General features: G+C 57.2%; 49 protein-coding genes and 1 riboswitch. Of the genes, 26 read left to right on the top strand and 23 right to left on the bottom strand.

The genetic code is table 11. From position 1 onward, the window contains the following. Positions 1 to 12: 12 nt before the first annotated feature. The gene (tsaD, locus tag FT726_RS06650; RefSeq protein ID WP_031280133.1) at positions 13 to 1,026 is read left to right on the top strand and encodes a tRNA (adenosine(37)-N6)-threonylcarbamoyltransferase complex transferase subunit TsaD; all 1,014 of its coding nucleotides are present in this window, start codon (positions 13 to 15) and stop codon (positions 1,024 to 1,026) included. Between the two features lie 30 nt (positions 1,027 to 1,056). On the opposite strand, the gene plsY is transcribed toward tsaD, so the two are convergent. Next, positions 1,057 to 1,656: a glycerol-3-phosphate 1-O-acyltransferase PlsY gene (gene plsY / locus FT726_RS06645; RefSeq protein WP_021509626.1), complete on the bottom strand. Its 600-nt coding sequence runs from the start codon at positions 1,654 to 1,656 to the stop codon at positions 1,057 to 1,059. Positions 1,657 to 1,763: 107 nt separating this feature from the next. Between plsY and folB the strand changes: the two genes are divergently transcribed. Together folB and bacA are read left to right on the top strand one after the other, a co-directional pair. Continuing rightward, positions 1,764 to 2,123 (top strand): bifunctional dihydroneopterin aldolase/7,8-dihydroneopterin epimerase, encoded by a 360-nt coding sequence (gene folB / locus FT726_RS06640; protein WP_021509625.1) that lies wholly within the window; start codon positions 1,764 to 1,766, stop codon positions 2,121 to 2,123. Between the two features lie 191 nt (positions 2,124 to 2,314). Next, positions 2,315 to 3,133, top strand: a complete 819-nt coding sequence (bacA, locus tag FT726_RS06635; RefSeq protein WP_031280132.1) for an undecaprenyl-diphosphate phosphatase — start codon at positions 2,315 to 2,317, stop codon at positions 3,131 to 3,133. An 18-nt stretch (positions 3,134 to 3,151) separates the two neighbouring features. Here the strand turns inward: bacA and FT726_RS06630 are convergent, their stop codons facing one another. Next, positions 3,152 to 4,384 (bottom strand): multifunctional CCA addition/repair protein, encoded by a 1,233-nt coding sequence (locus tag FT726_RS06630; protein ID WP_021509623.1) that lies wholly within the window; start codon positions 4,382 to 4,384, stop codon positions 3,152 to 3,154. 141 nt (positions 4,385 to 4,525) lie between these two features. After that, positions 4,526 to 5,149 (bottom strand): TIGR04211 family SH3 domain-containing protein, encoded by a 624-nt coding sequence (locus FT726_RS06625; protein WP_010618709.1) that lies wholly within the window; start codon positions 5,147 to 5,149, stop codon positions 4,526 to 4,528. 205 nt (positions 5,150 to 5,354) lie between these two features. Between FT726_RS06625 and FT726_RS06620 the strand changes: the two genes are divergently transcribed. The 3 genes from FT726_RS06620 (at position 5,355) to hldE (ending at position 11,049) form a co-directional block, all read left to right on the top strand. Further along, positions 5,355 to 6,665 (top strand): inorganic triphosphatase, encoded by a 1,311-nt coding sequence (locus FT726_RS06620; RefSeq protein ID WP_346302580.1) that lies wholly within the window; start codon positions 5,355 to 5,357, stop codon positions 6,663 to 6,665. A gap of 33 nt (positions 6,666 to 6,698) precedes the next feature. Continuing rightward, positions 6,699 to 9,557 (top strand): bifunctional [glutamate--ammonia ligase]-adenylyl-L-tyrosine phosphorylase/[glutamate--ammonia-ligase] adenylyltransferase, encoded by a 2,859-nt coding sequence (gene glnE, locus FT726_RS06615; protein ID WP_058780507.1) that lies wholly within the window; start codon positions 6,699 to 6,701, stop codon positions 9,555 to 9,557. Positions 9,558 to 9,624: 67 nt separating this feature from the next. Next, the gene (gene hldE, locus FT726_RS06610) at positions 9,625 to 11,049 is read left to right on the top strand and encodes a bifunctional D-glycero-beta-D-manno-heptose-7-phosphate kinase/D-glycero-beta-D-manno-heptose 1-phosphate adenylyltransferase HldE (protein WP_021509620.1); all 1,425 of its coding nucleotides are present in this window, start codon (positions 9,625 to 9,627) and stop codon (positions 11,047 to 11,049) included. A gap of 39 nt (positions 11,050 to 11,088) precedes the next feature. On the opposite strand, the gene FT726_RS06605 is transcribed toward hldE, so the two are convergent. Then, entirely contained in the window at positions 11,089 to 11,394 is a 306-nt protein-coding gene (locus FT726_RS06605) for a ubiquinone biosynthesis accessory factor UbiK (RefSeq protein WP_010618705.1), read from the bottom strand. Between the two features lie 171 nt (positions 11,395 to 11,565). Then, a riboswitch (FMN riboswitch) is annotated at positions 11,566 to 11,715 on the top strand. Positions 11,716 to 11,824: 109 nt separating this feature from the next. On the opposite strand from FT726_RS06605, the gene ribB reads away from it, so the two are divergent. Beyond that, the gene (gene ribB / locus FT726_RS06600; RefSeq protein ID WP_010618704.1) at positions 11,825 to 12,481 is read left to right on the top strand and encodes a 3,4-dihydroxy-2-butanone-4-phosphate synthase; all 657 of its coding nucleotides are present in this window, start codon (positions 11,825 to 11,827) and stop codon (positions 12,479 to 12,481) included. Between the two features lie 53 nt (positions 12,482 to 12,534). On the opposite strand, the gene FT726_RS06595 is transcribed toward ribB, so the two are convergent. Together FT726_RS06595 and zupT are read right to left on the bottom strand one after the other, a co-directional pair. Beyond that, a complete protein-coding gene (locus FT726_RS06595; protein WP_021509619.1) occupies positions 12,535 to 12,918 on the bottom strand; it encodes a cell wall hydrolase in 384 nt (127 codons plus the stop codon). 144 nt (positions 12,919 to 13,062) lie between these two features. Next, complete coding sequence (gene zupT, locus FT726_RS06590) at positions 13,063 to 13,830, bottom strand: zinc transporter ZupT (protein WP_021509618.1); 768 nt, start codon at positions 13,828 to 13,830, stop codon at positions 13,063 to 13,065. Positions 13,831 to 14,040: 210 nt separating this feature from the next. On the opposite strand from zupT, the gene ygiD reads away from it, so the two are divergent. Further along, complete coding sequence (gene ygiD / locus FT726_RS06585) at positions 14,041 to 14,811, top strand: 4,5-DOPA dioxygenase extradiol (RefSeq protein ID WP_370445707.1); 771 nt, start codon at positions 14,041 to 14,043, stop codon at positions 14,809 to 14,811. Between the two features lie 35 nt (positions 14,812 to 14,846). Here the strand turns inward: ygiD and FT726_RS06580 are convergent, their stop codons facing one another. The 3 genes from FT726_RS06580 to tolC all read right to left on the bottom strand — a co-directional run bounded on the left by FT726_RS06580 (position 14,847) and on the right by tolC (position 18,307). Continuing rightward, entirely contained in the window at positions 14,847 to 16,010 is a 1,164-nt protein-coding gene (locus FT726_RS06580) for a glutathionylspermidine synthase family protein (protein WP_021509615.1), read from the bottom strand. 8 nt (positions 16,011 to 16,018) lie between these two features. After that, a complete protein-coding gene (locus FT726_RS06575) occupies positions 16,019 to 16,693 on the bottom strand; it encodes a DUF1190 family protein (RefSeq protein ID WP_021509614.1) in 675 nt (224 codons plus the stop codon). Positions 16,694 to 16,834: 141 nt separating this feature from the next. Continuing rightward, positions 16,835 to 18,307 carry an outer membrane channel protein TolC gene (tolC, locus tag FT726_RS06570; RefSeq protein ID WP_058776524.1) on the bottom strand — a complete coding sequence of 491 codons (1,473 nt, stop codon included), beginning with the start codon at positions 18,305 to 18,307 and terminating at the stop codon, positions 16,835 to 16,837. A gap of 213 nt (positions 18,308 to 18,520) precedes the next feature. Between tolC and nudF the strand changes: the two genes are divergently transcribed. The 9 genes from nudF (at position 18,521) to FT726_RS06525 (ending at position 30,807) form a co-directional block, all read left to right on the top strand. Further along, a complete protein-coding gene (nudF, locus tag FT726_RS06565) occupies positions 18,521 to 19,156 on the top strand; it encodes an ADP-ribose diphosphatase (RefSeq protein ID WP_058776538.1) in 636 nt (211 codons plus the stop codon). After that, positions 19,153 to 19,578 (top strand): DUF1249 family protein, encoded by a 426-nt coding sequence (locus FT726_RS06560; RefSeq protein ID WP_021509611.1) that lies wholly within the window; start codon positions 19,153 to 19,155, stop codon positions 19,576 to 19,578. Before nudF ends, FT726_RS06560 begins: the two co-directional genes overlap by 4 nt. A gap of 64 nt (positions 19,579 to 19,642) precedes the next feature. Next, a complete protein-coding gene (gene cpdA / locus FT726_RS06555) occupies positions 19,643 to 20,470 on the top strand; it encodes a 3',5'-cyclic-AMP phosphodiesterase (protein ID WP_031280131.1) in 828 nt (275 codons plus the stop codon). A gap of 3 nt (positions 20,471 to 20,473) precedes the next feature. Then, positions 20,474 to 21,055, top strand: coding sequence for an esterase YqiA (gene yqiA / locus FT726_RS06550; protein WP_058771368.1), 582 nt, complete (start codon positions 20,474 to 20,476; stop codon positions 21,053 to 21,055). 46 nt (positions 21,056 to 21,101) lie between these two features. Then, positions 21,102 to 22,997, top strand: a complete 1,896-nt coding sequence (parE, locus tag FT726_RS06545; RefSeq protein ID WP_021509608.1) for a DNA topoisomerase IV subunit B — start codon at positions 21,102 to 21,104, stop codon at positions 22,995 to 22,997. 271 nt (positions 22,998 to 23,268) lie between these two features. Continuing rightward, positions 23,269 to 24,168 (top strand): LysR substrate-binding domain-containing protein, encoded by a 900-nt coding sequence (locus FT726_RS06540; protein ID WP_346302579.1) that lies wholly within the window; start codon positions 23,269 to 23,271, stop codon positions 24,166 to 24,168. 258 nt (positions 24,169 to 24,426) lie between these two features. Further along, positions 24,427 to 26,550 (top strand): Ig-like domain-containing protein, encoded by a 2,124-nt coding sequence (locus FT726_RS06535; RefSeq protein ID WP_346302578.1) that lies wholly within the window; start codon positions 24,427 to 24,429, stop codon positions 26,548 to 26,550. A 47-nt stretch (positions 26,551 to 26,597) separates the two neighbouring features. Beyond that, positions 26,598 to 27,476, top strand: coding sequence for an OmpA family protein (locus FT726_RS06530; RefSeq protein WP_288421048.1), 879 nt, complete (start codon positions 26,598 to 26,600; stop codon positions 27,474 to 27,476). A gap of 205 nt (positions 27,477 to 27,681) precedes the next feature. Continuing rightward, positions 27,682 to 30,807 (top strand): Ig-like domain-containing protein, encoded by a 3,126-nt coding sequence (locus FT726_RS06525; protein WP_346302577.1) that lies wholly within the window; start codon positions 27,682 to 27,684, stop codon positions 30,805 to 30,807. Between the two features lie 71 nt (positions 30,808 to 30,878). Here FT726_RS06525 and FT726_RS06520 read toward each other — a convergent pair whose 3' ends face one another. Beyond that, positions 30,879 to 31,187, bottom strand: coding sequence for a putative quinol monooxygenase (locus tag FT726_RS06520; protein ID WP_058759782.1), 309 nt, complete (start codon positions 31,185 to 31,187; stop codon positions 30,879 to 30,881). 36 nt (positions 31,188 to 31,223) lie between these two features. Next, the gene (locus FT726_RS06515) at positions 31,224 to 31,805 is read right to left on the bottom strand and encodes an NAD(P)H-dependent oxidoreductase (RefSeq protein WP_059009793.1); all 582 of its coding nucleotides are present in this window, start codon (positions 31,803 to 31,805) and stop codon (positions 31,224 to 31,226) included. Positions 31,806 to 31,967: 162 nt separating this feature from the next. On the opposite strand from FT726_RS06515, the gene FT726_RS06510 reads away from it, so the two are divergent. Next, complete coding sequence (locus FT726_RS06510) at positions 31,968 to 32,732, top strand: transporter substrate-binding domain-containing protein (RefSeq protein WP_058771374.1); 765 nt, start codon at positions 31,968 to 31,970, stop codon at positions 32,730 to 32,732. Positions 32,733 to 32,901: 169 nt separating this feature from the next. Here FT726_RS06510 and FT726_RS06505 read toward each other — a convergent pair whose 3' ends face one another. The 6 genes from FT726_RS06505 to FT726_RS06480 form a co-directional block, all read right to left on the bottom strand. Next, positions 32,902 to 33,765 (bottom strand): ketose-bisphosphate aldolase, encoded by an 864-nt coding sequence (locus FT726_RS06505; protein WP_058759784.1) that lies wholly within the window; start codon positions 33,763 to 33,765, stop codon positions 32,902 to 32,904. Between the two features lie 100 nt (positions 33,766 to 33,865). After that, positions 33,866 to 34,717, bottom strand: a complete 852-nt coding sequence (locus FT726_RS06500; RefSeq protein ID WP_288421059.1) for a class II fructose-bisphosphate aldolase — start codon at positions 34,715 to 34,717, stop codon at positions 33,866 to 33,868. A gap of 9 nt (positions 34,718 to 34,726) precedes the next feature. Next, complete coding sequence (locus FT726_RS06495; RefSeq protein ID WP_346302576.1) at positions 34,727 to 35,818, bottom strand: PTS fructose transporter subunit IIC; 1,092 nt, start codon at positions 35,816 to 35,818, stop codon at positions 34,727 to 34,729. Positions 35,819 to 35,829: 11 nt separating this feature from the next. Further along, entirely contained in the window at positions 35,830 to 36,144 is a 315-nt protein-coding gene (locus FT726_RS06490) for a PTS fructose transporter subunit IIB (protein ID WP_021313325.1), read from the bottom strand. A 23-nt stretch (positions 36,145 to 36,167) separates the two neighbouring features. Then, entirely contained in the window at positions 36,168 to 36,638 is a 471-nt protein-coding gene (locus FT726_RS06485) for a PTS sugar transporter subunit IIA (protein ID WP_058771379.1), read from the bottom strand. Positions 36,639 to 36,655: 17 nt separating this feature from the next. Continuing rightward, positions 36,656 to 38,215, bottom strand: coding sequence for a transcription antiterminator (locus FT726_RS06480; RefSeq protein ID WP_058776535.1), 1,560 nt, complete (start codon positions 38,213 to 38,215; stop codon positions 36,656 to 36,658). A 377-nt stretch (positions 38,216 to 38,592) separates the two neighbouring features. Here FT726_RS06480 and FT726_RS06475 point away from each other — a divergent pair, with 377 nt between their 5' ends. The 5 genes from FT726_RS06475 to ftsP all read left to right on the top strand — a co-directional run bounded on the left by FT726_RS06475 (position 38,593) and on the right by ftsP (position 44,799). After that, positions 38,593 to 39,267 (top strand): glycosyltransferase family 25 protein, encoded by a 675-nt coding sequence (locus FT726_RS06475; RefSeq protein ID WP_288421064.1) that lies wholly within the window; start codon positions 38,593 to 38,595, stop codon positions 39,265 to 39,267. Further along, positions 39,264 to 39,950 carry a glycosyltransferase family 32 protein gene (locus FT726_RS06470; protein WP_288421065.1) on the top strand — a complete coding sequence of 229 codons (687 nt, stop codon included), beginning with the start codon at positions 39,264 to 39,266 and terminating at the stop codon, positions 39,948 to 39,950. The genes FT726_RS06475 and FT726_RS06470 overlap by 4 nt, the downstream gene beginning before the upstream one ends. 102 nt (positions 39,951 to 40,052) lie before the next feature. Then, complete coding sequence (parC, locus tag FT726_RS06465; RefSeq protein WP_021509596.1) at positions 40,053 to 42,326, top strand: DNA topoisomerase IV subunit A; 2,274 nt, start codon at positions 40,053 to 40,055, stop codon at positions 42,324 to 42,326. Positions 42,327 to 42,364: 38 nt separating this feature from the next. Beyond that, the gene (locus FT726_RS06460; RefSeq protein ID WP_058759788.1) at positions 42,365 to 43,102 is read left to right on the top strand and encodes a 1-acylglycerol-3-phosphate O-acyltransferase; all 738 of its coding nucleotides are present in this window, start codon (positions 42,365 to 42,367) and stop codon (positions 43,100 to 43,102) included. Between the two features lie 269 nt (positions 43,103 to 43,371). Next, complete coding sequence (gene ftsP / locus FT726_RS06455; protein WP_031280127.1) at positions 43,372 to 44,799, top strand: cell division protein FtsP; 1,428 nt, start codon at positions 43,372 to 43,374, stop codon at positions 44,797 to 44,799. A gap of 422 nt (positions 44,800 to 45,221) precedes the next feature. Here ftsP and dkgA read toward each other — a convergent pair whose 3' ends face one another. Then, positions 45,222 to 46,049 carry a 2,5-didehydrogluconate reductase DkgA gene (gene dkgA, locus FT726_RS06450; protein WP_021509593.1) on the bottom strand — a complete coding sequence of 276 codons (828 nt, stop codon included), beginning with the start codon at positions 46,047 to 46,049 and terminating at the stop codon, positions 45,222 to 45,224. Between the two features lie 205 nt (positions 46,050 to 46,254). On the opposite strand from dkgA, the gene FT726_RS06445 reads away from it, so the two are divergent. Beyond that, positions 46,255 to 47,172, top strand: a complete 918-nt coding sequence (locus tag FT726_RS06445; RefSeq protein ID WP_058771382.1) for an AraC family transcriptional regulator — start codon at positions 46,255 to 46,257, stop codon at positions 47,170 to 47,172. 22 nt (positions 47,173 to 47,194) lie between these two features. Here the strand turns inward: FT726_RS06445 and FT726_RS06440 are convergent, their stop codons facing one another. Together FT726_RS06440 and metC are read right to left on the bottom strand one after the other, a co-directional pair. Next, complete coding sequence (locus tag FT726_RS06440) at positions 47,195 to 47,854, bottom strand: DedA family protein (RefSeq protein WP_021509591.1); 660 nt, start codon at positions 47,852 to 47,854, stop codon at positions 47,195 to 47,197. A gap of 105 nt (positions 47,855 to 47,959) precedes the next feature. After that, positions 47,960 to 49,150: a cystathionine beta-lyase gene (gene metC, locus FT726_RS06435; protein WP_150360408.1), complete on the bottom strand. Its 1,191-nt coding sequence runs from the start codon at positions 49,148 to 49,150 to the stop codon at positions 47,960 to 47,962. 404 nt (positions 49,151 to 49,554) lie between these two features. Here metC and exbB point away from each other — a divergent pair, with 404 nt between their 5' ends. Then, positions 49,555 to 50,283, top strand: a complete 729-nt coding sequence (gene exbB, locus FT726_RS06430; protein ID WP_288421068.1) for a tol-pal system-associated acyl-CoA thioesterase — start codon at positions 49,555 to 49,557, stop codon at positions 50,281 to 50,283. Between the two features lie 5 nt (positions 50,284 to 50,288). Then, positions 50,289 to 50,711 (top strand): TonB system transport protein ExbD, encoded by a 423-nt coding sequence (gene exbD, locus FT726_RS06425; protein WP_021509588.1) that lies wholly within the window; start codon positions 50,289 to 50,291, stop codon positions 50,709 to 50,711. 112 nt (positions 50,712 to 50,823) lie between these two features. Here exbD and FT726_RS06420 read toward each other — a convergent pair whose 3' ends face one another. From FT726_RS06420 to FT726_RS06410, 3 genes are all read right to left on the bottom strand, one after another. Then, a complete protein-coding gene (locus tag FT726_RS06420; RefSeq protein ID WP_346302575.1) occupies positions 50,824 to 53,181 on the bottom strand; it encodes an Ig-like domain-containing protein in 2,358 nt (785 codons plus the stop codon). A 196-nt stretch (positions 53,182 to 53,377) separates the two neighbouring features. Beyond that, positions 53,378 to 55,183, bottom strand: coding sequence for an Ig-like domain-containing protein (locus FT726_RS06415; RefSeq protein WP_346302574.1), 1,806 nt, complete (start codon positions 55,181 to 55,183; stop codon positions 53,378 to 53,380). Between the two features lie 12 nt (positions 55,184 to 55,195). Further along, positions 55,196 to 57,671, bottom strand: a 2,476-nt coding sequence (locus FT726_RS06410; protein ID WP_346302573.1) for an Ig-like domain-containing protein, incomplete at its 5' end; no start/stop codon positions are given.

Genomic DNA, 57,671 nt, shown 5'->3' with positions numbered 1-57,671 from the left:
GGTGATAAAGCTATGCGAGTTCTGGGTATTGAAACGTCCTGCGATGAAACCGGCATCGCGATTTATGACGATGCGTCCGGTCTGCTGGCGAATCAATTATATAGCCAGGTGAAATTACATGCCGATTACGGTGGCGTGGTGCCGGAACTGGCCTCGCGCGATCACGTGCGGAAAACCGTGCCGCTGATCCAGGCCGCGCTGAAACAGGCGGGCTTGCAGGCCGGAGAGATTGACGCCGTGGCGTACACCGCCGGTCCCGGCCTGGTCGGTGCGCTGCTGGTTGGCGCCACCATTGGCCGCGCGCTGGCGTTCGCCTGGAACGTGCCAGCGGTGCCGGTGCATCACATGGAAGGCCATCTGCTGGCGCCGATGCTGGAAGACAACCCACCGGCATTCCCGTTCGTGGCACTGCTGGTCTCCGGCGGCCACACGCAGCTGATCAGCGTCACCGGCATTGGTGAATATACGCTGCTGGGCGAATCGATTGACGATGCCGCCGGGGAAGCGTTCGATAAAACCGCCAAGCTGCTGGGGCTGGATTATCCGGGCGGCCCGATGCTGTCGCGCATGGCACAGCAGGGCACGCCGGATCGCTTTAAGTTCCCGCGTCCGATGACCGATCGTCCGGGACTGGACTTCAGCTTCTCCGGCCTGAAAACCTTCGCAGCGAATACCATTCGCGAACATGACGGTGACGAACAGGCGCGCGCCGATATCGCCCGCGCCTTTGAAGATGCGGTAGTGGACACGCTGATGATCAAATGCAAGCGTGCGCTGGAGCAGACCGGCTTTAAACGCCTGGTGATTGCCGGCGGCGTGAGCGCCAACCGCACGTTGCGTGAACGCATGGCAACCATGATGAGCGCGCGCGGCGGCGAGGTGTTTTATGCCCGTCCGGAGTTCTGCACCGATAACGGCGCGATGATTGCCTATGCCGGCATGGTGCGGCTGAAAGGCGGCACGCGCGGTGAGCTGGGTGTCAGCGTGCGGCCACGCTGGCCGCTGGCGGAATTACCGGCCATCTGATGATAAAAAACCGGCTGCGCGCCGGTTTTTTTATTTCTTCTTTTTACGCTTCCACACGCGGTTTTCCTGACCGCGCCACAGGCGCTGAATATTGTCGTGATGGCGCAGTAAAATCAGGCATGACAGCATCGACACCGGAAAGGTGAACTGCGGCTTAAACCACCAGACATAAAACGGGGCAATCAACGCGCTGACGATCGCGCCCAGCGATGAGTAGCCGCTGAGCAGCACCGTCAGCAGCCAGGTGCCGGTCATCAGGCCGGTCAGGTCCCAGCCAATCGGCGCGATGGCCCCAAACGCGGTGGCCACACCTTTGCCGCCGCGAAAGCGGAAAAACACCGGATAGATGTGGCCGAGGCAGGCGGCGATGGCCGTGAGACCAAGATACATCGGCGTGACGTGCAGCCACCAGGCGATCCACACCGGCACCATTCCCTTCGCCACGTCGAAAATCAGTACCGCGGCAGCGGCGGCTTTACCGCCAATACGTAACACGTTGGTGGCGCCCGGATTGCCAGAGCCTGCGCTGCGGGGATCGGGTAAACCAGCGAGTTTACAAACCAGGATCGCACTGGAAATCGAGCCGCAAAGATACGCGAAAATAATCATACCAAGCGCGATAGCACTCATAGCTTCGTACCGTTCCTTTTGGGTCGTTTTGTTCTCGATAAGCGTGGATAATACGCATAATCCGCCGGAAGTGGTATCCGGCTAAGCCAAAAACAGAGAGTGACATCATGGATATCGTATTTATAGAACAACTCACCGTGTTCACCACCATTGGCGTTTACGACTGGGAACAGGGCATGCAGCAGAAGCTGGTGCTCGATGTCGAAATGGCGTGGGACAACCGTCAGGCGGCGGTGAGCGACGATGTGAACCACTGTCTGAGCTACGCCGATGTCACCGAAGCGATCCTCAGTCATCTGCAGGGGCAGCGTTTTGCGCTGGTCGAACGGGTGGCGGAAGAAATCGCCGATCTGTTGATGAATCGTTTCAAAACGCCTGGCGTACGCGTGAAGGTAGGTAAACCGGGGGCTGTCGCCCAGGCGGCGAGCGTGGGCGTGAGAATTGAGCGCGGGACTATTCCTAAATAAATCCTGCGTGATTGCCATCACAATGAAACCAAACCAAATTATGGTGTGTCTCAGTGGAGGCCGCTGCGCTGATGAAGGGGAAGTGACCGAAATCCTTAAGGTTTCCTTCAGCAAGGTGCAGGCATAATTTCAGGCGGTAGCGGTGCGCGACCGCCTTTTTACTGTTTAAAACGGATAGAGGGTAAAATTTGATGGCAGACATTCATCAGCTATGGGTAGCTGCAATCCTGGGGGTTGTGGAAGGCCTTACGGAGTTCCTGCCGGTCTCATCCACAGGCCACATGATTATTGTTGGCCATTTGCTGGGGTTCGAGGGTGAGAAGGCGGAAACCTTTGAAGTGGTGATCCAGCTGGGCTCAATCCTCGCCGTAGTGGTGATGTTCTGGCGCCGGCTGTTTGGCCTGATCGGCATTCACTTCGGCCAGGAGCGCCACGAAGGCGTCGGCAGCGGAAAACTGACGCTGATTCACATTCTGCTGGGTATGGTGCCGGCAGTGGTGATTGGCCTGGTACTGCATGACCAGATTAAAACCCTGTTTAACCCGATCAACGTGATGTACGCGCTGGTGGTGGGCGGCGTGCTGCTGCTGGCGGCGGAATATCTCAAGCCAAAGCAGCCGAAAGCGGTGGGCATTGATGACATCACCTATCGCCAGGCGTTTATGATTGGCTGCTTCCAGTGTCTGGCGCTGTGGCCGGGCTTCTCGCGTTCCGGCGCCACCATCTCCGGCGGTATGCTGATGGGCGTCAGCCGCTATGCGGCGTCCGAGTTTTCCTTCATCCTCGCGGTACCGATGATGATCGGTGCTACCGGACTCGATCTCTACAAGAGCATGGGCTTCCTGACGATGCAGGATTTCCCGATGTTTGCCGTGGGCTTCGTGACCGCCTTTATTGTCGCGCTGCTGGCGATCAAAGTGTTCCTTGAGCTGATCAAACGTATCTCGTTTGTGTCGTTTGCCATCTACCGCTTTATCGTCGCGGCAGCGGTTTACGCCATCTTTATGTAATACGCGAGGCGCGGCCGGTTACGCTGGCCGCGCGTCGATTAACCCTTCCTGCAACGCCAGCACGCGCCGACGCGTCAGCTCTTCCCGCACCGCCGCGCCTGTGAAACCGGCCTCGACCACCGCTTTGGTGGGCACCGCCTGCGCCAGCGCAAACGCGCGCCGCAGATAATCGCCCTGCGGATAAGCCATGCTCTCCAGCGTCGTGCGCCCGCGAGCGTCGGCTTCGCTGGTCAGTGCCATCTTTTCCACGCGATCGGGCTTGCGCCAGGCGTCGATGCGGTCAAACAGCGCCACCAGCGCGTCAGCCGGCTGGCGTTCAATGGTGTGTACCACATCGTGAAACTCCGTCACCACCAGGGCCAGATCGCGCACCTGGTTCGGCACGCGCAGTCGCTGGCACAGCGCTTCAACAATCGGTACACCGGCCGGGCCGTGACCATGATGGCTCGGCCACTTCTCTGGCGGCGTCAGCGCTTTACCCACATCGTGGAACAGCGTGGCAAAACGCACGTCAAGCTGGTCGGAGAGCGCTGCGGCCATGGTCAGCGTCATCAGCGCGTGGACGCCGGTGTCGATCTCCGGATGCCACTTAACGGGGGCCGGAATGCCGTACAGGTTGTCGATTTCCGGGAACAGCACCTGCAATGCATCGCAGTCGCGCAGCAGCTGGAAATAGACCTGTGGATTGCGCGTCAGCAGCGCTTTTTCCGTCTCTTTCCACACCCGCTCTGCGGTGAGGTGCGCCAGTTCACCGCTGTGCGCCATCTCGCGCATCAGCGCCTGGGTTTCGGGTGCCACGCGGAAATTGAGGTGGGCGAAACGGGCAGCAAAACGCGCCACGCGCAGCACGCGCAGCGGATCTTCATTAAAAGCTGCCGACACGTGACGCAGGGTGCGCTGCTGCAAATCCTGCTGGCCGTGATAAGGGTCGATCAGCGTGCCGTCAGCGGCCTGCGCGATGGCATTGATGGTCAGATCGCGACGCTGTAAATCCTGCTCCAGCGTCACGTCCGGCGCGAACTGCGTCACGAAGCCGGTATAACCGTTGCCGCTTTTGCGCTCGGTGCGCGCCAGCGCATACTCTTCGCGGCTTTCAGGATGTAAAAAAACCGGAAAATCCCGGCCTACCTGCTGATAGCCCTGCGCCAGCATGCTGTCGGGCGTTGCGCCCACCACCACCCAATCTCTATCTTTTACCGGCAAACGCAGTAAGGCATCACGCACTGCGCCACCGACCAGAAACGTCTTCACTCAACCACTCCAGAGGCAATCCACTTTTGCGTGCCGCGCACGCTTGTTACGTTATTGTTGCATACTTTGGCGAAAAAGCGGGCATGCCAAAAGGGGCATCTTACGATCCCCTCCAGGCAAACCACAAATGGCGTGGCGGCTTTAATTCATCCAGCGATCGTTTTTCTTGCGGCGCGGCACCATGTGCGGCAGCAGCAGACCGAGCAGCAGACCCACGCCGAGCACGCCGCCGCCATACATAAACCACTGCATGATGATGGTGCGCTGTTTGTCATCCAGCTGAACGTTAGCGGCGCTGACCTTCTTCTGCGCGACAATCAGCTCGTTGCGCAGCTTCTGATTCTCTTCTTTCAGGCCGTTGATGGTGCCGTCGCTGTTGGCCACCTTGTTCTGCATCTCTGACGTACGCTGATTCCAGCTGTTATCAATGTTCGCCAGTTTGTCGGTCAGCTCTTTGACCTGCTGCTCCAGCTGCGGCACGCGGGTGCGCAGGCTGGGGGAGGCGCTGAGCTGCGACAGCGGGATCCAGTTAGTTTTGCCTTCTGCATCGCGGATTTGCGCGTACTGCGAGTCATTATTGGTTTGCAGCAGCGTGACTTCCTCCCCGGCATTCAGCTTGCCAACCAGGCGATACTGATCGCCAGGGCCGCTGCGTACCCAGGTGGATAATTCGTCGGAGATGTAACGTTTTTCATCGGCCGCGTGGGCCGGTGCGATGGCGCTGAAAGCCAGCAAAGAGAGAGCGGCAAGTGTGATTTTTTTCATTCGATATCGTTTTTTCATGATGGGCGTAAATTTACCGGCACAGTCTGGAGTCGCTTCGCATAAATCTGAATGAGAACTATCCTGGTCTCAATGCGGTGCGAAAAGGGTCGTAAAAGCACAAGAAAGCAGAGACAGCAGGCTTGCGGTGCATTACTCTTCGCCAGATTAAACTCGTAAGTGCCAGCAGCGTATTGAATAAAAAATTATGACCATCGAAATTGAATTAAAGTTCATTGCCACCCCGCAAGCCGCCGAAAAACTGGCGCAGACGCTTGCTGCCTGGCCACATCAGCACCACGCCGCGCGTGAGTTGACCAACATCTATTACGAAACCGATGACAACCAGCTGCGCCGCTGGGACATGGGCCTGCGAATTCGCGGCGTGGATCAGCGCTATGAAATGACGCTGAAAACCGCCGGCAAAACGCTGGGCGGCCTGCATCAGCGTCCGGAATACAACGTCGACCTCAGCGAGCCGCAGCTGGACATTGCCCGCCTGCCGGCAGAGATCTGGCCGCAGGGTACCGATATTGCCGCGCTGCAGCCGCGTTTGCAGCCGCTGTTCAGCACCCATTTCCAGCGTGAAACCTGGCTGGTGAGCGTTGGCGACAGCGAAATTGAAGTGGCTTTCGATTGCGGCAGCGTTGCCGCAGGGGAGCTGAGCGAGCCGCTGTATGAAGTGGAGCTGGAGCTTAAGCGTGGAGCGCGCAGCGATATGCTGACCTTCGCCAGTGCGCTGATCGCCACGGGCGGCCTGCGCCTCGGCAGCCTGAGCAAAGCGGCACGCGGTTATCAGCTGGCGCAGGGCAACGCGCCGCGACCATTGCGCGCGCTGCCGCTGCAGAAAATTGCCGCTAAAGCCACGGTGGAGCAGGGCATGGTTCACGCCATGAGCGCGGCGCTCGGCCACTGGCAGTACCATGAAGAAGTCTGGCTGCGCGGTAACGAGGACGCCCGGACACGGGTAATTGAAGCGCTGGAGACGCTGCGTCAGGCGTTTTCCCTGTTTGGCACGCTGGTGCCGCGCAAGGCCAACAGCGAACTGCGTCAGAAGCTGACCCGGCTGGAAGAGCTGCTGGCGGACAGCGAGGCCAGCGCAGAAACCGTCTGCTTCTCACCGACCTCAGTTGAAGCCCAGTTAGCACTTACTCACTGGCTGGTGGAGTCGCAGTGGCAGCCGTGGCTGGACGAGAAGAACAAAAGTAAGCTGCAGGGCTCGTTTAAACGCTTCAGCGACATCATGCTGGGGCGCATCGGCGCGGATCTGCGTGAAACCTTCGTTGACGTGCAGCTGTTTAATGAATTTCAGGACAAAGCCACGCGCCTGAACCGCCAGCTGCTGGCGGTGCATCTGCTGGCGGGTGCATATCCGGCTGAAGAAGTCAGCCAGTGGCTGGCAGGCTGGCAGGAGTTGCAGCACGCCATTCGTGAAAAACAGGAGCGCGGTCTGATTCAGCTGGTCAATCTGGCGATCCGTCAACCGCCGTTCTGGCTGAATAACGGTGCGAAACGCTAAGGCTACGGCACCATCAATCATCAGGGAGGGAAGATGTCGTTACCGTTACCGACGCTGATGCAGGCGCAGCTCGCCAGCGTGGCAGAACGTCTGGGCCTGCCGCTGACGGCGATCACACCGCAGCAGGCTGGCGCACTGACCTTTAGTGACTTTATCGTGGACAACCTGCAGCAGCATCCGGCGTGGTGGCAACAGCTGCAGCAGCAACCGCCGCAGCCCGAAGAGTGGCAGCACTATGCGGCCTGGCTGGCAGCGGCGCTGCAGCCGGTAGATAACGAAGCCTCCCTGATGCGCGAACTGCGCCTGTTCCGCCGTCATATGCTGGTGCGCATCGCGTGGATGCAGGCGCTGGAGCAGGCCAGCACCGGGCAGAGCCTGACGCAGCTCAGCACGCTGGCGGAAGTGCTGATTACCGCCGCGCGCGACTGGGTGTGGCAGGATTGCTGTCGCGATTTCGGCACGCCGTGCAACGCCGCCGGCGAAGCGCAGCCGATGCTGATTCTGGGTATGGGCAAGCTGGGCGGCGGTGAACTCAACTTCTCTTCCGATATTGACCTGATCTTTGCCTGGCCGGAAAACGGCGTCACCCACGGCGGCCGGCGCGAGCTCGACAACGCCCAGTTCTTCACCCGCATGGGGCAGCGCCTGATCAAGGTGCTGGATCAACCTACCGTCGATGGCTTTGTTTATCGCGTGGATATGCGCCTGCGTCCGTTTGGCGACAGCGGCCCGCTGGTGCTGAGCTTTGCCGCGCTGGAGGATTACTACCAGGAGCAGGGTCGCGACTGGGAGCGCTACGCGATGGTGAAAGCGCGCCTGATGGGCGATGACGGCGGCCACTGGAGTCAGGAATTGCAGCAGATGCTGCGCCCGTTCGTCTATCGCCGCTACATCGATTTCAGCGTGATCCAGTCGCTGCGTAACATGAAAGGCATGATTGCCCGCGAAGTACGGCGGCGCGGCCTGAAGGACAACATCAAACTCGGCGCCGGCGGCATTCGCGAAACCGAATTCATCGTCCAGGTGTTTCAGCTGATTCGAGGGGGACGTGAGCGCTCACTTCAGCTGCGTTCGCTGCTGCCGACGCTGCAGGCCATCGGTGAGCTGGCACTGTTAACACCGGAGCAGGTTGATCATCTGCGCGCCGCCTACCTGTTTTTACGCCGGCTGGAGAATCTGCTGCAAAGCATCAACGATGAGCAGACGCAGACGCTGCCGGAAAATCCGCTCGACCGCCAGCGCCTGGCCTGGGCGATGGGCATGGCGGACTGGGCGACGCTGCTGGCACAGCTGGAACAGCACATGGCCGGCGTGCGCCACATTTTCGACGAGCTGATAGGCGATGATGCACCGGATGTCGACGATCAGCCGCAGCTGGCGGAGTTCGCCAGCCTGTGGCAGGACGCGCTGGAAGAGAGCGATTTGCTGCCGGTGGTACCGCAGCTGCAGGCAGAACAGCGCCATGCGCTGTATCGGGCGCTGAATGATTTCCGTCAGGATGTCAGTCGCCGCACCATCGGTCCGCGCGGCCGGCTGGCGCTCGATCAATTAATGCCGCGCCTGCTAAGCGAAGTGTGCGCACGTGACGACGCCGATGTGGTGCTGGCACGCCTGACGCCGCTGCTGCTTGGCGTATTAACGCGCAGCACCTATCTCGAGTTGCTGACCGAGTATCACGGCGCGCTGCGCCACCTGATTCGCCTGTGTGGCGCTTCGCCGATGATTGCCAGCCAGCTGGCGCGCTATCCGCTGCTGCTGGATGAACTGCTCGATCCGGCCACGCTGTATCAGCCCACCGCCACCGATGCCTATCGTGACGAACTGCGCCAGTATCTGCTGCGCATTCCCACCGATGATGAAGAGCAGCAGCTGGAAGCGCTGCGCCAGTTCAAGCAGGCACAGCATCTGCGTATCGCCGCCGCCGACATCGCCGGAACCCTGCCGGTGATGAAAGTGAGCGATCACTTAACCTGGCTGGCGGAAGCGATCATTGAATCGGTGGTGCAGCAGGCGTGGCAGATGATGGTGCAGCGCTATGGCCGCCCTTCGCACCTCACCAGCGACAGCGAGCGCGGCTTTGCCGTGGTCGGCTACGGCAAACTGGGCGGCTGGGAACTGGGTTACAGTTCGGATCTCGATCTGGTGTTTCTGCATGACTGTCCGGACGATGCCGAAACCGACGGTGAACGCGTTATCGACGGGCGTCAGTTTTACCTGCGTCTCGCCCAGCGCGTCATGCATCTGTTCAGCACCCGCACCTCGTCCGGCATTTTGTATGAGGTGGACGCGCGCCTGCGCCCCTCTGGCGCGGCCGGCATGCTGGTCAGCACCTTTGCTGCCTTTGACGACTATCAGCGCCATGAAGCCTGGACGTGGGAACATCAGGCGCTGGTGCGCGCGCGCATCGTGTTTGGCGAACCGGCGCTGTGTGAACGCTTCGATGCGATCCGGCGCGGTATTCTGTGCCTGCCGCGTGAAGGCGCGAAGCTGCAAACCGAAGTGCGTGAGATGCGTGAGAAAATGCGCGCGCACCTCAGTAACAAGCACAAAGGCCGCTGGGAGATTAAAACCGATGAGGGCGGTATCACCGATATTGAATTCATTGCGCAGTATCTGGTCTTAGGTTACGCCGCCAGCCAGCCGGCGCTGACGCGCTGGTCGGATAATGTGCGCATTTTCGAACTGATGGCGCGCCACGGCATCATGGCTGATGAGGAAGCGCAGGCGCTGACGCACGCTTACGTCACGCTGCGCGATGCGCTGCACCATCTGGCGCTGCAGGAACTGCCGGGTCATGTCGATCCGGCATCGTTCGCTGACGAACGCGCCGTGGTGCACGCCAGCTGGCAGCGCTGGCTGGCCGCGAGCGATGCGGATGACACGGAGCAGTGAGCCTGACGGCTTCTATGCTATTATCCGCGCATTATTTTGACTGAACGTTGAAGTCTGGAGTCTCTGCATGAAAGTAACACTGCCCGCGTTTGGCAAGGCCGCTGTGCTGGTTGTCGGCGATGTGATGTTAGACCGCTACTGGTACGGCCCGACCAGCCGGATCTCACCGGAAGCCCCGGTGCCGGTGGTTAAAGTGGATACCATTGAAGAGCGTCCGGGCGGCGCGGCCAACGTGGCGATGAATATCGCTGCACTCGGTGCGGACTCGCGCCTTATCGGCCTGACCGGTGCAGATGACGCTGCGCGCGTGCTGCGCGAAACGCTGGCGCAGGTGAAGGTTGAGTGCGATTTCGTCGCCCTCGATAGCCATCCGACCATCACCAAACTGCGCGTGCTGTCGCGCAACCAGCAGCTGATTCGCCTCGACTTTGAAGAGGGCTTTGAGCAGGTTGATCCGCAGCCGATTCACGATCGCCTGCGTCAGTCGCTGGCACAGGCGGGCGCGCTGGTGCTGTCTGATTATGCCAAAGGCGCGCTGAGCAGCGTGCAGACCATGATTCAGCTGGCGCGTGCGGCGCAGGTGCCGGTACTGATCGACCCGAAAGGTACCGATTTTGAACGCTATCGCGGCGCGACGCTGCTGACGCCCAATCTGTCCGAGTTCGAAGCGGTGGTCGGCAAGTGCAAAAGCGAAGAGGAGATTGTCAGCCGCGGTATGCAGCTGATCGCTGATTACGATCTCTCCGCGCTGCTGGTGACGCGTTCGGAAAACGGGATGACCCTGCTGCAGCCGGGCAAAGCGCCGCTGCATCTGCCCACTCAGGCGCAGGAAGTGTATGACGTCACCGGTGCCGGCGATACGGTGATCGGCGTGCTGGCCGCAGTGCTGGCTGCCGGTGAAAGTCTGGAAGATGCCTGCTTCCTCGCCAACGCTGCGGCTGGCGTGGTGGTCGGCAAGCTCGGGACTTCAACCGTCAGTACCGTGGAGCTGGAGAATGCGATTCACGCGCGGCCGGACAGCGGCTTTGGCGTGATGACCGAAGCCGAGCTGAAAGTGGCGGTGGCGCAGGCGCGCCAGCGCGGTGAGAAAGTGGTGATGACCAACGGCGTGTTCGACATTCTGCACGCCGGCCATGTCTCTTATCTGGCCAACGCGCGCAAACTGGGCGATCGCCTGATCGTGGCGGTCAACAGCGATGCTTCCACCAAACGTCTTAAGGGCGAAACCCGCCCGGTGAACCCGCAGGAAAACCGCATGATCGTGCTGGGTGCGCTGGAAGCCGTAGACTGGGTGGTGCTGTTTGAAGAGGATACGCCACAGCGGCTGATTGCCGAAGTGCTGCCGGATCTGCTGGTGAAAGGCGGTGATTATAAGCCGGAAGATATCGCGGGCAGTAAAGAGGTGTGGGCCAACGGCGGTGACGTGCGTGTGCTCAACTTTGAAGACGGTATCTCCACCACCAACATCATCAAAACCATTCGCAATCAGTGAACACGTAGCCGGCGGGAGCGAACTCCCGCCGCGTAAACCTTACTGAGGCGTATCGATTTTGCCTGCCGGATCTGGCGTGATCACCGCCGGAGCCGGGGCCGCCGGACTTTCGCTCTCCAGCTTCGCCAGACGCTGCTCCAGCGCCGCCAGTTTTTCACGCGTGCGCAGCAAAACCTGGGTCTGCACGTCAAACTCTTCACGATTAACCAGATCCATGCGGGTTAACTGCGCCTGCAATACCTGACGAATTTTCTTTTCCACATCGTCGCCAAAGTCGCGAATACCTTTTGGCATCGCTTCGTGCACCTGGCGCGCCAGTTGTTCAATTTTTTTCGTGTCGATCATGGTTGTTTCCTGGTTACGGTGGCTGATAACAGCGCGTGTTCCGACTCATCAAGCATTAAGTGTAATGCCAGAAACGAAAAGGTTAAACCCGAAATCCGCAACGCATGAAGTGCAAAAGCATTTGCACTTTTGTTGATTGCCCGACCAGGTGATTGGCGCTATAGTAATTTCGCTTATTCTCAGGGCGGGGCGAAATTCCCCACCGGCGGTAAATCAGCTTCGGCTGAAAGCCCGCGAGCGCTTTCGCTGTACAGTGAAAGGTCAGCAGATCCGGTGTAATTCCGGGGCCGACGGTTAAAGTCCGGATGGGAGAGGGTAACGACATCAGCCGGGCTGCGCCCGCGTCACGTTATTGCCATGTGTTTTCTACGCACTCCTAAGCTCGCCCTGGTTCTGGTAACTCATATTTTATTAATAAGGTTTTTTTACCATGAATCAGACGCTTCTTTCTGAATTTGGCACGCCGGAACAGCGTGTAGAACGCGCCATCGATGCGCTGCGCAACGGGCGCGGCGTGATGGTGCTGGACGATGAAAATCGCGAAAACGAAGGCGATATGATCTTCGCCGCCGAAACCATGACCGTGGAACAGATGGCGCTGAGCATTCGTCACGGCAGCGGCATTGTCTGCCTGTGCATTAACGAAGCGCGCCGCCAGCAGCTGGATCTGCCGATGATGGTAGAGAACAACACCAGCTCTTACGGCACCGGTTTTACCGTGACCATTGAAGCGGCCAGCGGCGTGACGACCGGCGTATCGGCCTCCGACCGTATTACCACCATCCGCGCGGCGATTGCCGATGACGCTAAACCGTCCGATCTGAATCGTCCCGGCCACGTATTCCCGCTGCGCGCGCGCGACGGCGGCGTACTGGCGCGCGGCGGCCACACCGAAGCGACGCTCGATCTGGTGACGCTGGCGGGCTTCAAACCTGCGGGTGTGCTGTGCGAACTGACCAATGATGACGGCAGCATGGCGCACGCGCCGGAAGTGATTGCGTTTGCGAAGCAGCACGCCATGCCGGTGGTGACCATTGAAGACCTGGTGGCCTGGCGCCGCCAGCATGAAACCCGTCAGGCCAGCTAAGCCGACGTGAAATAAATAAGGCCGGATGTGATGCATCCGGCCTTTTTTTATGATTAACGGCTGGCGTAAAAAACGTGATTGCCTATCACCACGGTACGCTGGAAGGCGTGGCGCCACGCGGGTCTGGCGCTGTGCGCATGAAAGAAGGTCGCGCCCTTTGTCACATCCGCCAGCTTACCCTCGACAATCCGCTGGGCCAGGCGCTGCGCGCGCTGCCAGCTTTTGTCATGCTGCGGCGGATGGCGATGGGGATGTTTGTGCAGAGACGTCCAGGAGAACTGTTTGGGTGCGTACACCACCGGACAGATCTCTTTGACGTCCCAGTTAGCCCGGTTCATGGTGACAGTGCCGACGGCAATCTGCCCCTTCACCGGTTCGCCGCGCGCTTCATGATAGATATTCATCGCCAGGCATAAAATGGCTCCCTGAATTAACATAACACTCCACTGCTTTCTAAGAGTCGCAGGGAGTGTAATGAGCCCGCCGTCGGGTGTTAACAAGACCCGTCTCGACTACGCCTTAACAAGACTAAGTCGTTGAGAGTTAAGGCCGAAGTGGTGATGAATAAGACGAATCTCGCGTCAGCCTACCCCGCTGGTTTGCAGCAACGTCAGGCTCAGACCCATCACCGTCATGCCGCACAGCACGCCGTAGCTGGGATTGTTATGCGGATCGATTTCGCGCGCCAGCGGCATCAGTTCATCCACGGACAGCGCCACCATAATGCCCGCCACCGCCGCCATAATCGCCGCAATCATCACCGGTGAGACCGCCGGCCCCAGCAGCAGAAAGGCGATGATGCCACCAAGAATCTCCGCCATGCCGGACAGGCAGGCCCAGAACAGCGCTTTGGCTTTCGAGCCGGTGGCGGCGTACATCGGTCCGGCCACCGCCAGCCCTTCCGGAATATTGTGGATCGCGACGGCCAGTGCGATGCCCAGCCCCAGTTCCATATCGCTGCTGGCGGTGACAAAGGTGGCAATGCCTTCGGGAAAGTTATGCAGGCTGATACCGAGCGTCAGCAGGATCGCGGTACGTTTCAGGTTGGTGGGGCGGCGATTGACCGCCATCAGATCCTGCGGATGCTGGTGCGGCAGCAGGCGATCCATGGCGAAATAACCCAGTAAGCCGAGCATGAACATGCCGTAGCCAAGCACCGGCGACATGCCTTCCGCATGCAGCGCGGCGGGCAGCATTTCCATCAGGGAAATCAGCAGCATGATGCCAGCGGCAAAGCCGAGCGCAAAGGCCAGTACGCGGTTCGACGGCTTTTGACCGAGCACGCCAAAAATCGCGCCGACGAAAGTGGCACCGCCAGCCAGGATGGTTAGCAGCAAAGGTACTGACATGATGGGCTCCTTAATGATAATGATTACCAGTTACAATATAGTTAACCCCATAAAATATCGAGTTATTTAGCGTAAAGTTATGTCGGCAAAATCTTGTTCAAATTTGCTGATAAACATCATCACGCTTATCAGCGTTTTTCCCCTGGCGAAAGCGCGTATCGTGACAGTCATTAACGCGATCCCGACGCCAGAGGATGAATAATGACCCGCATGCCCGCTCTGTTTCTCGGCCACGGCAGCCCGATGAACGTATTAGAAGACAACCGTTATACCCGCGTATGGCAGCAGCTGGGCGAAACCCTGCCGCGTCCGCGCGCTATTCTCGCCATCTCGGCGCACTGGTACACGCGCGGCACGGCGGTGACGGCGATGAGCAATCCGCGCACCATCCATGATTTTGGAGGCTTCCCGCAGGCGCTGTTCGACGTGCGCTATCCGGCGCCAGGTTCGCCTGCGCTGGCACAGCGCGTTATCGATCTGCTGGCGCCGGTGGCGGTGCAGGCCGATCAGCAGTGGGGCTTTGATCACGGCTCGTGGGGCGTGCTGGCGAAGATGTATCCACAAGCGGACATTCCGTTGATTCAGCTCAGTATTGATGGCACCCAGCCGGCGGCGTGGCATTTTGCGCTGGGACGTAAACTGGCGGCGCTGCGTGACGAAGGCGTGATGCTGGTAGCCAGCGGCAACGTGGTGCATAACCTGCGCATGATTCGCTGGCAGGGCGCGGAAAGTGCTTATCCGTGGGCGGAAAGCTTTAACCAGTTCGTGCGCGATAATCTGGACTACGAAGGCGAGGCGGCACAGCATCCGCTGGTGAATTATCAGCAGCATGAAGGCGCGCAGTTGGCTAACCCGACGCCGGAGCACTATCTGCCGCTGCTGTATATTCTCGGCGCGCGAGCTGAAGGTGAGGCGGTGAGCATCCCGGTGGAAGGCATGGAGATGGGTTCGATCAGTATGCTGTCCGTGCAGGTTGGCTGACACCTGTGCCGCCCGCAGACCGGGCGGCATGTGCGTTACTCAATAAAGGTGTGCGGATAGAAACGTGACAGATCCTGGGTGATCAGCGCACGATCCTCCCGCAGACCGATACCGGCAGGCTGATCGTCAATCAGCCAGCTGCCAATCAGCGTGTAGCTGTCGCCAAATTTCGGCAGCGGCCAGAACTGCTGGACGATCATGCCCTCTTCGCCATAGGGGCCGTCGGCGCGCGCGATTTCCTGACCGTTTTCCACGATAGTGATATTGGCACCTTCGCGGGAAAACAGCGGTTTCACCACATATTTTTCCATCTGCGGCGCGCTGGCATCATCGGCAAACCAGGCGGGCAGCAGGTTAGGATGATTGGGGAACATCTCCCACAACAGCGGTAACAGCGCTTTGTTGGAGAGAATGCTTTTCCACGCCGGCTCCAGCCAGCGCACGCCGGCATCGGCCAGCTTGGTCGAGAACATCTCGCGCAGCATGAATTCCCACGGATAGAGCTTGAACAGGTTACTGATCACCTGATCGTGCTGATCGGTAAACTGACCTTTTTCGCCCAGCCCGATCTCATCAATGTAGAGAAATTCACTCGGCAGACCGGCTTCAGTGGCGCAATCCTGCAGATACTGTACCGTGGCGCGATCCTCTTCCGTATCGCGACAGCAGGCAAAGTGCAGCCAGTTAAAACCGTGCTGCTGGTGCAGCGTGGCGAAGCGCTCAATCAACTGCTCTTGCAGGCTGTTGAATTGATCGCTGCCCTGCGGCAGGTTGCCGGCGTTGAGCTGATCCTCCAGCCAGATCCACTGGAAAAACGCCGCTTCGTACAGCGAGGTTGGCGTATCGGCGTTGTTCTCCAGCAGCTTGATCTCGCCTGTGCCATCCCACGCCAGATCGAGGCGTGAATAGAGCGACGGCTGACGCTGCTGCCAGGATTCGCGCACAAAATCCCAGGTGTGTTTCGGAATGCAGAAACGGGTGAGCAGCGCTTCGCTGTTCACCACTTTTTCTACCGCCTGCAGGCACATCTGGTGCAGTTCAGCGGTGGCCGCTTCCAGCTGTTCAATTTGCGCCAGAGTAAACTGGTAATAAGCGTCTTCGCACCAGTAGGGTTCGCCATACATGGTGTGAAACTGAAAGCCGTACTCGGTCGCCTTTTCTCGCCAGTTCGGACGTTCGCTGATAGCAATTCGTTGCATGCGCGGGCTTAGCCTCCCAGCGAGCGGCTGCCGGTGCTGGTGGCACTGCTGCGCTGCATGGTGTTCTGTTTGGCTACCGTCTCACCAAAGCCGCCACGGGTGATGGTGGACGTAGTGGCCGGTTTTGGCGCCAGCGCGGTTTTCGGCACGTTTACCGTCCGGCCCGAGGTGGCCGCACCGTAGTTCTTACCGGAAGCATCAACAAACTGGCCGTTAGCCGGGCTATTAGGGGTTTTTGGCGAGAACAGCGGTTGCTGCGCAAAGCCAGCGCCGCCGCCCATCAGACGACCCATCATGTAGCCGGCCATCAGAGGCATCCAGAAGCTGCCGCTCTGCTGCGCTTCAGCATTGTTCGCCGTGGTACCAACGCCCGCCTGTGCCGGGGTTTGCTGACACTGGTTTTCGCCGAATTCCGCGACACAATCTTCACGCGTGGCGTATTTTGGCGCGGTGCGCTCAGCCTCTTTCAGCGCGTTGTTGTAAGCGGTGGTGCACTGGGCGCTCTGGCCCGGATTGGCTTTCGCACAATCATCGGCGTTCTGGTACATCGAAACCGTTTCATCGCTCTGTTCGCAGCCTGCCAGCATAAACACGGCGGTGACCGCCAGTGCGACCGGCGTTAAATGGCGTGCCTGCCAGCTTTTACGGAAAGCGGCATGACGAATATTTTTTGTCCGTTTCATTATCTTCATCCTGTGCCCAAAGGTGGGGCTTAGGATAGGTGATGAGTGGTGGAAAATGAAGCGGGAAGCCGGGTGGCAAGGGGATCTTTACGTTGTTATACGTTTGAATGCGAAAGGGGCCGCAAGCGGCCCCTTGAAGGCTTAATTAGCGAAAGGATTGGCGCTGTTACGTGCCGCGGCCGGACGGGCCTGAGCGGCGGCGGACGCGGAGGTCGCTTTCGGGCCGTTATCCACGCGCGCGGCCTGCTGGCTGTTTTCCGGCGCGACCACTTCTGGCGAGGTCGTCACTTCTTTGCCCAGCGTGCTGTTCAGCTGTTGCAGATCCTGCTCGTTCAGCGTGCCCAGCGCATATTTGATGTTCAGCTGGTTGATCAGGTAGCTGTAACGCGCATTCGACAGCTGCTGTTTAGCGTTAAACAGCGTGGTGGTCGCGTCTAACACATCAACGATGGTACGCGTACCCACCTGATAACCGGCTTCCGAGGCATCTAATGAGCTCTGCGCCGAGATTACCGACTGTTTGTAAGCGTCGATGCTGCTGATCGAAGCGTTCACGTTGTTGAACGAAGAACGGACGGTCTGGATCGCGCTACGGTGCGCGCCTTCCAGCTGCTCGCTGGCGGCGACGAAGTTGTACTGCGCCTGTTTCACCTGCGAAGTCACTGAACCGCCGCTGTACAGGGGCAGTGAGAAGCTCAGGCCAACCTGGTTGGAGCCGGTGATCGAATCGGTGGTACCGGCGCTCTGATTAGCGCGGCTGCCGCCGTATTTGCTGTTCGACAGACCGGTAGAGGCGGTCAGATCCAGCGTCGGCATGTGGCCGGACTCGGCGGAGCGAATCTGCTCACGCGCCAGATCCTGGCTCAGACGGGCAGACAGCAGGTTGAGGTTACGGCTCTCAGCCTGTTTCAGCAGACTGGATACCGCTTCCGGACGCGCCGTTTTGAAACGATCGATATTCAGTGACGCCAGCGACAGATAATCCATGCCGGTGATCTGACGCAGCGATTCCACCGCGTTATCCAGGTCGTTACGCGCGGTTACTTCATTGGCCAGCACGCTATCGTATTGAGCACGGGCGTTCTGCACATCGGTGATGGCCACCAGACCGACGTTAAAACGCTGGGTGGTCTGATCCAGCTCGCGGTAGATCGACTGTTTCTGCGCTTCAGTGTAAGAAAGCGTATCAATGGCCTTCAGCACGTTGAAATAGGCGGTTGCGGTGTTCAGGATCAGATCCTGCTGCGCTACCTGATAAGTAACGTCCTGAATGCCGGCCGTTTTTTCCTGCAGCGTCAGCGCACGCCATTTCGACATGTCGAAAATCGTCTGCGTTAATTGCAGCGAGGCGCTGGTCGTGTTGGAATGGAGACCGCTGTTGTCGCGATAGCCGCTGTTATAGGTATAATCTGCACCCAGACCCAGCTGCGGCAGCAACGGGCTACGCGCTTCGTTAATTTTCTCAAAAGCAGCGTCGCGATCGGCGGCTGAAGCACGCAGATCCGGGTTGCTGAGGCGCGCCTGCTGGTAGACCTGCAACAGGTTTTCTGCCTGGCTGGCAAGGCTGAAACCGCCCAGGCTCAGTCCAATAAAAAGTGGGAGCAGTTTTTTCATTTGCATTCCTTGTGTTGCAGCAAATGCACAGAGAGTGTGCTGCAGGTAAGCCAAAAAATAATCGCCGATTCTACAGAGGCGGCGTCAGAGATAAGTTGGCTGAACGTGCCTTCTCCCCCTAATTTACGTAAATAATTCAGAAAGAACCACTCGGACGGAGCACAAGGGTTGGCTTTTCTTCGCTCCATCCCAATCTGCATAAGGAACCAGATGATGGCGGGTGAAAAAAAATCCCCTGTGACTTTCACAAAAAACGATGTAGAAATTATTGCACGCGATACTCGCTACGATGGTTTTTTTTCCATCGTCAGCTACCGCTTCCGCCATCGCCGCTTTAACGGCGAGATGAGCGGTGAAGTGGTGCGCGAAGTTTTTGAGCGCGGACACGCTGCCGTGCTGCTACCCTATGATCCCCTGCGCGACGAAGTAGTGCTGATCGAACAGATCCGCATCCCGGCCTATGATTCCAGCGCCACGCCCTGGCTGCTGGAGATGGTGGCCGGCATTATTGAACCGGGCGAAACGCCGGAAGATGTGGTGCGTCGTGAAGCGGTCGAAGAGGCTGGCCTCAAGGTTGGCCGCGTCAAACCGATAGTGAATTACTTAGCCAGCCCCGGCGGAACCTCTGAGCGTTTGTCGGTGCTGGTGGGCGAAGTGGATGCCAGCCAGGCAGAGGGAAATCACGGGCTGGAGGAAGAGAATGAGGATATTCTTGTGCATGTGGTAAGCCGCGAACAGGCTTATCGCTGGGTGGAAGAGGGGATTATTGATAACGCGGCATCTGTCATCGCTCTGCAATGGCTGGCGTTGCACCATGAGAAACTAAGAGAAGAGTGGAAGCCAACATGAAACAGCGCTATACCCCTGATTTCCCCGAAATGATGCGTCTGTGCGAAACCAATTTCGCTCAGCTGCGCCGCCTGCTGCCGCGCAGTGACGAGGCAGGTGCGTCGGTGATGTATCAGGTGAACGGCGCCAGTTATCAGCTGACTATTGAAGAGTCGACGCGCTATACCACGCTGGTGGAGATCCGCCAGGTGGCACCCGCAGTGAGCTACTGGAGCCTGCCGTCCATGTCGGTGCGGCTCTACCATGATGCGATGGTGGCTGAAGTGTGTTCCACTCAGCAGATCTATCGCTTCAAAGCGCGCTATGATTATCCTAATAAAAAATTGCATCAGCGCGATGAAAAACATCAGATTAACCAGTTCCTTGCCGACTGGTTGCGGTACTGCCTGGCGCACGGCGCGATGGCCGTGCCGGTGTGCTGATCGCGATACCCTGAATCCGCACGGGTATATAACGCAACGATAGCGTGGAGAGAAAGGAAACGCTTTGGATAGCCTGCTAACTCTTCCTGCGGCAAATGGGTCCGATATCAGGATTTTACAAATTACGGATACCCATCTTTTCGCGGGAAAACATCAATCGCTGCTTGGAGTGAATACCTGGTCGAGTTTTGATGCGGTGCTGGACGCCATCGCGGCGCAACAGCGCGATTACGATCTGATTATCGCCACTGGCGATCTCGCCCAGGATCACACCGTCGAAGCTTATCAGCATTTTGTTGCGGGCATTGCACGTCTGCCGAAGCCGTGCGTCTGGCTGCCGGGCAATCACGATTTTCAGCCGGCGATGGTGGATACGCTGGCGCAGGCCGGCATCGCCGCGGACAAGCATGTGCTGCTCGGCGAGCACTGGCAGCTGGTGCTGCTGGACAGCCAGGTTTTTGGCGTGCCGCACGGCATGCTGAGCGACTATCAGCTGGAGTGGCTGGACCGCACGCTGCGTCAGTTCCCCGATCGCTACACGCTGGTGCTGCTGCACCATCATCCGCTGGCCTCTGGCTGTACCTGGCTTGACCAGCACAGCCTGCGCAATCCGCATCAGCTGGATGCGGTGCTGCAAAACTTCCCGCTGGCGCGCCACCTGGTGTGCGGCCACATTCATCAGGAGCTGGATCTCGACTGGCACGGCCGCCGCGTACTGGCGTCGCCTTCGACCTGCGTCCAGTTCAAACCGCACTGCACCAACTTCACCATTGATACCGTGGCGCCCGGCTGGCGCTGGCTGACGCTGCAGGCGGATGGCACGCTGCACACCGAAGTGAATCGTCTGCAGAGCGATCTGTTCCGTCCGGATCTGGATTCCGAGGGCTACTAAACCATGGCGGCGCTGATTTATCTGCACGGATTCAACAGCTCACCGCAGTCGGCTAAAGCGACGCAGTTACAGCAGTGGTGTCAGGCGCAGCATCCGCACATTGAGGTGCTGGTGCCGCAGCTGCCGACTTTTCCCGCTGAGGCTGCCGCGCTGCTGGAAGAGCTGGTGATGCAGTATGCCGGGGAACCGCTCGGGCTGGTGGGGTCATCGCTCGGTGGCTATTTTGCCACCTGGCTGTCGCAGTGTTTCATGCTGCCGGCGGTGGTGGTGAATCCGGCGGTGCGGCCGTTTGAACTGCTGGTGGATTATCTGGGTGAAAACCGGAATCCCTACACCGGCCAGCAATATGTGTTAGAGTCTCGCCACATTTACGATCTGAAAGTGATGCAGATTGACCCTCTGGAAGCGCCCGATCTACTCTGGCTGCTGCAACAAACCGGCGATGAAGTGCTCGACTATCGCCAGGCGCTGGATTACTACAGCGCGTGCCGTCAGACGGTAGAAGAGGGCGGCAATCATGCCTATATCGGATTCGAACGCCATTTTGCGCAGATGATTGATTTTCTGGGACTGAATACTCCCTGATGCTGCGGGATGGGCCCATTTTCCTATTGCTAATCAGACTGTTACGATGAGCCAATCTAGCTATAATGCTGACGCCATTGAGGTTTTAACCGGCCTCGAACCGGTACGTCGCCGTCCGGGCATGTACACCGATACCACACGCCCTAACCATCTGGGCCAGGAAGTGATCGATAACAGCGTCGATGAGGCGCTGGCCGGTCACGCCAAACGCGTGGAAGTCATCCTGCACGCCGATCAGTCGCTGGAAGTGATCGATGATGGCCGTGGTATGCCCGTCGATATCCACCCGGAAGAGGGCGTGCCAGCGGTCGAACTGATTCTCTGTCGCCTGCACGCCGGCGGTAAATTCTCCAACAAAAACTACCAGTTCTCCGGCGGCCTGCACGGCGTGGGGATTTCGGTGGTCAACGCCCTGTCGAAGCGTGTGGAAGTCACGGTGCGCCGCAACGGTGAGATTTACCAGATCGCCTTCGAAAACGGCGATAAAGTGCAGGATCTGGCGGTGATTGGTACGGTAGGCAAGCGTAACACCGGCACCAGCGTTCACTTCTGGCCAGACGAAAGCTTCTTCGACAGCCCGCGCTTCTCGGTCTCCCGCCTCAAGCATCTGCTGAAAGCCAAAGCGGTGCTGTGCCCGGGCGTCGAAATTGTCTTTAAAGACAAGGTGAACGATACCGAGCAAACCTGGCTGTATCAGGATGGCCTGACGGATTACCTGAGCGAAGCGGTGAATGGCCTGCCAACGCTGCCGGAAAAGCCGTTTGTCGGCAGCTTTGCCGGTGATGTGGAGGCAGTCGACTGGGCGCTGCTGTGGCTGCCGGAGGGCGGCGAGCTGCTGACCGAAAGCTACGTCAACCTGATCCCAACCATGCAGGGCGGAACGCACGTTAACGGCCTGCGTCAGGGCTTGCTCGACGCGATGCGCGAATTCTGTGAATACCGCAATATTCTGCCGCGCGGCGTGAAGCTGTCGGCGGAGGATATCTGGGATCGCTGCGCCTACGTGCTGTCGGTCAAAATGCAGGATCCGCAGTTTGCCGGACAGACCAAAGAGCGTCTCTCCTCACGCCAGTGCGCGGCGTTTGTCTCGGCGGTAGTGAAAGATGCCTTCAGCCTGTGGCTCAACCAGAACGTGCAGGCTGCCGAAATGCTGGCCGAGCTGGCGATCTCCAGCGCACAGCGTCGTATGCGCGCGGCGAAAAAGGTGGTGCGTAAAAAGCTGACCAGCGGACCGGCGCTGCCGGGCAAGCTGGCCGACTGTACCGCGCAGGATCTGAATAAAACCGAACTGTTCCTGGTGGAAGGGGATTCTGCGGGCGGCTCCGCCAAGCAGGCGCGCGACCGCGAATATCAGGCGATCATGCCGCTGAAAGGCAAGATCCTCAACACCTGGGAAGTGTCGTCGGATGAAGTGCTGGCGTCGCAGGAAGTACACGATATTTCGGTGGCGATCGGTATCGATCCGGACAGTGAAGATCTCAGCCAGCTGCGCTACGGCAAAATCTGTATCCTCGCGGATGCGGACTCTGACGGCCTGCACATTGCCACGCTGCTGTGCGCGCTGTTTGTGAGGCACTTCCGCTCGCTGGTGCAGCAGGGCCACGTCTATGTGGCGATGCCGCCGCTGTACCGCATCGACCTCGGTAAAGAGGTGTATTACGCGCTCGATGAAGACGAAAAAGAGGGCGTGCTGGAGCAGCTGAAGCGGAAAAAAGGCAAGCCGAACGTGCAGCGCTTTAAAGGTCTGGGTGAGATGAACCCGCTGCAGCTGCGCGAAACCACGCTCGATCCCAACACCCGTCGTCTGGTGCAACTGACGGTCGACGAAGAAGACGTCGAGCAGACGTTACGGATGATGGACATGCTGCTGGCGAAGAAACGCTCGGAAGACCGCCGCAACTGGCTACAGGAAAAAGGCGACCTCGCCGACCTCGAAGTGTGATGCAAACGGGACGCTGCGGCGTCCCTTTTTTATGCCGGCAACGTGTGCCATCGCTGCCCGTCCCGATCTGCCCTATCGCGCATGCCCGTTAATAAAAATCGCCGTGGGCGCGGCATAACCAGGTCCCCTGCTGACCCGGGCCAGCGATAATCCCTGCGTTTTGCTGCATTGTGGTATCCTGCCGCTGCTGAACGTGGAGCAATCTACCTCAGCAGTCGTGAGAACGAGGCTCAGACCGGTCTCGAAGTGGCAATGCGCTGAGGTAGGAAGAGTGAAAATCACACTGGAAAAGTTACGCGCCTGGGTCGCGGTGGTGGACACCGGTTCGATTACCGCCGCAGCGGAACAACTGGATCAAACCAGCTCCGGCATTAGCCGGGCGCTGAGCCGCCTCGAAAGCAAACTGCAAACCACGCTGCTGCACCGCACCACGCGTCGCCTGGCGCTGACCGAAGAGGGGCTGATTTTTCTCGATCACGCGCGGCAAATCCTCGCGTCGGTGGAGCAGGCCGAAGAGCATATCGCGCAGCGGCGCGACATTCCCTCCGGACGGCTGCGCGTCAACGCCAATACGCCGTTTACCCTGCATGTTATCGTGCCGCTGGTTGCCGAATTTTGCGCGCGCTATCCACAAATTCAGCTGGAGCTGAACACCGATGACATTGTCATCGACCTGCTTGAGCAGCAAACTGATATCGCTATTCGCATTGGTGAACTGCGCGACTCCACGCTGCGCGCGCGCGTGCTGGGCAGCAGCGCGATTCGCCTGCTGGCCAGTCCGGCCTATCTGGAAAAAGCCGGCGCGCCGCAGAGCGTGGAAGATCTACTGACGCACCAGTTGCTGGGATTCAGCCAGCTGGACGCGCACAATGTCTGGCCGGTATGGCAGCGTGAAGGCGAGTTTTTGCGCATCAAACCCACGCTGTGCGCGTCGAGCGGCGAAACCCTGCGCCAGCTGGCGCTGGCCGGCCAGGGCATTGTGCGGCTATCGGATTTTGTCAGCCGCGAGGATCGCGCCAGCGGCCGGCTGGTGCAGGTGCTGGAAAATGACACGCGCGAACTGCGCCTGCCGATTCACGCGGTGTACTATCGCAACCAGTCGCTCAGTTCCCGCATCACCTGTTTTCTGGATTTTTTACGGGAAAAAATTCAGGAAAATCATCTGTTATAGTCCGGTTCTGTTTGAATAACCTTTCCTGTTATGTTCTGCCTTCACTGATAAAAACGCTTTAATTCAATCGGTTAATGATTTAGCTATCTTTCGGTCGCCCATTTAAGAATTTTTTCCTAACGGGACATTTCTTATGTCTCGGATTTATCTCTTTCCGGATTATGTCGCAACTTTGAGCCCACCCAAGGGCAGAGCCAGGGAGATTGCGGCGCTTGCCTGCAAACGCGCAGTCAAAATTAATCGACGGAAGGAAGAATCATGAACGTTTCACCCGTAAGTGTGGCGGTTATCGATAAGAAAACCATAACCAAAGCGGAAGTGCTGCGCGCCGGTAAAGACGGCAAAGCAGTGAAGATTCAGGCAATTACCAACGGTAAATATCTGCTGACGCAGAACCAGGACGGCACCGCGCCTGAAAACATCACCGTTAAACGCGCAGGGAAAAACCTGCTGGTGATGCTGGAAGGCTCAGACGCCAGCAAACCGGATCTGATTATCGAAGATTTCTTCGCTAAATCCGGCACCTTAGTGGGTAAAGCGGAAGACGGCGAAATGCACGCTTACGTCGCGACGGACGGCAATGCCGACCACGAAGCGGCCGCGCTGGCCGACGGCGAAACTACCGCGCTGGCGCTGGGTGAAGGCAGCGTTGATGATAATTCCGGTTACGCACTGGCCAGCGGCTTTGAATGGTCGCCGGCGCTGATTGCGCTGGGCGGTCTGGCGGCTATCGCGGCAGCGGCAGGCCTCGGCTATGTCGCGGCGAAACACCACTACGACAATAACGACGGCAGCCACAGCGGCAAAGGTGAAGGCGGCGGTGGCAGCGGCGGCGGCGATATCAGCAAGCCCACCATCAGCGATGTGATTGATGATATCGGCGACGTCACCGGTTCGGTAGCAAATGGCGGCCGCACCGACGACACCATGCCCACCTTCAACGGCACCGGTACGCCAGGCAATACCATTGAAATATGGGATGGTGAGACGCTGCTGGGTGAAGTGCTGGTGGATGACGAGGGTAACTGGACCTTTACGCCGGAAAAACCGCTGGCGGCTGGCAATCACAGCATCGTTACCGCCGAGCGTAACGCCGAAGGCGTGGTGGGTGAAGAGAGCGATCCGTGGGAATTCATCATCGATCTGACTGCACCAGCCAAAGGCACCATTGGCAGCGTGATGGACGATATGCAGGATCCGCCGGTGCTGATCGAAAAAGGCGGCGTGACGAAAGACAATACGCCAACGCTGACCGGTAAAGCTGAAGCGGGCTCGACGGTAGAAATCTGGAACGATGGCGTGAAGCTGGGCACCGCAAAGGTGGACGCCGAGGGTAACTGGACCTTTACGGCTCCGGCGCTGCAGGATGGGCGACACGAGCTGAGCATCGTGGTGGTCGATCAGGTGGGTAATAAATCGCTGCCATCCGATCCGTTCATCGTGGATGTGGACACCGTGGCGCCGGAAAATCCGGGCATCGGCGTGATTAAAGACAGCGAAGGTAATCCGCTGGAAGACGGTTCCACCACAAAAGATCTGCGTCCGACGCTGGAAGGCAGCGGCAACGAAGGCGATATCGTGGTCATTATCGACAACGGCAAGCCCATTGGTTCGGTGATTGTAGAAGACGGCAAGTGGACCTTCACGCCAGAAAACAATCTGCAACCGGGCGAGCACGAGCTGGAAATCGTGGTGCGCGATCCGGCAGGCAACGAATCGCCGGCCTCTGACAAGGTCACGATTGGGTTTGAAGGCGACACGCAAGTGCCGGTCGATCCTGAACCTGTCGATGGCCTGCCCGATCCGGACGTTCCGGTTTCCGGCATGATTGAGCATATCTTTAAAGACAATAACGACGCCGGCGTGCGTACGCCAATCGAAAACGGCGGCGCGATGAACGATCCGAGCATAATCGTGTCCGGTAAAGGCGTGCCAGGCGAGCTGGTTACCATCTACATTGTCGGTCTCGAGAACAGCTACAGCTTCACTACCACGATTGGGGCTGATGGCAAATGGGAGCTGACGACGACGGATCTGGCAGATGATGTTTATCAGCTGCGCGGCGTGTTCTCCAGCGATGGCGAAGTGACCGGTAAAACGGACATTTATGCAGTAGAAGTCGACACCATTCCACCGCCGCCGCCAGAGATTAATGCGCTTGAGCTGGCCGGTCTCGATCTTTCGGCTCTGCTTTCGCTGGACAATCATGAACTGTTCAATGAGGCCGACGATCAGCCGCAGCCGATTAATGCGGAATTACTGCAGCTTAATAACGATGCGTTTAATGACTGGAATAATCAGGAAAGCCAGAGTGGTGTAATGGCTGAAAACAATTCCCAATCAGATGCGCTGTTCTTACAGAACGAAATCGAACAATTCTAATTTATCTGGAGCATACAGGTGCAATTTATTGCACCTGTGAAACTTAAATGAAAATTGCAAAAAAATTACTTTTAGCTTCACTGGTGTGTGCGCCAGTATTAACGACTTTTTCAACCCAGGCGCAAAATTCATTTGGTGCCGCATGGCGCAGTTTATCGCCGGTATCGGCAGAGCAGGCGCGGGTGGTTTATTATCGTCCGGCTTCATTAACCGGAGAAAAACCGGCGAATATTTATGTCGACGGTGAATTTCAGACGTCATTACTGGCCGGTGGCTATACGGTGTTTTGTGTCGCGCCGGGCACCCATTCGCTGGGCAGTTATGTCAACGATGCGCCAGATTATCAGGGTAAACGCGCGCAATCGTGGAGTGATAAACTGGCTGCCGGTAAAACCTACTACATTCGCGCTAACCTCGATGACAGCGGTCGTCCGCTGGTGGTCAGCCAGCAGCAGGCGCAGCAGGAATTGCTGAGCACCAAACGGCAGGCTCATCTGCTGTCGCGCGCATCATCGGTACAGCGTTGTCAGGAAGGAACGGCTGAAGCTTATGATAACTATGCGTTTTCATCTGACCTGCTGTTCCGCTTTGGCAGCGCCAACAGCAACGACATCTCCGCACAGGGGCGCGAAGCACTCAGCAGTTTTGCCGGCATGCTGAAAAAGGAAAATGCCGCTCAACGCCACATCATCGTCACCGGCTTTACCGATCCTATTGGTAGCGACAGCAGTAATATGGCGCTCGGCCAGCGTCGCGCCGAGGCGGTGAAAGCACTGCTGATCGCCCAGGGAATGAAGGCGGCCAATATCACCGCGCAAAGCATGGGGGAATCTCAGGTTAATACTAACTGTTCAGGCAACCTGCAGGAGCAGAAAGCATGCTATGCCAGCGAGCGCCGGGTTATTATCAGCGTTGAAAATAAGTGATCTGATTTAATTATTTTAGCAGCACATTCTCACATCTCATATTGATGAGGTGTGAGGCACTGTGCCTCGATAAAGTTATTAATGGTTCATATAACTTAATCAATTAAGACGTTTCTCGTATTGTCTGCAGACATAAAAAGCGAAATTAAACCTGTATTCGGCTGGAAATCCCGAAACATTATTTAACGTAAAAGGAATGCACATCATGGCTAATATTCAAGGTAAATTAGAGAACGCCCGCGTTATCTCGACCAAAGATCAGTTTTATCAATGGATCGATAAGGAAGTAAAAAATGCCAACGGCGGCAAGCTGGAGATCACAATCGATGGTACAGCGCACATTGTTGATATCAGCGAGGACGGCAAATGGTCATTCGACCCGAAAACCAGCTGGTTAGACGGCACCCATGTCATTCAGCTGGTATCGATTGATAAAGCGACTAACCCGAGTAATCCGACTATCTTCATTCTTGATATGGATACTACGCCTCCGGCGAAACCGGAAATCTGGCGCGTGATTGATGACGCTGCGGCGGAAGATCGCTACCTGACGCCGGGTGACGCCACCAGCGACAAAACGCCGGCGCTGTCTGGTGTGGCAGAACCTGGCACGATTGTTACCCTGTACGATAACGGTAAAGAGATCGGTTCAGTGGTAGCAGACAAAATGGGCGCATGGAGCATCACGCCGGAACTGGCAGACGGCGAGCACAAGCTGACCGTGATGGCGAAAGATACGGTTGGCCATGAAAGCCCGATTTCTGATGCTTTCAACCTGACGATTGCCGACGGTGTGGTCACTCAGGCAGTGAACGAAGCGGTATCTGAAACGCCAGCAGAATCAGCCTCTGTGGACGCGGCTGCGTTAACTGGTAAACCCGTTAAAACCATCAACACAAAAGTAATTACGATCGGCGGTACAAACGCGGAACCCAATGCATTAGTACAGATAGTAATTGATGATACAGTTTACACTACCCGCGCTGATGCCAGTGGCAAATGGCAGTTTGAGTCGCCGGAGCTGAAAGAGGGTTTACACGTTGCCGGCATTCGTTATCTGGACCGTGCGGGCAACTGGGGACCATCAACTCCGCTAATCTACAACATCGACACTTCTGCACCGGAAGCACCGCAAATTATGCGCGTGATTGATAATGAAGGCAGCGCGGATACCTATCTGACGCCGGGCAACTACACCAATGACAAAACCCCAACCCTGTACGGTGTTGCTCAGCCGGACAGCCTGGTCAAAATCTACGATATTTACTCCAAAGCGATTGGCAGCGTGAAAGCCGGTGCCGATGGCCGCTGGAGCTTCACGCCGGAACTGACCACCGACGGCACCCACGTGTTCAGCGCCAGCTACACCGATCGCTTCGGCGCCGAGAGCCCGCGCTCTGACAACTTCGCGCTGACGCTGGATGCCAAAGTGCCGGACGCGCCATCACTGAATGAGGTGTTCGATGACGAAGGCCGCGTTACCGGTCCGCTGAAGTCAGGTGACATTACCGATGACAAAACTCCAACCCTGTCGGGCAGGGGAGATGCGGGCGTGATCGTGCGCGTGTGGGACGGCGATAAACTGATCGGTTCAACCGTGGTGGACTCACGCGGGGAATGGAAACTGGAGGTTGAGCTGGGTGAGGGCGAGCACTCGCTGGTTGTGGATTCTATCAGTAAAGGCGGCACCGTCTCTGAGAAAACCGATCCGTTCAAACTGATTGTCGACAGTAACATTCTGCCAGCGCCGGTGGTGGATGAGATGGTCGCCAACAACGGCGATGAAGAGCGCGTACTGCAGCCAGGTGATTCCACCAACGACACCACGCCAGTGCTGCGCGGTGAAGGCAACAATGGCGACGTCATTTCCGTGATCGTTGATGGCGAGCCGGTGGCAAGCGCAATTGTTAGAGATGGCAAGTGGGAAATTGAATTGCCAGAACTGGCAGAGGGTTCGCATGATATTGAACTGATCGCCAAAGATCCGTCCACCGGCAAAGAGTCACCGACCTCTGATCCAATCAACGTGATTATCGATATTACGCCACCGGATCAGCCAAAACCACCGACGATCATCGATAACGAAGGGGATAAAAATGGTCCGGTTGAGCCAGGTCAGCCCATTGATGACAATCGTCCAGGCTTCGGCGGCGACGGCGGCAACCCGGGCGACAAAGTGGAAGTCATTATCGAAGACGGTACTGGTAATAAAGTGGTGATCGGCACCGGCATTGTCGGCGAAGACGGCAAGTGGGAAGTGAAACCTGAGAACCCAATCGATGACGGTAACTATCAGGTTATCATCGGGATCACCGATCCGGCTGGCAACGAATCGCAGCCCTCCGATCCTATCGATCTGATCATCGACACCAAAAAGCCAGGCTCGATGGAAGGCTCATACGTACTGGAGGATAACGTCGGTCCTATTCAGGGTAACATCGAAAATGGCATGGTTACCGATGATAAACAGCCAACCCTGAAGGGTACCTCACCGGATCTGTCGCAGGTGATCATTTACATCGACGATCTGGAGCCGATTGTAGTTGACGTTGTTGACGGCAAGTGGAGCTATGAGCTGCCAGAACTGGGCGAGGGCAACCATAAAATTGAAGTTCAGCCGGTGAGCCAGTCCGGTGTGAAAGGCGACAAAGAAGCCGCCATCAACTTTGACGTGGATACCACCAAGCCGGAGCCAGTAGAAGGTGGCCCTAAGGCTAACTTCGAAGGCGTGTTTGCGGATAAAACCGGCATTGAAATCCCGGTGCGTCCGGACACCAACGATGACACCCTGATTTTCAAAGGTAAGGGGTCAGAAAACGGTTCTATCGTGATGATTTGGGCCGACGAAGCGCGTGAGAATCTGATCGGCTCTACCGTGGTGCAAAACGGCGTGTGGCGCTATGAGTCTGACAAACTGGCAGAAGGCGATTATGCCTTTAACGTCACGATACGCGATGCGGCCGGTAACGAGCTGGTCATTGACCATACCGTTAAGACCAACGTCGACGTTACCCCGCCGCCGCCGCCAGAAATCAACTCGATCTTCGCTGCGGGTGCCACTGATGTAGAAGGACTGATGAGCATGTCGCTCAACGACATCATGGCGCAGGGCCAGGACTCTCTGTTCATCGACAACGGCAAGTCACAGCTGGTGGTGAATGCTAAACAGGGCGAGGCGCTGACGCTGGAAGACATCCTGCCAGCCGGTGAAGATGCCAGCTCCTGGCAGCAGGCGACCGGTACCGTCACCGTCGGTGGCAACGAGTACAACGTCTTCAGCAACGGTGATGCGGAACTGCTGGTGCAGAACCTGCACAACGAACAGCACTGATCATTGATTAGCCGCTAAACAAAAGCCCCGGTCGCAAAACCGGGGCTTTTTTTATGCACGCAGCGGAAAAATCAGGCGGTCGGTTCCAGCACCAGAATTTTCACGTCCACCACGTCATCTTTGATGGTGGCGCGGTGCGCATCCATGTGCGGCATCTGCTGATGCTGCTCCAGATGGCGCAGCGATTCCCATTGCTCGAGCATAAAGATCGAGTCTGGCGAGTTCTGCTTCCACGGCACCTGCGCCTGGTGATCGACCAGCGCATCGTACTGGTGGCAACCCTCTTCTTCCAGCACGACAGGGATCAGTTTATTAATCGCCTCCAGCACCTCCTGACGGCGGCCCGGCTTAACGCAAATTTCTGCAACCACAGTTAACATAACGCTTCCTTCTGTTTTTTCCCGGTGTGCTTACAGTTAAGCAAAGATCTGGCTGAGATGAGTCCGATAACGTGCGATATCGCGCGGCACGTCCGGCTGTTTAATCACGTCGTTACAGATAAAGGTCGGCAGACTTTCCATACCGAGGAACTGATTGGCTTTATGGAAGTGCAGGTACAGGCCGTCCACGCCGACGCCTTCAAAGAACTGGTCGGCATCGGTAAAGGCTTCCAGCGGGGCGTTCCAGGTCAGCGACAGCATGTATTTTTTGCCCTGAATCAGGCCGCCGGAACCGTACTTTTTGCTGGCATCGCTGCGCGAACGGCCATCGCTGGCGTACAGCGCGCCGTGGCCCAGAGTAAACACCTCATCGATGTACTTTTTCACCGTCCACGGCTCGCCCATCCACCAGCCCGGCATCTGATAAATCACCACGTCGCTGTCGAGGTATTTCTGCACTTCGTCCGCCACGTTGTAGTCGCTATCGGCAACGGTCACCTGAACCTCATGGCCCAGATCGCGCAGCTGGCTGGCCGCCACCTCGGTCAGGGTATGGTTCAGCTCGCCTTTGGAATGGGCAAAGGTCTTGCCGCCGTCGATAATCAAAATCTTGCTCATGGATAATTCGCTCCGTTTCTCATAGATGCCGCCCACTCTACGCGCGCGCGCGGGGCAAAAAAATGCGTGATTGATCACAAGACTTTTGCTCTCAAAGCAATAATGCCGTCACTTATGCAACAATCCACACGCAAACCAACATCCACTTAAAAAGAACACACCATGAAAACTGTGATACTGAGTGCCTTAGTTCTGGTGGCCGGCGCGGCTCAGGCGCAATCCCACCTTGATGACGTTCGCCAGAGCAAAACCCTGAAGGTCTGCACCACCGGTGATTACAAGCCTTACACCTTTCTGCGCAGCGACGGCCAGTATGAAGGGCTGGACATCAGCATGGCGCAGTCGCTGGCCGCCAGCCTCGGCGCAAAGGTGCAGTGGGTACCAACCACGTGGAAAACCCTGAGCGAGGATTTCGTGGCGAAACAGTGTGATATCGCGCTGGGCGGTGTCTCCGTGACGCTTAAGCGCCAGCAGATTGCCTGGTTCGCCCAGCCGCTGGGCGTCGATGGCAAGATTCCGCTGGTGCGCTGCGCGGATAAAGCGAAGTACCAGACGGTTGAGCAGATCAACCAGCCGCAGGTGCGGGTAATCGAGCCGGCCGGTGGCACCAACGAAGCGTTTGTGCACAGTCATCTGCCGCAGGCCAGCCTGCAACTGGCGGAGAACACCGGCATTTTCCAGCAGCTGGTGGATAACAAAGCCGACGTAATGATTACCGATGCTTCCGAAGCGCTGTTCCAGCAGCAGCACTATCCGTCGCTGTGTGCCATCAATCCGCAACAGCCGATGCAATATGGCGAGAAGGCTTACATGATCCCGCGTGATGATATGAGCTGGAAGCTGTATGTCGATCAGTGGCTGCACCTCAGCACTGCCACCGGCGAATATGCGCAGATCGCCAGACAGTGGCTGGGCGTAGTGAAGTAATCGTTAGCGATAAAGGGAATTACGACAGGCGTTACCGTCCCGTAGCGGCGCAATTTATTGCGCAATCAGCAGCAGTGCGGCGGGTGAATACGCGCGATAAATAAAGCCGCTACGGCATGTGCAACTGACATCCTGCACTTCCGTAGCGGCCCTATTTATTATTTTGAAATCAACGATACAACCCGGCTTTACCCAGCCCGCCAAACAGATTCATCTTGTAGCGAATCACCGCTTTCGCGGCGGCGATGGCGTCCGGATAAATCACATTCGGATCCCACCAGCTCTCCCGCGCGAGGATCTCGCGCAGTCTGGCGAAATAGGCGAACTTCATGTCGCTGGAGATATTAATCTTGCCCACGCCCAGCGTCACCGCCTCGGCAATCTCCGCGTCCGGGTTGGCCGAACCGCCGTGCAACACCAGCGGAATATCTACGCGCTGGGAGATTTCCTTCAGAATGTGCATCTGCAGCTCCGGTTTCATATCTTTGGGATAGATACCGTGCGCGGTGCCAATTGCCACCGCCAGCGTATCGACGCCGGTGCGCTGCACAAAATCTTCCGCCTGCGCCGGTTCGGTGTAAATCACCTTGCTCACGCCGCCTTCCACCGTGGTACCGGTATCGCCGATGGTGCCGAGCTCGCCTTCTACCGACACGCCCACCGCGTGCGCCAGCTTCACCACCTCTTTGGTCAGCGCCACATTCTCTTCGTACGGCAGCAACGAGCCGTCAATCATTACCGAGGTAAAGCCGCACTGAATAGCGCGCAGCACCTGCGCAATTGAAGCGCCGTGATCGAGGTGAATAGTGAACGGCACGCGGCTTTTCAGGGTGCGTTCGCGCACGTAGCCAAAAAATTCATCGGTGACAAATTCCAGTTCGCTCGGATGGATAGAAATAATGGCGGGCGTATTGGTGGCTTCGGCTTCTTCCACCACGGCCCGGATAAAGCAGCTGTCAGCGACGTTAAATGCGCCGATGGCGAAGCGATGTTCACGGGTCGGGGCCAGCATCTCTTTCATTGAAATCAACATGTTTATGTTTCCTTAGCGTGAGTTTTACCAGAGCCGGCGCACGCGCCGACCCGATGAGGGATAAAAAGAAACCGGTGGAGATTGCGCTGCGATCGGGGCGTCAGTAGCGGTTTGCCGACCCTGACCAGCTCAGATATTCAATAACCACTTCGCGACAGGCGGATTCCATCAGCGCCAGCATATCTGCCAGCTCGGCCTGCGGATGCTGGCGCAGCGCCTGCTGCACCGCGTGCTTACCGGCGTCGAACACCGCAGCGCCGACGTTGATCTTGGCGACGCCACAGGCGCTGACGCGGCGTATATCCTCCGCCGGGGTGCCCGAGCCGCCGTGCAGCGCCAGCGGCCGCGTCGTCACCGCGTCCAGCTGCTGCAGTCGCTCGAAGTCGATCTTCGGCTTTACGCCCGGCGCATAAAGTCCGTGCGCGGTACCGACCGAAATCGCCAGCAGATCGATGCCGGTCTGCTCAATAAACGGCAGCACGTCTTCTACCCGCGTCATCTTCACGGCGGCATCGGCCAGTTCATATGTGGGCGCATCGGCGATATGCCCCAGCTCGCCTTCAACGCACACGCCAGCGGTATGCGCCATCTTTACTACCGCTGCGGTCTGACGAATATTGTCCGCCAGCGGTTCGGCCGATGCGTCAATCATCAGCCCGGTAAAGCCGGCGCGAAACGCCTGACCAATCAGCGGAAAAGCTTTGCCGTGGTCGAGCGCCAGCGCCACCGGCACCGCGGCCTGAGCGGCCAGCGCCTGTACCAGCGGCGCCGCCACCGCTGGCGGAAAATGCGCGCTGTGACCCTGATACACATTGAGGATCAGTGGCGCGCGCTGCTGTTCCGCCGCCTGAATCGCCGCGCGGGCGGTTTCGAGGTTGAAGCAGTTGATCGCCAGCACCGCGTACTTGTGCTGGAAGGCGTCCTGAATCAGGTCATTCATCATGGCAAACATGCGGGCTCCTTATTCCAGAGTGAATTTGATCTCTTCATCGCGGACGCCGGGTGCTTCCACGTCATCGAACTCTTCATCCTGCTGCGTGACCGGTTTTTTCATCACCGACAGCATCACGCCGCACACCACGGTGCCGATGCCGAGCGCCAGGCAGAACAGCCACGGTTTAGTGAACAGCGGCACCACGAACATGCCACCGTGCGGCACCGGCGCTTCCACGCCCCACACCATAATCAGTCCGCCGGCCAGCGCTGAGGCCACCACGCAGCTGGCCACCACGCGCAGCAGGTCGCGTGCCGCAATCGGAATCACACCTTCGGTAATCATGCAGATGCCCATCGGGAAGGCGGCTTTCAGCGCCTCTTTCTCTGCTTTGGTGTATTTGTGGCGCGTCAGCAGATAAGAGAGGGTGATGCCGAACGGCGGAATGATGGAGCCGACAAACTTCACCGCTTCCGGACCGTAAATGCCGTCGACCAGCATGCCGTCGGCGAACAGCGACATGGTCTTATTGATCGGCCCGCCAAAGTCGAAGGTAGCCATCGCGCCGAGGATGGCGCCCATCACGAACTTTGAGCCGCCCTGCATGGACTCCAGCAGATGAATCAGCGTCTTTTGCAGCCAGACGATCGGCTGGCCGATAAAGGTCATCATCAGCAGCCCGGCGATGATGGTGCTGAGCAGCGGCAGCACCATGATCGGCATCAGCCCCTGCATCGACTGCGGCAGCCTGATCACCCGGCGCAGCAGCAGCACGGTGTAGCCAACGAGGAAACCTCCCAGAATGCCGCCGATAAAGCCGGTGCCGATCTGGCCGTAGATAAAGCCGACGATCAGGCCAGGCGCAAAGCCGGGACGATCGGCAATGGAGTAGGCGATGGCGGCGCTGATCAGCGGCACAATCAGCCCCATGCCCCAGCCGCCGATCTGGTTCAGCATCCACGCAATGCTGCCGGTCTGCTTGCCGACGTCCGGCCCGCCAATCACCTGCCCGAGCGCGATGCAGATGCCGGCGGCGACGATCAGCGGGATCATCCATGAGATGCCGGTGAGCAGATGGCCTTTAATCTCCTGGCCGTACTGACGTTTGTGATCGCTCATGATCGATCTCCTCAGGCGCGCGCCAGTGAATCCGCCACTTTTTCGAGGAATTTCACCGGTGACTTGATCACCACTTCGGTTTTCACTCGCACGATGGGTTTGCCCTGAAAGCGCTCTTCGCCGTTGATCTTGACGTCAACCGCAAGGATCACCACGTCAGCGGCGTCGATCTGCTCACGCGTCAGCGGCGTTTCAGTGCCGATGGTGCCCTGGGTTTCAACGTGGATGGTGTGGCCCAGCGCGTGAGCCCCCTTAATCAGTTTTTCGCGCGCAATGTAGGTATGCGCGATGCCTGCGGTGCAGGCCGCTACACAGACGATATTCATGTGGCACCTCAAGGTGTTGGGTGTTAACAGAGGTCGGTTTCGGCGTACTGACTAAACAGCCGGATGATATTGCCGGGGTCATTCTCCGCCAGCAGTCGGGCTATCACCTCATCATCGGCCAGCGCGCTGGCCACCTGCGACAACAGGCGAATATGGGTGGTGTTCTGATCTTCCAGCCGCACGGCGAACAGGATGATGCAGCGCACCTGGCTGCCATCCAGCGTTTCCCACGGAATGTCCTGCTGGGTGCGGCCGATGGCGAGCGTGGTTTGTCTGACCGCCGACGATTTGCCGTGCGGAATAGCGATATGGTTCTCGAAGCCGGTCGAGCCTTCCGCTTCACGCAGCCAGACATCGGCAATAAACGCGGCGCGATCGCTGATGGCGCCGTCGCTCACCAGCAGATCGGTGAGTTCGTTGATCGCCTCTTCTTTACTGGTGGCGCTGAGCGCCAGGTTAACGCGGCGCGGCGTCAGAATGCGGGAAATGTCCATGGTTGCTCCTCATTCAATCAGTGTGCGGCCAACGCGCAGGGCGTGCCGTTGGGCAGCTGGCTGCCAATCATGGCGTCAGTGACCCGCCGGATATCGTCATCATTAAAAAAGGCGCTGACATACACGGCCGGAATGGCACCGGCATCGAGGTGGATGGTGGTGATCACCAAATCCACCGCGTGGTGCTGACAAAACGCCGCCTGATTGCTGGCTGACACCACGCCGGCAATTTCCCAGTCCGGAAAGGCGCGTAAAATGCGGCTCTTGAGCAGGTGTGAGGTGCCCACGCCGCTGGAGCACACCACCAGGATGCGTTTGTGGGCGATCTGCCGCTCCAGTGCCGCCTGGAAATGGACGCACAGATAACCAATTTCATCCTCAGCCACCGGCGACAGGGCGAAGGTGCGCGCGGTCAGCTGCATTGCCTGCTGGGTCAGAGAAAATATCTCTTTCATTTCCTGTTTAATATCATCCAGCAGCGGATTGCGAATATGAATGTGATATTTAAGCCGGTTTAATAATGGCTTTATATGCACCAGTAAACCGTCAAATAATAAACGGTCCTGAGATAAGTCCTGCTGAATAAACGCCGAGAAACGATCAATTAATTCGCAGGTTATTTTAACCGACTCGGCAGTGGAAAATTGATTATGCAGCGTCACCTGATCGCCACGCTCTTCCACCACAATGCCGGAGGAGACGATATATTGATAAATAAAACCGACTTCATCGGCCGGCAATGCACAGCCGATGCGCTGCTCAATGCGCGCCACCATCTGCCGGGCAATGGTGAGAATCGACTGATCCAGATCGTGCGCGGTGGTGAGAATGTCCAGCGCCAGCGCGTTGCCCTGCGCCATGCGGTGCATCATGATCAGGATGTGCGTGCACAGATTGAGATACCAGGCATCGCCCAGCGGATAACTCAGCTGCTGCTCCATCTGTTGCAGCAGCGTCTGCACAAAGGCCACATCCTCTTCGCCAAAATAGTGCACCAGCGCCTGCTGGCTGCCGGGATCGAGCCGCGGCAGCAGTGGCGTGCCGGCGACCTGTTGCTGCATCACATCGTTGATCAGCGACACCATCGCCTGACGCAGCGCCTGCTCATGGCCCTCTATGTGCGTGCCGCCCGGGCCGCGTTGCAGCGTTAATCCCAGCGGCTGCAGCCACTCTTCAATCACTTTCAGGTCGTTCACAATCGAGGCGTGGCTGATAAAGTAGCGCTCGGACAGCTTGCTGATTGACGTGGCGCGCGGTGCATCGCTCAGGAGCTGGGAGGCGATTTTTATCCGCCGGCTGTTATGACTGAGCGCGTCGCCGGCCTCGTCGCCGTTCAGCTGCTGCTCCAGCTGCAAACGCTGCTGCATATCCTCAACCCGCAGCCGCACACCGCGGCCAGGGGTTTTCTCCAGCGTCAGCGCCCAGTTGCTGAGCCAGCTCTCCAGCCACTGCAGGTCGCGCTGAATGGTCTTTCCGGAGACACCGAGCTGTAACGCCAGCTGACCAATCGGCTGCGGCGCCGCCTGTTGCAACAGCAATTTCACTAACCGGTGTTGTCGCGAAGTCAGTATTTGCATTCGGTCACCCTTTATTTTGGTAAAACCTAATGGGATTTTTCCTTGTGGCATTTATTTCATTGCCAGCAAGCCGTCGCGAAAAAGGTGTGTCGTATGGAGTATGAATTTAGGAAAGGATGGCGGCAGCAACAATACTAAATGTTGTCCCGTCAGGCGGACAGCATTAATACACCGGGAACCAAAGAGCTAAAGTGATCACACTAAGATGCGGAGGTAAGGTTATTTACGTGATGCTGTTCACACTCTTTGGCTATTTTAAATTACAAACAGTATTAAACCCGTCGTTATCTTTTTCCTGTTTGCTCACTGACTGATTTAAGTTTTTTCGGATTATGGCCGTCAGATAGGATTATCATCGTTATCAGGGGCTGGCATCTATGGTGCTTAACTGGGATCTCATCGACAAAATCGTTTACATCAATCTCAAAGATCGTACCGACCGCAAAAGCAGTATAAAGCAGCAACTCAGGAAACTTGCTGTGCCGGAAAACAAGATCTTCAGGTTTGAAGCGAAGCGCCATCTGTTGGGCCACATTGGTTGTGCGCAATCTCATCTGGCGATACTGGAGCGCGCTATCAATCAGAACTGGGGCCATGTGCTGATTTTAGAAGATGACATGAGTTTTAATCATGATGCTGCAAGTCAGGCTGCCCTGGCATACACCTTCGATGTGTTGCCTTCCCTGCAATGGGATGTCACCTTACTGAGCGCGAATTATCACCGTGTGATTCCTTTTAAAAGTACGACCAGGCTGGTTAAGCCGCTGCATGCCTGGTGCGCCTGTGCTTATCTGGTGAACAAGAATTATTTTTCAGAATTACGAAATAATATGGCCGAATCGGTGGAGCGCTTGTTACAGGGCGGCGCAAAGCATCAGTTTGCTGTTGATGTGCACTGGATGCAGCTTATGCAGCGTGGTCGCTGGCTGGGTATGCATCCTGTTGCGGGCCATCAACTGCCGGGCGAATCAGATATTGAAGGCCAGTTTATGAATTACAAGTCTGAATTTTATAAGGATATTACTGAAATTAGTGTGGAGCCGCGGTCATGAAAATGCCCAAAACCATGCATATCGTGTGGGTCGGCGATGATTCCCGCATGCCACGTGAAATGATCGAAAGCTGGAAAACCTTCAATCCTGACTGGAAGGTAAAAGTCTGGGGTAATTCGGAAGTTAAAAGCACGCGCTGGATTAACCACAAGCATCTCCACACCATGCTCAAAGCCCGCTGTTACAGCGGCGCTGCGGATATCATGCGCTATGAGATTTTATTCCGGCAGGGCGGTTTTGCCCTTGATGCGGACAGCTTTTGTCTGCGGCCACTGGAAGACTGGCTATTTGATAGCCAGGTCTGTGCCAGTATGGAAAACGAATATGCCAGGCCTGGCCTGATCGCTAATGGCTACCTCGCGGCAGAAGCACAGGCGGCGTTACTGGCCGAAATCATCATGGCTATCGAGAAAAAAGAAGATGTCCTTGCCGACCTGCCGTGGAAAATAACCGGGCCGCAATTGCTCACCGACACTATCAACCGTCTGCGCTACAGCAATCTCACGCTATGGCCAAGCCACTATTTTATCCCCCGCCATTTTTCCGGCGAAGAGTATTTGGGCAGCGGCCATGTTTTTGGTCATCAGCTCTGGGCAACCACTTACAATATTAACAATGTACTTTCTGAAACTTACGCACAGCGCCAGGCCCAACTTAAGGAAAAGAACGGCGCCGCAAGTTAACCGGCTTCCCTGTGACTAAATCCCGCGAATAAGGTACTATCCTCGCCAAATGACCGCCGGATGACCCGCCGTTGCGGGCCACGAAGTGAGGATGCCAGCTTAATGAGTGAAATGACACAGGATGGCGCAGAGCGTCTTGCCCTGCACAAGTTTACTGAAAACGCGTACCTGAACTACTCCATGTACGTGATCATGGACCGTGCGCTGCCGTACATCGGTGACGGTCTCAAGCCGGTGCAGCGCCGCATTGTTTATGCCATGTCCGAGCTGGGGCTTAACGCCAGCGCAAAATTCAAGAAATCGGCGCGTACCGTGGGTGACGTGCTGGGTAAATACCATCCGCACGGCGACAGCGCCTGCTACGAAGCCATGGTGCTGATGGCGCAGCCGTTCTCCTACCGTTATCCGCTGGTGGATGGTCAGGGCAACTGGGGTGCGCCGGACGATCCGAAATCCTTTGCGGCGATGCGTTACACCGAATCGCGCCTGTCGAAATATGCCGAAGTGCTGCTCAGCGAACTGGGGCAGGGCACGGTGGATTACATCCCGAACTTCGACGGCACGCTGCAGGAGCCGAAAATGCTGCCGGCGCGCCTGCCGAACATCCTGCTCAACGGCACCACCGGCATCGCCGTGGGTATGGCGACCGATATTCCGCCGCACAACCTGCGCGAAGTGGCCGAAGCCGCGGTGCGCCTGATCGACAAGCCCAACACCACGCTGGATGAGCTGCTGGAGATCGTGCAGGGGCCGGACTTCCCGACCGAAGCCGAGATCATCACGCCGCGCGACGAGATCCGCAAGATCTACCAGAACGGCCGTGGTTCAATCCGCCAGCGTGCGGTGTGGAAAAAAGAGGATGGCGAGGTGGTGATCACCGCGCTGCCGCATCAGGTGTCGGGTGCGCGCGTGCTGGAGCAGATCGCCAGCCAGATGCGCAATAAAAAGCTGCCGATGGTGGAGGATCTGCGCGATGAATCGGATCACGAAAACCCGACGCGGCTGGTGATTGTGCCGCGCTCCAATCGGGTGGATCTCGATCAGGTAATGAACCACCTGTTTGCCACTACCGATCTGGAGAAGAGCTACCGCGTTAACCTCAACATGATCGGGCTGGATAACCGTCCGGCGGTGAAAAACCTGCTGGAGATCCTTTCGGAATGGCTGGTGTACCGCCGCGATACCGTGACGCGCCGTCTCAATCATCGCCTGGAACGCGTACTGCGTCGTCTGCATATCCTCGAAGGTTTGCTGGTGGCGTTCCTCAATATTGATGAGGTGATTCACATCATCCGCAGCGAGGATGAGCCGAAGCCGGTGCTGATGTCGCGCTTTGACATCAGCGAAACCCAGGCCGAAGCGATTCTGGAACTGAAACTGCGCCATCTCGCCAAACTGGAAGAGATGAAGATTCGCGGTGAACAGGCCGAGCTGGAAAAAGAGCGCGATCAGCTGCAGGCGATCCTCGCCTCTGATCGCAAAATGAGTAACCTGCTGAAGAAAGAACTGCTGGCCGACAGCCAGACCTACGGCGACGATCGCCGCTCGCCGCTGCATGAACGTGAAGAAGCGAAAGCGCTGAGCGAGAACGAGCTGGTGAGCGCTGAGCCGGTCACCATTGTGCTGTCGCAGATGGGCTGGGTGCGCAGCGCCAAAGGTCACGATATCGATCCGGCAGGATTAAGCTACAAAGCCGGCGACAGCTACCGTGCCGCCGCGCGCGGCAAGAGCAACCAGCCGGTGGCGTTTATTGACTCCACCGGCCGCAGCTATACGCTGGATCCGACCTCGCTGCCGTCGGCGCGCGGGCAGGGAGAGCCGCTCACCGGCAAGCTGACGCCACCGCCGGGTGCGGTGATTGAGCAGGTGCTGATGGAAGCGGACGATCAGAAGCTGCTGATGGCCTCCGACGCCGGCTACGGCTTCATCTGTACCTTTGCCGATCTGGTGTCGCGCAACCGCGCCGGTAAAGCGCTGCTGACGTTGCCGGAAAACGCCAAAGTGATGACGCCGCTGGCGGTGCACTCTGGCGACGACATGCTGCTGGCCATCACCCAGGCGGGGCGGATGCTGATGTTCCCGGTGGCCGATCTGCCGCAGATGTCGAAAGGCAAGGGCAACAAGATTATCTCGATTCCGTCCGCGGACGCCGCCGCGGGCGTGGACAAGCTGCAGTGGCTGCTGATTCTGCCGCCGGGCAGTTCCATCACTATCTATGTCGGCAAGCGTAAGCTGATCATGCGTGATGAAGATCTGCAGAAAGTGCGTGCTGAGCGCGGCCGTCGCGGTAGCGTATCGCGCGGACTGCAGCGGATCGATAGCGTGGAAGTGAATGCGCCAGCGCGGCCAAAAAGTGACGCGAATAGCGAAGAGTAAGACTGAAAAGGCGAAGGACTGCCACATTTGAGGAAGCTATGTTACTAATTTTACGCACGTTGATCGTTGTGATTTATTCGATTCTGGTTTGTGTGTTTGGCAGCATCTGGTGTCTGTTTTCACCGCGTAATCCGCGCCACGTGGCGACCTTTGGTCACATGTTTGGTCGTCTGTCGACGGTGTTTGGCGTCAAAGTCGAACTGCGTAAACCGGCGGATGCCGAAAGCTACGGTAACGCGATTTACATCGCTAACCATCAGAACAACTACGACATGATCACCGCCGCCAATATCGTGCAGCCGACCACGGTCACGGTGGGCAAGAAAAGCCTGCTGTGGATCCCGTTCTTCGGCCAGCTCTACTGGCTGACCGGTAACCTGCTGATTGACCGCGATAACCGCGCCAAAGCGCACGGCACCATCGGCGAGCTGGTGGCGCAGTTCAAAAAGAAGAAAATTTCCTTCTGGATGTTCCCGGAAGGGACGCGCAGCCGCGGACGCGGTCTGCTGCCGTTCAAGACCGGCGCGTTCCATGCGGCGGTGGCGGCGGGCGTGCCGATCATCCCGGTGGTGGTCTCTAACACCCACGGCAAAATCAAACTGAATCGCTGGAACAATGGCTTAGTGATCGTGGAAATGCTGCCGCCAGTGGATACCACGCAGTTTGAAACCACGTCGGTACGTAAACTGGCGACCCACTGCCGTGAATTAATGTCTGCTAAGCTGGAAGAGTTGAACGCTGAAGTCGCCGAACGCGAAAAAAACGGTAAAATCTAGCCGGCAAAAAATGGCTCACCCGCAGCGCGTGCTATGGCTCGAGCTGTCGGGTGCATTGATGCGCGCCGTGTCCCGCCGTTTGTAGGGTGCGCATTCATGCGCACCGGGTTCCGCCGTTTGCAGGGTGCGCATTCATGCGCACCGGGTCCCGGATGCGCATTGACCTAACCCGGACACACAGCCGCGCCTTTCGGGCGCTTCACAACACGATTAAAAATAACAACATGGACACGGCGTCTTCACGCCACGCTCAAAAGGTCTGAAGTTTTATGTCTTGCAGCAGACGTCAGTTTATTCAGCTTTCTGCCGGTATGGCGCTGGCTTCCAGCGTTATGCCTTACGCCGCCCGCGCCGCCGCGCCATTGGGCGATGTGCCTTTGCCGGTGCCGCCGCTGATCGAATCACGCCGCGGTCAGCCGCTGTTCCTTACGCTGCAGCGCAGCCACTGGTCCTTCAACGGCAACAGCAACAAAGTGCCGGTATGGGGCATTAACGGCCTGTACCTTGGCCCGACGGTGCGCGTTTACAGCGGCGATGATGTCAAACTGATCTACAGCAACCGCCTCAATGAACCGGTGGCGATGACCGTCAGCGGTTTGCAGGTGCCGGGCGCGCTGATGGGCGGTGCGCCGCGCATGATGTCCGCCGGCGTAGACTGGGCACCGGTGCTGCCGATTCGTCAGGGCGCAGCCACGTTGTGGTATCACGCCAACACGCCGAATCGCATGGCGCCGCACGTTTATAACGGCCTGGCGGGCATGTGGCTGATCGAAGATGACATCAGCAAAGCGCTGCCGCTGCCGAAGCATTATGGCGTCGATGATTTCCCGCTGATTATTCAGGACAAGCGCCTCGATAACTTTGCCACGCCGGTTTATAACCCACCGTCGGACGGCGGTTTCCTCGGCGATACGCTGCTGGTTAACGGCGTGCAAAACCCGTATGTCGAAGTGTCGCGCGGCTGGGTGCGTTTGCGCCTGCTGAATGCGGCCAATGCGCGCCGTTTCGATCTCAGCTTTAGCGACAACCGGCCGTTTACGGTGATTGCCAGCGATCAGGGCTTTCTGCCCGCGCCGGTAGCGGTGCAAACGCTGTCGCTCGCGCCGGGTGAACGTCGCGAAGTGCTGGTGGACATGTCGCAGGGCGATGAAGTGTCGATCACCGCAGGCACGGCGGCAGGCATTATGGATCGTCTGCGCGGGCTGTTTGAGCCCTCATCGATTCTGACCAATACGCTGGTGCTAACGCTGCGTCCAACCGGCCTGCTGCCGCTGGTGACCGACAACCTGCCGATGCGCCTGCTGGCGGATCAGATTCTCGATGGCGTGGCGGTGCGCACGCGTGAATTCCGCCTCGGCGACGGCACGCCGGGGATTAACGGTGTGCTGTGGGACATGAATCGCATCGATACGACGGTGCAGCAGGGCACCTTTGAGCGCTGGATCATTCACGCCGACCGACCGCAGTCGCTGCATATTCAGGGCGTGATGTTCCTGATTAAGAGCGTCAACGGCGCGCAGTCGATGGGAGAAGATCGCGGCTGGAAAGATACGGTCTGGGTGGACGGCGATGTCGAACTGCTGGTGAGTTTCCCGCAGAGTTCGTCAGAGCATTTCCCGTTTGTCTATTATAGCCAGACGCTGGAGCTCGCCGATCGCGGCACGGCAGGGCAGATGGTGGTGAATCCGGTCGGGTGAGGTGCGTTTCTTTTCCCTCACCCTAACCCGCGCGGGAGAGAACCGGGGACGAGGAGCGTTGCTGTTCCCTCACCCTAACCCTCTCCCGCCAGCGGGAGAGGGGACCGTTTTGTGCAATATTCCCCACTGGCACACCGCTTCAGATTTGCGCGGACACCTCCCTCTCCCGCATGCGGGAGAGGGCCGGGGTGAGGGGGACTTGGTTGCACAGTATTACACACTGGCATACCGCTTTAGATTTGCGCGGACAACTCCCTCTCCCGCGTGCGGGAGAGGGCCGGGGTGAGGGTGCCTGGTCGCACAGTGTTACCCACTGGCACACCGCTTCAGATTTGCGCGGACATCTCCCTCTCCCGCGTGCGGGAGAGGGCCGGGGTGAGGGGGCAAACCGCACCACTCATCCACGACACCCTCGTCACACGTCACCCATTAAACTCTTCCGGATCCGGTCCCAGCCGCTTGCCTTTATCCAGCTTCGCGATCTCGCTCACTTCTGACTTATCCAGCCGGAAATCAAACACCTGGAAGTTCTCCTGAATGCGTGCCGGCGTTACCGACTTCGGAATCACCACCAGGCCGCTGTCCAGATGCCAGCGAATCACAATCTGCGCCGGCGTCTTGCTGTACTTCTTCGCCAGCTCGCGAATGATCTCCTGATCAAACACGCCTTCGCCGCCCTGCGCCAGCGGGCTCCATGACTCGGTCTGAATCTGATGCAGCGCATTCCATGCATGCAGCGTGCGCTGCTGCAGCATCGGATGCAGTTCAATCTGATTCACCACCGGCGACACGCCGGTTTCATCAATCAGCCGCTTGAGGTGCGCTTCATGGAAGTTGCACACGCCGATGCTTTTCGCCAGGCCCTGCTGCTGCAGTTCCACCATTTTCTTCCACGCATCGACGTAGTGGTCTTTCTGTGGACACGGCCAGTGCATCAGATAGAGATCCACCTGCTCCAGCTGCAGCTTTTTCAGGCTGGTCTCCATCGCCTGCTCAACGTTCTGCTGGTCATCATTCCACAGTTTGGTGGTGATAAAGATCTCATCGCGCGCCACGTCGGTTTCCTGCAGCGCCTGGCCAATCGCCTCTTCATTTTTATACGCGGCGGCGGTATCGATGGAGCGATAGCCGACTTTCAGCGCTTCCAGCACGGCGTTGCGCGCTTCATCAATGCTGGCCTGCCAGACGCCAAGGCCGAGTTGCGGCATCATGTTGCCGTCATGCAGTTTAATCCGGGGTTGCTCTGCCATAGTGACTCCTTATCGGTTGCAGTAACTTACCGTAGAAACGATGTGCTTAAGTCTAGTCAACAAACCTGACCTGAGGATCATTGTGGCAACCGAACGGCACTTTCGCCCGGTGCAATCCTGCAAAAATCTTGCCTGATTCTCCAGCCATCTGGAGCTTTATGCAGCAATGCGGCACACTGCGTTTTTTGCTGCCCGAGAGAGTGCCATGCCAAACGATGCCCTTTGCCGCCAGCTGGCGCAGCGCGTGATCACGCTGATGCGCGAGCCACAAAAGCCGCTGTGTGCGGTGGAAAACGTACGGTTGATCTACGCAGAGGAACCGCTGCCGCGTACGCCGATGTTGTATCCGGCGGGCATCGTGATCCTGTTTCAGGGACACAAAACCGGCTACCTCGGCAGCACGGTGTTTCGCTACGACGCCACCAAATATCTGATGCTCACCGTCACGCTGCCGGTGGAGTGCGAAACTGACGCCACGCCGCAGCAGCCGCTGGCCGGCATGAGTCTCACCGTGGATCCGGCCAGTTTGCAGGATCTGCTGTTAAGCATTGGCGATGACGAGCAGTTTCAGCCTCAGCCGCAAACCTCCGGCATTCACTCTGCGTTTCTTAGCGAGGAGATGCTGTGCGCCGCGGAACGGCTGCTGGATGTGATGGATAAACCGCGTGACGCCCGCGTGCTCGGCCCGCAGCTGGTGCGTGAAATCATCTATTACGTACTGACCGGGCCGATTGGCGGCGCGCTGCTGTCGCTGGTCAATCGCCAGACGCAGTTCAGCCAGGTGGCCCGGGCGCTGCGCCGCATCGAGAACCACTTTGCCGAAAGCCTGAGCGTGGAAATGCTGGCGGCAGAGGTCAACATGAGCGTCTCGGCGTTTCACCATAACTTTAAGGCGGTGACCCAGACCTCGCCGCTGCAGTATCTCAAGCGTTACCGGCTGCATCAGGCGCGGTTAATGATGCTGCAGGATGGGCTGAAGGCCAGCGCCGCCGCCGTGCGCGTCGGCTATGAAAGCCCGTCACAGTTTTCGCGGGAGTTTAAACGGTACTTTGGCGTGACGCCGGGAGAAGAGGCGAGCCGCGCGCGCCAGACCGGGGCGCTGCAGCCGTTTGACGCCGCCTGAAACGGCGGCGCTTTACAGAGGCTCAGGCTTTCTGGCGACGCTTTTTCCAGATCACCACAATGCTGCCGCCGAGGCCGAGAAACAGCAGCACAATAGGCAGCACCATCAGGATCGCCATCACCTGATCTTCGTGGCGCTTGATAAACGGCACCTGGCTGATGCCATAGCCCATCGCCACCACAATCCCGACCCACAGCGCGCCGCTCAGCCAGTTGAAGAACTGAAAACGCCCGTTCTGCAAACCCGAAATACCCGCCATGGTGGGCAGCAGCGTACGCACAAAGGCCAGAAAGCGGCCAACCAGCAGTGCCATCAGGCCGTGGCGGTTGAACAGGTGCCAGGCGCGCTGATGGTACTGCGCTGGCAAATGCATCAGCCAGCTTTTGACGATTTTAGTATTACCAAGCCAGCGCCCCTGCAGATAGCTCAGCCAGCAGCCGAGGCTGGCAGCGGTGGTCAGAATCACCATGGTCGGCACAAAATCCATCACGCCTTTGGCGATCATCGCCCCTGCCAGCAGCAGCAGGCTGTCGCCGGGCAGGAACGAGGCAGGCAGCAAACCGTTTTCCAGGAACAGCGTCAGAAACATCACGCCGTAGACAATCCACACCACATCCGGATTGGCCAGCGCGGCAAAATCCTGATGCCACAGCGCCTGGACAATCTCATGTAAAACACCCATCAGCTATCCCATCGAGTCACAAGGCTTGTATTTTAACCGTCCGGGACGGCGTAATCGTTGATCTCCGCTACGCCGCACCGGATGGTTTAAGTTTGGTTTATCTTTTTACGCATGCAGGCGGGCAAAGCCGGCTTTCAGGTCATCCAGCAGATCGTCAACGTGCTCGAGACCGATATGCAGACGCACCAGCGTGCCGTCAAAATCCACGCCGCCCGCCGGACGAATTGCCGCCAGCTCTTCCGGCTGGTTCGCCAGAATCAGCGATTCAAAGCCGCCCCACGAGTAGGCCATACTGAAATGGTGGAAGCGATCGAGATAATTTGCCAGCTGCGCCGGGGTGAGTTTTTCATGCAGGATGAATGAGAACAGCCCGCTGCTGCCGCTGAAGTCGCGCCGCCAGAACTCGTGGCCTTTGCACTGCGCCAGCGCCGGATGGTTGACGCGCGCCACTTCCGGCTGCGCCGCCAGCCATTCGGCCACGCGCAGACCGCTTTCTTCGTGCTGACGCAGACGCGTAGCCAGCGTGCGCAGGCCACGGCTGGCCATGTACGCGGTGTCCGCATCCACCATCTGGCCCATCAGGTAGGAGTTTTCGCGCAGCTGCGCCCAGCAACGTTCGTTGGCCACCGCAGTGCCGATCATCGCATCGCTGTGGCCGATGATGTATTTGGTGCCGGCCTGGATAGAAATGTCGATGCCATGCTCCAGCGCGTTAAACAGCACGCCCGCCGCCCAGGTATTATCAATCATGATCACCGCATCTGGCGCTTTGGCGCGCACCGCCGCGACAATCGCCGGAATATCCTGCACTTCCATGGTGATGGAAGCCGGTGATTCAAGGAACACCACGCGAGTGTTCGGCTGCACCAGCTCGCCGATTTCACTGCCGATGCAGTGATCAAACCAGGTGGTGGTGACGTTAAGCTTCGCGAGAATTTTGGTGCAGAAATCCTGGGTGGGTTCGTATACCGCGCCGCTGACCAGAATATGATCGCCACTGGTGACAAACGCGAGGATGGCATTGGCGACTGCGGCCGCACCGCACGGATAGAGCACGCAGCCGGCGCCGCCTTCCAGTTCGGTCATCGCATCCTGGAAGGAGAAATGGGTGAGGGTGCCGCGCCGGCCATAAAACAGTTCACCGCTGGCGCGTCCGGCGGTGGCGCGTTGTTTGTCCGCGACGGAGTCAAAAACCAGTGAGGATGCGCGCTGAATGACGCTGTTAACCGAGCCCTGAGTGTAACGTTTGCTGCGTCCCGCGGTGACAAGCCGGGTATCAATTTTTTTCGTTGCCATCACTGCCTTTCCTGACACGTCTCACAAAGCATCCAACTTACCACGAATCGCGGCGCGGGGTTGAGCCCGTTTGCCGAATATCAGAGTGACGCCAGCACAATCGCGGAAAGAGGCTGGTTGTGGCTTTTATTACGTGGCGGAAAAGCAAAGCGCAATAAATTGCGCCGCTACGATCCGTGCGGGATGTTCGTCCGCGCCAGTTGCTCCAGTCCGCAAACCGCACCCAACCGTAGCGGCGTGATTTATCGCGCTAAACATTGCGCCGTATCAATTCAGCGGGTTACAGCTTTGTAAATAGTAATGAGAACCACTATCACTTCGGTCGGTTTTTTTGCTATGATCCGCGCTTCAATCGTGAACGGTGCAACAGAAGTCGGAGACGCAGCGTGGTAGCCAGTGACTTGATGCAAACGGACCTCTCCGTTTGGGGCATGTATCAGCATGCCGATATCGTGGTAAAAATTGTGATGATCGGCCTGTTGCTGGCCTCGGTCGTCACCTGGGCGATTTTCTTTGGCAAATATGCGGAGCTGAGCGGGGCGAAACGTCGCCTGAAGCGTGAACAGCTGGCGCTGGGCGAAGCGCGCTCACTGAATGACGCGTATCGCGCTGCCGAAAACTTCAAAGCCAACAGCCACAGCGCCGTGCTGCTCGCCGACACGCGTAACGAACTGGAACTCTCCGCCGGCAGCGAAGACCTCGACGGCATCAAAGAGCGCACCAGCTTCCGCCTCGAGCGTCGCGTCGCGGGCTTCAGCCGCCACGCCGGTCGCGGTAACGGCTTCCTTGCCACCATCGGTTCCGTCGCGCCGTTTATCGGTCTGTTCGGCACCGTGTGGGGCATCATGAACAGCTTTATCGGTATCGCGAAAACCCAGACCACTAACCTTGCGGTGGTGGCACCGGGCATCGCGGAAGCGCTGCTGGCGACGGCGATTGGCCTGGTGGCGGCAATTCCGGCGGTGGTAATCTATAACGTCTTCGCCCGCATGATTGCCAGCTACAAAGCCTCACTGAGCGACGTGGCGGCGCAGGTGCTGCTGCTGCAGAGCCGCGATCTGGACCTCGGCAACGTCGATACTGCAAAAGAAGTTAACCGTCCGGCGGCGGCCCAGAAACTGCGCGTAGGATAAGTATTATGGCGATGCGTTTAAACGATGATGCGGTCGGCGATGGCGAAATGCACGAAATCAACGTGACGCCGTTTATCGACGTCATGCTGGTGCTGCTGATCATCTTCATGGTCGCCGCGCCGCTCGCCACGGTGGATGTGCGCGTCAATCTGCCTGCCTCGACCAGCGCGCCGCAGCCGCGTCCGGAGAAGCCGGTTTATCTGTCGATCAAAGCGGATAAGCAGATTTACATCGGTAACGATGCGGTGACCAAAGAGACGCTGGTGAACGCGCTCACCGCGCAAACCGAAGGTAACAAAGAGACAACCATCTTCTTCCAGGCGGACAAATCAGTCGATTATGAAACGCTGATGTCGGTGATGGATCAGCTGCGTGAAGCGGGTTATCTGAAGATTGGTTTGATGGGCATGGAGACGGTGAAGAAATAGTTTCACCGGCGTAATACCAGCACCATATCTGTAGGGTCGTCATTCATGACGACCTTTTTTATTATGGCGGCCAGAGCAGGCCGCCATGTCATTATGCGGTGGCGAACCGCGGTTAAACCAGATTCACCGTTACGCCGTCCTGCACCAGCAGTTCCGCGTCGCCGTGGTTGAACACGTGATACTGGTTGCCAGCGATGGTGACGGTGCCGGTTTGCTGCGTCCAGCCGCTGACCGCTTCGCCTTCCGGCAGGATGTCGCTAAGCTGCACTGTTTCGCAGGCATGATTATCAATCATTAACTGCGTCTTACCATCATCGATAAACTGATCCTGTTGTCCTTGCTCAAGGATTTCATCTGGATCAATTTGTAATAAACTATTGATGGCATCGTCATGTTGTTCATCAATCTGATTAATCGTTGTATTAACAATCGGAACGGCTTTTTGCCATATAAAATTATCTAAATACAATCCTCCTAAGTCACGCACCTCAATATCAAACTTAGTAAATAACCCTTCATCGATAGAGAACTTATGGTGCAATACCCCTTCTGGTACGGAAACTTTTTCTGAATGTATGATGTTATTATCTTTGTCATAAAAATTTATTATGTAATAGCCTTTATTTCCACCTATAACGTTCAATTCTAAAATTTTCGATGGTGGGACAGTGAACTCTGCTTTAGAGTTTTCTCTCATTATAAGATTATTGCCCGTGTAAGCTTGATTGCCGACATAATAATAGTGGTTTGATAGTTGTACAACTCCGGCTAAAGGCTTCATAGCAAAATCACTTTTGAAATTATATTTGCTGTATAAGTTAAATTGACTGCCAACCCCTACACTAGGATAAGGTTTAGGTATGTGGCTTCCTAAAGATGATGGTAAACCCTCAAAATTACAACCGCTATTAACGTAATTGTATTGCTGTATATTTATAACATAGCTATCGCTGGTTTTATCGCTATCTATCGTCGAGACCGTAAACGCCCACGAGCCGAATTTAAGCGATGGAGGGGTATAACTCCAGTCGCCCTTATCGTTTGAGAAGACAGAAACTGTAAATATGTCCTTACCGTCTGTATATTTGATAACCACAGTGCTATTTGCTTCCGCAACGCCAGAAAGAGTGGGAGTTCGATCATCGGTTTCTCCGCCATTACGGATTATGCCTGTTGATGTTCCCTCATCATCCCAAACAGATATAATTTTCGGCACTATTGTGCCAGTTGTTATAATCTGCAATTCGAAGGTTTTACCAGAGGGAGTATATGTGGCGGAAGTCCCTGACTGGAATTCATAAAGGCCTTCTGTCAAATTTTTACTTTCATAAGTCCATGTTCCATCTGCTTTAGTTATTACGCTACCCAATAAGTCCCACATGCCGGTTAGGTTGCGGTAGTGTATATAGACAATATTATTAGCTTCGGCACGGCCGTATAAAGTAGGAGTAGTATCGTCTGTAATCGCACCAGAACCGAGCATACCGGTAGACGGACCAAAATCATCGTAAGCATGAGTAATCTCAGTGCGAGTTGATGCCGATAGATCAATATTAAGTATGAACTCGTCAGTCCAGCCGCTACTATCATTGGCTCGGAACTCCCAGGTACCGGCACTCAGCGCCGGATTCGGTGTCCAGCTCCAGCGGCTACCGTCCATCACTGCGTTGCCTGCATCGATCCATTCGCCTTTATCATTTCGATACTGGATTCTCACCGTGCTACCTGCTGGTGCGTTACCGCAAAGCTCTGGTGTGGTGTCATCAGTCAGTCCGCCACTTTTCAATTCGCCAGTTGCATTGCCGACATTATCTATTGCGTGAGTGATTTCCAGAATGGCGCCGGGATCGGGCGGGGTTGAGCCATCTTTTCCGATGATGATACTAAAAGCATCCGAAACCTCACCCTCACGCACCTTACCGGCAAAGGTTTCACTCGCCACCAGCGTTAAATCATGCTGGCCGTCGGTGAGGTCAATTTCTGGCTCGATCTTCCACATCCCGGTATTTTCATCCGCTTTGGCGCTGCCGATAACCGTATCATCTTCCTTCAGGTAAACAATCACGCCTTTTTCCGCGATACCGGTCAGGGTGGGGCGGCGGTCGTCGGTCATCTTGCCAGAATCGAAGCTGCCGGTGATGTCACCCTGATCGTCGTACATGTTCAGCAGCGTCGGCGCTGCTGGCGGCGTGGTATCAACAATCAGCGTACGCAGACTGGGCGTACTGACGTTGCCGGCCTTATCAACCGACTGGAAAGACATGTTGTAGTAACCATCCTCCAGCGGCGTTGCAGGTGTCCAGCTCCAGTAGCCGTTGGCAGGGTCGATATCTACCGTAAAGGTCTCTTTGCCGACGGTAATCAGCATGGTGCCGCCCTTACCGATTTCTGAATTTGCATAGCCAAAAAACGTGGGGGTGTTGGTGTCGCGCTCGAGGTATTTCACCTCTTCATAATTGAACAGTTCCATGGAGATTATTCCTGTGTTTTTTTACGTCGGGTCCACCGCAGCGAGGGCCGCTGCGCCTTGTTACAAAGAGCGCATTTTGTAATAGATGATGTAACACGCCGTATGAGATACGTCCCGAAGGGAGAAAAATCCGAACGGATTAAAAACAGAGGAAAAGGAGAAGTTGATGCCGTGCTGCGCGCACGGCATCGGGGGATTACACCAGCTCGATTTTCACGCCGTCCTGCACCAGCAGTTCCGCGTCGCCGTGGCTGAACACGTGGTACTGGTTGCCGGCGATGGTCACGGTGCCGGTTTGCTGCGTCCAGCCGCTGACCGCTTCGCCTTCCGGCAGGATGTCGCTGAGCTGCACGCTGTCGCCGGCCTGGCCGCTGACGCGCAGCTGGGTTTTGCCGTCGTCAATGAACAGGCCCTGCTGACCGGCTTCCACCACGTCACTGAGCGTCAGGCCGAGCGGGGCGAGCGCGTTGATTTCCACCTCGCCCGGCGGCGTGGCGTCCACGACGATGCTGTACGCCGGCAGGCCAGCGTCGTAAGCGCCGTAGCTGACGCTGAGGCTGTGCGATTCATCGCTGAGCTCTGGCGTGATAAAGCGCCAGTTGCCGTCTGCGCCGACCTGCACGCTGCCGATCAGCGTGCTGCCGTCGTAGACGTTGAGCACGCTGTTAGCCTCGGCAACACCGCTCAGCTCCGGCTGGCGGTCATTAGTGATGCCGCCGTTGCTGACTTCGCCGATATACAGCGCCACGTCATCGTACACGCGGAGGATTTCTGGCGTGTGCTGGCCGCCCGGCATCAGGATGAGCTCGAACGTGTCGCTCCACTGGCTGTCGCCCTGCGCCTGCGCGGCAAACGACCAGACGCCGTACTCCAGCGCCGGCGGCGTGAAGCTCCAGTTGCTGTCCGCGCCCACTGTCACCACCACGGAATGGGTGAACTCGCCAGCAATGCCGTAGCGCACCACCACGTTGCTGTTGGCTTCGCCGCGCCCGCTAAGGGTTGGCGTGGTGTCATCGGTGAGCGCGCCGCTTAGCAGCGTGCCGGTGACCGGGCCGAAATCGTCGGTGGCGTGGGTCAGCGTGGCGTGCAGCGCGTCGCTGCCGGCGAAGGCGATATCGAGCCCGAAGCTGTCGCTCCAGCTGCCTTCCTGACCGGCGCGGAACTCCCAGCTGCCGGCGTCCAGCTCAGCCGGTGGTGTCCAGCTCCAGCGGGTGCCGTCCATCTGCGCCGCGCCGCCGTCAACCCACTCGCCGCTGGCGTTGCGGTACTGCACGAAAACCGTGCTGCCCGCCGGGGCGCTGCCGTGCAGCTGCGGCGTGGCGTCGTCGGTGAGCGCGCCGCTCAGCAGCGAACCGGTGACCGGGCCGGCATCATCCACCGCGTGGGAAATCACCGTGGCGGCAGACCCGTCGCGGCCAATCAGCAGTTCGAACGGCGCAGAAGGCTCGCCCTCGCGCAGCTTGCCGTTGAAGGTTTCAACCGCCACCAGCGTCAGCTGGTGGGTGCCGTCGCTCAGATCGGCGTCCGGCTCCAGCGTCCAGATGCCGGTGGTGGCGTCGGCCTGCGCGCTGCCGATCACCGTATCGCCCTCTTTGAGGTACACCACAGTGCCCTTTTCCGCGACGCCGGTCAGGGTCGGGCGGCGGTCGTCGGTCATGCGTCCGGCGTCGAAGCTGCCGGTGATGTCGCCCTGGTCATCGTACATATTGAGCAGGCGCGGCGCGTCCGGCGCCGTGTAGTCGACCACCTGAATAAACTGGGCGGGATTACCAATGTTGCCGGCGGCGTCAATCATGCGCACCGACACGATGTGTTCGCCCGGCGTCCAGTCGGCGGGCGGCGTCCAGCTCCAGCGGCCCTCTGCGTCGACCTTGACGGTGTACGGCGGCTGGCCATCAATAGCGATTTCCGCGAAGCCGTTGCGCGCCTGCGGACTGGTGCCGCTGTAGCCGCGGCGCGGGTCGTCGGTGTAGCGGTAAGATGCATTAAGAATCTGGTTCATGATAGCTCTCCCTTACACCAGCTCGGTTTTCACGCCGTCCTGCACCAGCAGCTCAGCGTCGCCGTTGCTCCAGACGTGATACTGGGTGCCGGCAATGGTGACGGTGCCAGCCTGCTCGGCCCAGCCGTTTTGCTCACTGCCCTCCGGCAGGATGTCTTCGAGGCGCACGGTGTCGCCCTGGTTGCCGTTGACGATAATTTGCTTAGTGGCATCATCAATCGCCAGGTTCTCACTGCCGTGCCTGAGCACATCCTGCAGGCTGAGCGTCAGAGCGTTATTGCCGGCGTTGTCCATCTGAATCACGCTGGTTTTGCTGCCGTCCTCCACCTGGTCGGCAAAAATCACCGTCTGATCTTCGCTGTTGACCAGCAGCTGATAGAGCTGATTATCGGCGTCGAAAACCTGGATCGGGTCATAGAGATCGTTTTCGTCAAACAGATACAGTTTGCCACCGTTGGTGTTGACCTCCGGATGAACGTATTCGCCCCATTTGATATCGTCAATTGTAATGCCGATATCACTGTCATCACTTGTTCCCTCCTGACCCAGTACAAAATCGATGTGACCAATTTTTTTACCCGGCGGTGCGATAAACTGATAGGTATCGGGAGGTGTTACGGTTTTTAAATCCACGGTTGCGAGCATTTCACGGAAGAGAATTTCACCGGTTGTTGAGTAAACGATAATTTCATGTCGGTTGGCTGAATGAACGGCGTTCAGTGCAAATTCGATCTTTTCCGTGCTGCCAAAGTCATACGTATACGTTGAGTTGTCGCCTAATAAAAATGCATGATGTTCTCCGAAGCCACCGTAAACTTTAGATGATGCTATATGTGAAACTGCACCCTCATGCGCTTTTCCGGAGAATTTAACGCCACCCCATAAAGTGTTAACTTTTGTCATATCGAACTTGAAGTCATTGTCATACTTGTCAAATGATTCCAGGCCTGAGTCAACGTTTGCACCCCAGGCGATGTTATCTATGGCGAAGCCTCCATTGGTATTGCCGGGAACACTATCGCTTCCTACAATAAATTCGATATGTGAAATACTGCTTCCCGGTGGTGAGAAATATTCATAATGCTTTGCTTTTGATTCTGTTGCTGGTAAGTATTCTTCATGCAAGATAGAACCATTAGTTGAGTAAACTATTATCTTATGGGTGTTGGTATTATCTAAATAGCTAAAATCAAAAGAAAATTTATCTGTTTTTTCGAAGTTAAACTCATATGATGAGTTCCCTCTAATGTAGAAAATGTTGTTTTTGTTAGCACCTGGGTCGGCAATTATTCCAAGGTCAGTGCCGTAAATTGTTTTAACAAATAATCCACTTTTCAGACGTTCTCCGGTCCTGTTAAATAGATGTCCTGCATCGTATCCTTCAAGGTTATCAAAACCATGACTGTTATTGTTTATTTCATGTTTAGAGTAGCGTTCAGTTATGATGTTATCAATCCCGTAGCCAGTAAGCGACCCAATAATATGGATTTCAGCGTAACTAATTTCTGCGTTACCAGAGTAGAATTGTAATACCTCTCTGCTATTTCCTCTTTCATCATTGGAGTAAACTCGCCCCAGTTCTTTCCCGCTTTCATCAAAGAAGCTGATGTAGGATTTGGAACTTTCCCAATCAAGTGCGGTGAGTTCAAAGTAATTTATTTTTTCCTGGAAATTAACTTGTTGCACGAACTCATTAACATTGCTATCTTTTCGGATGACGAAAAGACCGCCCCAGCGCTCATGATCTTCTATTGCTGTAGTAACATTGTCATGCTTTTTATAGATAAATGTCAGGTTCCCGTAATTAACATCTTTATTGATATTGACAGGGGTAATGTCTTCAAAGTTGTAAACATGAGTAATGGTTTCACTGTCAATAATGTTTAACGAATAATTTGCACTATAGCTAGTTCCATTAGTGGTTTTCGCCCTGAAATCCCAGTTACCATATTCCAGCTCGTCCTTGGGCGTAAACGACCAGCGGCCATTCGCATCCGCAACCGTTGACCCGCTATGCCAGGTTTTGCCGTCGCGTGAGTACTCAACCTGCACAACCGCATTCGCCTCGGCACTGCCGCGCAGTTCCGGCTGAGTATCATTGGTCAGCCCGCCCGATTTCACCTCACCGGTGATTTTGCCCACATCATCCCAGGCCATAGCGATCTCTGGTGCGACGCTGCCCGGCGCCACAATCTGCAGCCCAAATGGTTTACCGTTTGCATCACGGGTTGACGATCTCCCGGCCTGAAACTCATACGTCCCCGGCACCAGTCGATCAGTCTCATACTCCCAGCGGCCATCGGCGCCGGCAGTCACGCTGTCCAGCAGTTCCCATGCGCCCAGCACATTGCGATAGTGGATATACACCAGGCTGTTAGACTCGGCGCGGCCGTGCAGGTTTGGCGTGCGGTCATCGGTAATCGCGCCGTTGCCGAGCATGCCAGTGAACGGGCCAAAGTCATCGTAAGCGTGGGTGATTTCCGTTTTT

It is taken from the genome of Pantoea sp. Morm, assembly GCF_016643525.1.
In the GTDB taxonomy this organism is placed as follows: domain Bacteria; phylum Pseudomonadota; class Gammaproteobacteria; order Enterobacterales; family Enterobacteriaceae; genus Pantoea; species Pantoea dispersa.
This window is presented reverse-complemented; position numbering and strand designations above follow the sequence as displayed.

Excerpts from the sequence above, each read along its gene's own strand:
- tsaD (WP_031280133.1), top strand. The coding sequence starts at position 13 with ATGCGAGTTCTGGGTATTGAAACGTCCTGCGATGAAACCGGCATCGCG.
- plsY (WP_021509626.1), bottom strand. The coding sequence starts at position 1,656 with ATGAGTGCTATCGCGCTTGGTATGATTATTTTCGCGTATCTTTGCGGC.
- folB (WP_021509625.1), top strand. The coding sequence starts at position 1,764 with ATGGATATCGTATTTATAGAACAACTCACCGTGTTCACCACCATTGGC.
- bacA (WP_031280132.1), top strand. The coding sequence starts at position 2,315 with ATGGCAGACATTCATCAGCTATGGGTAGCTGCAATCCTGGGGGTTGTG.
- FT726_RS06625 (WP_010618709.1), bottom strand. The coding sequence starts at position 5,149 with ATGAAAAAAATCACACTTGCCGCTCTCTCTTTGCTGGCTTTCAGCGCC.
- FT726_RS06620 (WP_346302580.1), top strand. The coding sequence starts at position 5,355 with ATGACCATCGAAATTGAATTAAAGTTCATTGCCACCCCGCAAGCCGCC.
- glnE (WP_058780507.1), top strand. The coding sequence starts at position 6,699 with ATGTCGTTACCGTTACCGACGCTGATGCAGGCGCAGCTCGCCAGCGTG.
- hldE (WP_021509620.1), top strand. The coding sequence starts at position 9,625 with ATGAAAGTAACACTGCCCGCGTTTGGCAAGGCCGCTGTGCTGGTTGTC.
- FT726_RS06605 (WP_010618705.1), bottom strand. The coding sequence starts at position 11,394 with ATGATCGACACGAAAAAAATTGAACAACTGGCGCGCCAGGTGCACGAA.
- ribB (WP_010618704.1), top strand. The coding sequence starts at position 11,825 with ATGAATCAGACGCTTCTTTCTGAATTTGGCACGCCGGAACAGCGTGTA.
- FT726_RS06595 (WP_021509619.1), bottom strand. The coding sequence starts at position 12,918 with ATGTTAATTCAGGGAGCCATTTTATGCCTGGCGATGAATATCTATCAT.
- zupT (WP_021509618.1), bottom strand. The coding sequence starts at position 13,830 with ATGTCAGTACCTTTGCTGCTAACCATCCTGGCTGGCGGTGCCACTTTC.
- ygiD (WP_370445707.1), top strand. The coding sequence starts at position 14,041 with ATGCCCGCTCTGTTTCTCGGCCACGGCAGCCCGATGAACGTATTAGAA.
- FT726_RS06580 (WP_021509615.1), bottom strand. The coding sequence starts at position 16,010 with ATGCAACGAATTGCTATCAGCGAACGTCCGAACTGGCGAGAAAAGGCG.
- FT726_RS06575 (WP_021509614.1), bottom strand. The coding sequence starts at position 16,693 with ATGAAACGGACAAAAAATATTCGTCATGCCGCTTTCCGTAAAAGCTGG.
- tolC (WP_058776524.1), bottom strand. The coding sequence starts at position 18,307 with ATGAAAAAACTGCTCCCACTTTTTATTGGACTGAGCCTGGGCGGTTTC.
- nudF (WP_058776538.1), top strand. The coding sequence starts at position 18,521 with ATGGCGGGTGAAAAAAAATCCCCTGTGACTTTCACAAAAAACGATGTA.
- FT726_RS06560 (WP_021509611.1), top strand. The coding sequence starts at position 19,153 with ATGAAACAGCGCTATACCCCTGATTTCCCCGAAATGATGCGTCTGTGC.
- yqiA (WP_058771368.1), top strand. The coding sequence starts at position 20,474 with ATGGCGGCGCTGATTTATCTGCACGGATTCAACAGCTCACCGCAGTCG.
- parE (WP_021509608.1), top strand. The coding sequence starts at position 21,102 with ATGAGCCAATCTAGCTATAATGCTGACGCCATTGAGGTTTTAACCGGC.
- FT726_RS06535 (WP_346302578.1), top strand. The coding sequence starts at position 24,427 with ATGAACGTTTCACCCGTAAGTGTGGCGGTTATCGATAAGAAAACCATA.
- FT726_RS06530 (WP_288421048.1), top strand. The coding sequence starts at position 26,598 with ATGAAAATTGCAAAAAAATTACTTTTAGCTTCACTGGTGTGTGCGCCA.
- FT726_RS06525 (WP_346302577.1), top strand. The coding sequence starts at position 27,682 with ATGGCTAATATTCAAGGTAAATTAGAGAACGCCCGCGTTATCTCGACC.
- FT726_RS06520 (WP_058759782.1), bottom strand. The coding sequence starts at position 31,187 with ATGTTAACTGTGGTTGCAGAAATTTGCGTTAAGCCGGGCCGCCGTCAG.
- FT726_RS06515 (WP_059009793.1), bottom strand. The coding sequence starts at position 31,805 with ATGAGCAAGATTTTGATTATCGACGGCGGCAAGACCTTTGCCCATTCC.
- FT726_RS06510 (WP_058771374.1), top strand. The coding sequence starts at position 31,968 with ATGAAAACTGTGATACTGAGTGCCTTAGTTCTGGTGGCCGGCGCGGCT.
- FT726_RS06505 (WP_058759784.1), bottom strand. The coding sequence starts at position 33,765 with ATGTTGATTTCAATGAAAGAGATGCTGGCCCCGACCCGTGAACATCGC.
- FT726_RS06500 (WP_288421059.1), bottom strand. The coding sequence starts at position 34,717 with ATGTTTGCCATGATGAATGACCTGATTCAGGACGCCTTCCAGCACAAG.
- FT726_RS06495 (WP_346302576.1), bottom strand. The coding sequence starts at position 35,818 with ATGAGCGATCACAAACGTCAGTACGGCCAGGAGATTAAAGGCCATCTG.
- FT726_RS06490 (WP_021313325.1), bottom strand. The coding sequence starts at position 36,144 with ATGAATATCGTCTGTGTAGCGGCCTGCACCGCAGGCATCGCGCATACC.
- FT726_RS06485 (WP_058771379.1), bottom strand. The coding sequence starts at position 36,638 with ATGGACATTTCCCGCATTCTGACGCCGCGCCGCGTTAACCTGGCGCTC.
- FT726_RS06480 (WP_058776535.1), bottom strand. The coding sequence starts at position 38,215 with ATGCAAATACTGACTTCGCGACAACACCGGTTAGTGAAATTGCTGTTG.
- FT726_RS06475 (WP_288421064.1), top strand. The coding sequence starts at position 38,593 with ATGGTGCTTAACTGGGATCTCATCGACAAAATCGTTTACATCAATCTC.
- FT726_RS06470 (WP_288421065.1), top strand. The coding sequence starts at position 39,264 with ATGAAAATGCCCAAAACCATGCATATCGTGTGGGTCGGCGATGATTCC.
- parC (WP_021509596.1), top strand. The coding sequence starts at position 40,053 with ATGAGTGAAATGACACAGGATGGCGCAGAGCGTCTTGCCCTGCACAAG.
- FT726_RS06460 (WP_058759788.1), top strand. The coding sequence starts at position 42,365 with ATGTTACTAATTTTACGCACGTTGATCGTTGTGATTTATTCGATTCTG.
- ftsP (WP_031280127.1), top strand. The coding sequence starts at position 43,372 with ATGTCTTGCAGCAGACGTCAGTTTATTCAGCTTTCTGCCGGTATGGCG.
- dkgA (WP_021509593.1), bottom strand. The coding sequence starts at position 46,049 with ATGGCAGAGCAACCCCGGATTAAACTGCATGACGGCAACATGATGCCG.
- FT726_RS06445 (WP_058771382.1), top strand. The coding sequence starts at position 46,255 with ATGCCAAACGATGCCCTTTGCCGCCAGCTGGCGCAGCGCGTGATCACG.
- FT726_RS06440 (WP_021509591.1), bottom strand. The coding sequence starts at position 47,854 with ATGGGTGTTTTACATGAGATTGTCCAGGCGCTGTGGCATCAGGATTTT.
- metC (WP_150360408.1), bottom strand. The coding sequence starts at position 49,150 with ATGGCAACGAAAAAAATTGATACCCGGCTTGTCACCGCGGGACGCAGC.
- exbB (WP_288421068.1), top strand. The coding sequence starts at position 49,555 with ATGCAAACGGACCTCTCCGTTTGGGGCATGTATCAGCATGCCGATATC.
- exbD (WP_021509588.1), top strand. The coding sequence starts at position 50,289 with ATGGCGATGCGTTTAAACGATGATGCGGTCGGCGATGGCGAAATGCAC.
- FT726_RS06420 (WP_346302575.1), bottom strand. The coding sequence starts at position 53,181 with ATGGAACTGTTCAATTATGAAGAGGTGAAATACCTCGAGCGCGACACC.
- FT726_RS06415 (WP_346302574.1), bottom strand. The coding sequence starts at position 55,183 with ATGAACCAGATTCTTAATGCATCTTACCGCTACACCGACGACCCGCGC.